General features: G+C 69.0%; 54 protein-coding genes and 1 pseudogene (2 of these 55 cut by a window edge). 17 read left to right on the top strand and 38 right to left on the bottom strand.

The features are described from left to right. Both PVT71_RS03500 and PVT71_RS03505 read left to right on the top strand, forming a co-directional pair. A protein-coding gene (locus PVT71_RS03500) for a thiamine/thiamine pyrophosphate ABC transporter permease ThiP (RefSeq protein ID WP_353473107.1) crosses the window boundary here: on the top strand, positions 1 to 212 show its final stretch. 1318 nt of this gene lie to the left of the window's left edge; the window shows 212 of its 1530 coding nt (coding positions 1319-1530); its start codon lies beyond the left edge, outside the window; it ends in the stop codon at positions 210 to 212. Next, positions 199 to 897, top strand: a complete 699-nt coding sequence (locus PVT71_RS03505; RefSeq protein WP_353473108.1) for an ATP-binding cassette domain-containing protein — start codon at positions 199 to 201, stop codon at positions 895 to 897. The genes PVT71_RS03500 and PVT71_RS03505 overlap by 14 nt, the downstream gene beginning before the upstream one ends. Positions 898 to 976: 79 nt before the next feature. Here PVT71_RS03505 and PVT71_RS03510 read toward each other — a convergent pair whose 3' ends face one another. Genes PVT71_RS03510 through petA form a run of 3 tightly spaced genes read right to left on the bottom strand, consistent with a single transcriptional unit; the run spans position 977 to position 3716 of the window. After that, positions 977 to 1765, bottom strand: a complete 789-nt coding sequence (locus PVT71_RS03510) for a cytochrome c1 (protein WP_353473109.1) — start codon at positions 1763 to 1765, stop codon at positions 977 to 979. Between the two features lie 19 nt (positions 1766 to 1784). Next, positions 1785 to 3128: a cytochrome b gene (gene petB / locus PVT71_RS03515; RefSeq protein WP_353473110.1), complete on the bottom strand. Its 1344-nt coding sequence runs from the start codon at positions 3126 to 3128 to the stop codon at positions 1785 to 1787. A gap of 12 nt (positions 3129 to 3140) precedes the next feature. After that, positions 3141 to 3716: a ubiquinol-cytochrome c reductase iron-sulfur subunit gene (gene petA / locus PVT71_RS03520; protein WP_353473111.1), complete on the bottom strand. Its 576-nt coding sequence runs from the start codon at positions 3714 to 3716 to the stop codon at positions 3141 to 3143. A 241-nt stretch (positions 3717 to 3957) separates the two neighbouring features. Here petA and PVT71_RS03525 point away from each other — a divergent pair, with 241 nt between their 5' ends. Further along, positions 3958 to 4620, top strand: a complete 663-nt coding sequence (locus tag PVT71_RS03525; RefSeq protein ID WP_353473112.1) for an outer membrane beta-barrel protein — start codon at positions 3958 to 3960, stop codon at positions 4618 to 4620. A gap of 74 nt (positions 4621 to 4694) precedes the next feature. Here PVT71_RS03525 and PVT71_RS03530 read toward each other — a convergent pair whose 3' ends face one another. The 6 genes from PVT71_RS03530 to PVT71_RS03555 all read right to left on the bottom strand — a co-directional run bounded on the left by PVT71_RS03530 (position 4695) and on the right by PVT71_RS03555 (position 9338). Continuing rightward, positions 4695 to 4988 (bottom strand): alkylphosphonate utilization protein, encoded by a 294-nt coding sequence (locus PVT71_RS03530; RefSeq protein ID WP_353473113.1) that lies wholly within the window; start codon positions 4986 to 4988, stop codon positions 4695 to 4697. Between the two features lie 14 nt (positions 4989 to 5002). After that, positions 5003 to 5770 (bottom strand): CDP-diacylglycerol--serine O-phosphatidyltransferase, encoded by a 768-nt coding sequence (pssA, locus tag PVT71_RS03535; RefSeq protein ID WP_353473114.1) that lies wholly within the window; start codon positions 5768 to 5770, stop codon positions 5003 to 5005. Then, a complete protein-coding gene (locus PVT71_RS03540; RefSeq protein ID WP_353473115.1) occupies positions 5763 to 6437 on the bottom strand; it encodes a phosphatidylserine decarboxylase in 675 nt (224 codons plus the stop codon). The genes pssA and PVT71_RS03540 overlap by 8 nt, the downstream gene beginning before the upstream one ends. A gap of 99 nt (positions 6438 to 6536) precedes the next feature. Further along, positions 6537 to 7142: a glutathione S-transferase gene (locus PVT71_RS03545; RefSeq protein ID WP_353473116.1), complete on the bottom strand. Its 606-nt coding sequence runs from the start codon at positions 7140 to 7142 to the stop codon at positions 6537 to 6539. A 187-nt stretch (positions 7143 to 7329) separates the two neighbouring features. Beyond that, positions 7330 to 8973, bottom strand: coding sequence for a chaperonin GroEL (gene groL / locus PVT71_RS03550; protein WP_353473117.1), 1644 nt, complete (start codon positions 8971 to 8973; stop codon positions 7330 to 7332). Positions 8974 to 9044: 71 nt separating this feature from the next. Beyond that, the gene (locus PVT71_RS03555; RefSeq protein ID WP_353473118.1) at positions 9045 to 9338 is read right to left on the bottom strand and encodes a co-chaperone GroES; all 294 of its coding nucleotides are present in this window, start codon (positions 9336 to 9338) and stop codon (positions 9045 to 9047) included. Positions 9339 to 9640: 302 nt separating this feature from the next. On the opposite strand from PVT71_RS03555, the gene PVT71_RS03560 reads away from it, so the two are divergent. Further along, positions 9641 to 10603 (top strand): DMT family transporter, encoded by a 963-nt coding sequence (locus PVT71_RS03560; RefSeq protein WP_353473119.1) that lies wholly within the window; start codon positions 9641 to 9643, stop codon positions 10601 to 10603. Between the two features lie 16 nt (positions 10604 to 10619). Here PVT71_RS03560 and PVT71_RS03565 read toward each other — a convergent pair whose 3' ends face one another. Beyond that, positions 10620 to 11297 (bottom strand): DUF2161 family putative PD-(D/E)XK-type phosphodiesterase, encoded by a 678-nt coding sequence (locus PVT71_RS03565; RefSeq protein ID WP_353473120.1) that lies wholly within the window; start codon positions 11295 to 11297, stop codon positions 10620 to 10622. Positions 11298 to 11382: 85 nt separating this feature from the next. On the opposite strand from PVT71_RS03565, the gene PVT71_RS03570 reads away from it, so the two are divergent. After that, positions 11383 to 12372, top strand: coding sequence for a TraB/GumN family protein (locus PVT71_RS03570; protein WP_353473121.1), 990 nt, complete (start codon positions 11383 to 11385; stop codon positions 12370 to 12372). A 7-nt stretch (positions 12373 to 12379) separates the two neighbouring features. On the opposite strand, the gene PVT71_RS03575 is transcribed toward PVT71_RS03570, so the two are convergent. From PVT71_RS03575 to PVT71_RS03610, 8 genes are all read right to left on the bottom strand, one after another. Next, on the bottom strand, positions 12380 to 14401 hold the full coding sequence (locus PVT71_RS03575; RefSeq protein WP_353473122.1) for a M3 family metallopeptidase: 2022 nt from the start codon (positions 14399 to 14401) through the stop codon (positions 12380 to 12382). 110 nt (positions 14402 to 14511) lie between these two features. Beyond that, positions 14512 to 15297 carry an amino acid ABC transporter permease gene (locus tag PVT71_RS03580; protein WP_353473123.1) on the bottom strand — a complete coding sequence of 262 codons (786 nt, stop codon included), beginning with the start codon at positions 15295 to 15297 and terminating at the stop codon, positions 14512 to 14514. 28 nt (positions 15298 to 15325) lie between these two features. Further along, on the bottom strand, positions 15326 to 16120 hold the full coding sequence (locus tag PVT71_RS03585; protein WP_353473125.1) for a transporter substrate-binding domain-containing protein: 795 nt from the start codon (positions 16118 to 16120) through the stop codon (positions 15326 to 15328). 89 nt (positions 16121 to 16209) lie between these two features. After that, positions 16210 to 17265, bottom strand: coding sequence for a molybdopterin-synthase adenylyltransferase MoeB (gene moeB / locus PVT71_RS03590; RefSeq protein ID WP_353473126.1), 1056 nt, complete (start codon positions 17263 to 17265; stop codon positions 16210 to 16212). Continuing rightward, a complete protein-coding gene (gene dut / locus PVT71_RS03595; RefSeq protein WP_353473127.1) occupies positions 17265 to 17720 on the bottom strand; it encodes a dUTP diphosphatase in 456 nt (151 codons plus the stop codon). Before dut ends, moeB begins: the two co-directional genes overlap by 1 nt. Positions 17721 to 17826: 106 nt before the next feature. Further along, the gene (coaBC, locus tag PVT71_RS03600) at positions 17827 to 19023 is read right to left on the bottom strand and encodes a bifunctional phosphopantothenoylcysteine decarboxylase/phosphopantothenate--cysteine ligase CoaBC (protein ID WP_353473128.1); all 1197 of its coding nucleotides are present in this window, start codon (positions 19021 to 19023) and stop codon (positions 17827 to 17829) included. A gap of 109 nt (positions 19024 to 19132) precedes the next feature. Continuing rightward, complete coding sequence (locus PVT71_RS03605; protein WP_353473129.1) at positions 19133 to 19879, bottom strand: ChaN family lipoprotein; 747 nt, start codon at positions 19877 to 19879, stop codon at positions 19133 to 19135. 77 nt (positions 19880 to 19956) lie between these two features. Beyond that, positions 19957 to 20838: an RNA polymerase factor sigma-32 gene (locus PVT71_RS03610; RefSeq protein ID WP_353473130.1), complete on the bottom strand. Its 882-nt coding sequence runs from the start codon at positions 20836 to 20838 to the stop codon at positions 19957 to 19959. Between the two features lie 447 nt (positions 20839 to 21285). On the opposite strand from PVT71_RS03610, the gene PVT71_RS03615 reads away from it, so the two are divergent. Next, on the top strand, positions 21286 to 22800 hold the full coding sequence (locus tag PVT71_RS03615) for a YifB family Mg chelatase-like AAA ATPase (protein WP_353473131.1): 1515 nt from the start codon (positions 21286 to 21288) through the stop codon (positions 22798 to 22800). Here the strand turns inward: PVT71_RS03615 and PVT71_RS03620 are convergent. The 4 genes from PVT71_RS03620 to rsmI all read right to left on the bottom strand — a co-directional run bounded on the left by PVT71_RS03620 (position 22770) and on the right by rsmI (position 26082). Beyond that, entirely contained in the window at positions 22770 to 23669 is a 900-nt protein-coding gene (locus PVT71_RS03620; RefSeq protein ID WP_353473132.1) for an alpha/beta hydrolase, read from the bottom strand. The two genes, PVT71_RS03615 and PVT71_RS03620, sit on opposite strands and share 31 nt — an antisense overlap. Positions 23670 to 23697: 28 nt before the next feature. Further along, positions 23698 to 24633 (bottom strand): glutathione synthase, encoded by a 936-nt coding sequence (gshB, locus tag PVT71_RS03625; RefSeq protein ID WP_353473133.1) that lies wholly within the window; start codon positions 24631 to 24633, stop codon positions 23698 to 23700. A gap of 81 nt (positions 24634 to 24714) precedes the next feature. Further along, complete coding sequence (locus tag PVT71_RS03630) at positions 24715 to 25173, bottom strand: YraN family protein (protein WP_353473134.1); 459 nt, start codon at positions 25171 to 25173, stop codon at positions 24715 to 24717. Positions 25174 to 25218: 45 nt separating this feature from the next. Then, on the bottom strand, positions 25219 to 26082 hold the full coding sequence (gene rsmI, locus PVT71_RS03635; protein WP_353473135.1) for a 16S rRNA (cytidine(1402)-2'-O)-methyltransferase: 864 nt from the start codon (positions 26080 to 26082) through the stop codon (positions 25219 to 25221). Positions 26083 to 26172: 90 nt separating this feature from the next. On the opposite strand from rsmI, the gene PVT71_RS03640 reads away from it, so the two are divergent. Then, positions 26173 to 27363, top strand: a complete 1191-nt coding sequence (locus tag PVT71_RS03640) for a penicillin-binding protein activator (protein ID WP_353473136.1) — start codon at positions 26173 to 26175, stop codon at positions 27361 to 27363. Beyond that, positions 27323 to 30121, top strand: a complete 2799-nt coding sequence (locus tag PVT71_RS03645) for a [protein-PII] uridylyltransferase (RefSeq protein ID WP_353473137.1) — start codon at positions 27323 to 27325, stop codon at positions 30119 to 30121. The genes PVT71_RS03640 and PVT71_RS03645 overlap by 41 nt, the downstream gene beginning before the upstream one ends. Positions 30122 to 30217: 96 nt before the next feature. Here the strand turns inward: PVT71_RS03645 and PVT71_RS03650 are convergent, their stop codons facing one another. Next, positions 30218 to 30424 (bottom strand): cold-shock protein, encoded by a 207-nt coding sequence (locus PVT71_RS03650; protein ID WP_353473138.1) that lies wholly within the window; start codon positions 30422 to 30424, stop codon positions 30218 to 30220. Between the two features lie 440 nt (positions 30425 to 30864). Between PVT71_RS03650 and PVT71_RS03655 the strand changes: the two genes are divergently transcribed. After that, complete coding sequence (locus PVT71_RS03655; RefSeq protein ID WP_353473139.1) at positions 30865 to 32160, top strand: DEAD/DEAH box helicase; 1296 nt, start codon at positions 30865 to 30867, stop codon at positions 32158 to 32160. A gap of 80 nt (positions 32161 to 32240) precedes the next feature. Here the strand turns inward: PVT71_RS03655 and PVT71_RS03660 are convergent. Together PVT71_RS03660 and PVT71_RS03665 are read right to left on the bottom strand one after the other, a co-directional pair. Continuing rightward, positions 32241 to 34046 (bottom strand): annotated as a pseudogene (locus tag PVT71_RS03660) (amidohydrolase). A 156-nt stretch (positions 34047 to 34202) separates the two neighbouring features. Then, positions 34203 to 35636, bottom strand: a complete 1434-nt coding sequence (locus PVT71_RS03665) for a TrkH family potassium uptake protein (RefSeq protein WP_353473140.1) — start codon at positions 35634 to 35636, stop codon at positions 34203 to 34205. A 257-nt stretch (positions 35637 to 35893) separates the two neighbouring features. Between PVT71_RS03665 and murJ the strand changes: the two genes are divergently transcribed. Together murJ and PVT71_RS03675 are read left to right on the top strand one after the other, a co-directional pair. Continuing rightward, the gene (gene murJ / locus PVT71_RS03670) at positions 35894 to 37438 is read left to right on the top strand and encodes a murein biosynthesis integral membrane protein MurJ (RefSeq protein WP_353473141.1); all 1545 of its coding nucleotides are present in this window, start codon (positions 35894 to 35896) and stop codon (positions 37436 to 37438) included. A 2-nt stretch (positions 37439 to 37440) separates the two neighbouring features. After that, a complete protein-coding gene (locus PVT71_RS03675) occupies positions 37441 to 38928 on the top strand; it encodes a phospholipase D-like domain-containing protein (RefSeq protein ID WP_353473142.1) in 1488 nt (495 codons plus the stop codon). Here PVT71_RS03675 and PVT71_RS03680 read toward each other — a convergent pair whose 3' ends face one another. Beyond that, the gene (locus tag PVT71_RS03680; RefSeq protein WP_353473143.1) at positions 38929 to 39615 is read right to left on the bottom strand and encodes a rhomboid family intramembrane serine protease; all 687 of its coding nucleotides are present in this window, start codon (positions 39613 to 39615) and stop codon (positions 38929 to 38931) included. A gap of 75 nt (positions 39616 to 39690) precedes the next feature. Here PVT71_RS03680 and trpS point away from each other — a divergent pair, with 75 nt between their 5' ends. Continuing rightward, positions 39691 to 40731 (top strand): tryptophan--tRNA ligase, encoded by a 1041-nt coding sequence (gene trpS / locus PVT71_RS03685; RefSeq protein ID WP_353473144.1) that lies wholly within the window; start codon positions 39691 to 39693, stop codon positions 40729 to 40731. Between the two features lie 146 nt (positions 40732 to 40877). Continuing rightward, a complete protein-coding gene (locus tag PVT71_RS03690) occupies positions 40878 to 41780 on the top strand; it encodes a homocysteine S-methyltransferase family protein (RefSeq protein ID WP_353473145.1) in 903 nt (300 codons plus the stop codon). 12 nt (positions 41781 to 41792) lie between these two features. Here PVT71_RS03690 and PVT71_RS03695 read toward each other — a convergent pair whose 3' ends face one another. The 4 genes from PVT71_RS03695 to ruvC all read right to left on the bottom strand — a co-directional run bounded on the left by PVT71_RS03695 (position 41793) and on the right by ruvC (position 44713). Beyond that, complete coding sequence (locus PVT71_RS03695) at positions 41793 to 42416, bottom strand: hypothetical protein (RefSeq protein WP_353473146.1); 624 nt, start codon at positions 42414 to 42416, stop codon at positions 41793 to 41795. Between the two features lie 102 nt (positions 42417 to 42518). Beyond that, positions 42519 to 43553, bottom strand: coding sequence for a Holliday junction branch migration DNA helicase RuvB (ruvB, locus tag PVT71_RS03700; RefSeq protein WP_353473147.1), 1035 nt, complete (start codon positions 43551 to 43553; stop codon positions 42519 to 42521). 3 nt (positions 43554 to 43556) lie between these two features. Then, complete coding sequence (ruvA, locus tag PVT71_RS03705; protein ID WP_353473148.1) at positions 43557 to 44228, bottom strand: Holliday junction branch migration protein RuvA; 672 nt, start codon at positions 44226 to 44228, stop codon at positions 43557 to 43559. Further along, positions 44225 to 44713 (bottom strand): crossover junction endodeoxyribonuclease RuvC, encoded by a 489-nt coding sequence (gene ruvC / locus PVT71_RS03710; protein WP_353473149.1) that lies wholly within the window; start codon positions 44711 to 44713, stop codon positions 44225 to 44227. Before ruvC ends, ruvA begins: the two co-directional genes overlap by 4 nt. Positions 44714 to 45064: 351 nt before the next feature. Between ruvC and PVT71_RS03715 the strand changes: the two genes are divergently transcribed. Next, positions 45065 to 45331 (top strand): DUF1127 domain-containing protein, encoded by a 267-nt coding sequence (locus PVT71_RS03715; protein WP_095883153.1) that lies wholly within the window; start codon positions 45065 to 45067, stop codon positions 45329 to 45331. A 123-nt stretch (positions 45332 to 45454) separates the two neighbouring features. Here PVT71_RS03715 and PVT71_RS03720 read toward each other — a convergent pair whose 3' ends face one another. The 6 genes from PVT71_RS03720 to clpS form a co-directional block, all read right to left on the bottom strand. Next, positions 45455 to 45799 (bottom strand): hypothetical protein, encoded by a 345-nt coding sequence (locus PVT71_RS03720; RefSeq protein ID WP_353473150.1) that lies wholly within the window; start codon positions 45797 to 45799, stop codon positions 45455 to 45457. A gap of 98 nt (positions 45800 to 45897) precedes the next feature. Then, the gene (locus PVT71_RS03725; RefSeq protein ID WP_353473151.1) at positions 45898 to 46773 is read right to left on the bottom strand and encodes a 50S ribosomal protein L11 methyltransferase; all 876 of its coding nucleotides are present in this window, start codon (positions 46771 to 46773) and stop codon (positions 45898 to 45900) included. Between the two features lie 134 nt (positions 46774 to 46907). Continuing rightward, a complete protein-coding gene (gene hemF, locus PVT71_RS03730) occupies positions 46908 to 47798 on the bottom strand; it encodes an oxygen-dependent coproporphyrinogen oxidase (RefSeq protein ID WP_353473152.1) in 891 nt (296 codons plus the stop codon). A gap of 19 nt (positions 47799 to 47817) precedes the next feature. Continuing rightward, entirely contained in the window at positions 47818 to 48618 is an 801-nt protein-coding gene (locus PVT71_RS03735; protein ID WP_353473153.1) for an SDR family oxidoreductase, read from the bottom strand. A 37-nt stretch (positions 48619 to 48655) separates the two neighbouring features. Further along, on the bottom strand, positions 48656 to 49633 hold the full coding sequence (locus tag PVT71_RS03740; protein WP_353473154.1) for a class I SAM-dependent methyltransferase: 978 nt from the start codon (positions 49631 to 49633) through the stop codon (positions 48656 to 48658). A gap of 24 nt (positions 49634 to 49657) precedes the next feature. Then, positions 49658 to 50017, bottom strand: coding sequence for an ATP-dependent Clp protease adapter ClpS (gene clpS, locus PVT71_RS03745; protein WP_353473155.1), 360 nt, complete (start codon positions 50015 to 50017; stop codon positions 49658 to 49660). Between the two features lie 108 nt (positions 50018 to 50125). On the opposite strand from clpS, the gene PVT71_RS03750 reads away from it, so the two are divergent. After that, positions 50126 to 50824, top strand: a complete 699-nt coding sequence (locus PVT71_RS03750; protein ID WP_353473156.1) for an HAD family hydrolase — start codon at positions 50126 to 50128, stop codon at positions 50822 to 50824. Between the two features lie 324 nt (positions 50825 to 51148). Beyond that, positions 51149 to 52639 (top strand): D-alanyl-D-alanine carboxypeptidase family protein, encoded by a 1491-nt coding sequence (locus PVT71_RS03755; protein WP_353473157.1) that lies wholly within the window; start codon positions 51149 to 51151, stop codon positions 52637 to 52639. A gap of 86 nt (positions 52640 to 52725) precedes the next feature. On the opposite strand, the gene PVT71_RS03760 is transcribed toward PVT71_RS03755, so the two are convergent. Together PVT71_RS03760 and rpsU are read right to left on the bottom strand one after the other, a co-directional pair. Continuing rightward, positions 52726 to 53379 carry an HAD hydrolase-like protein gene (locus PVT71_RS03760; protein ID WP_353473158.1) on the bottom strand — a complete coding sequence of 218 codons (654 nt, stop codon included), beginning with the start codon at positions 53377 to 53379 and terminating at the stop codon, positions 52726 to 52728. Positions 53380 to 53563: 184 nt separating this feature from the next. After that, a complete protein-coding gene (rpsU, locus tag PVT71_RS03765; RefSeq protein WP_353473159.1) occupies positions 53564 to 53770 on the bottom strand; it encodes a 30S ribosomal protein S21 in 207 nt (68 codons plus the stop codon). Between the two features lie 116 nt (positions 53771 to 53886). Between rpsU and PVT71_RS03770 the strand changes: the two genes are divergently transcribed. After that, a protein-coding gene (locus tag PVT71_RS03770; RefSeq protein ID WP_353473160.1) for a COQ9 family protein crosses the window boundary here: on the top strand, positions 53887 to 54462 show its 5' portion. 111 nt of this gene lie beyond the right edge of the window; only the first 576 of its 687 coding nucleotides appear in the window; it begins with the start codon at positions 53887 to 53889; its stop codon lies off the right edge, out of view.

Here is a 54462-nt window from a genome sequence, read left to right on the forward strand (position 1 = left end):
CCGGGCTGACCGCGGCGCTGTCGATCGGCGACCTTGGCGTCATCGCGCTCTTCGCCGACCCCGAGCGGGCGACCCTGCCGCTCCAGGTCTACCGGCTGATGGGCTCCTACCAGATGGAGGCCGCGGCCGGCGCCGCGCTGCTTCTGCTGATCTTCAGCTTCGGGGCCTTCTGGCTCTGCGACCGGGGAGGCCGCGCCAATGCTGACACTTGAGGCCCTGCGTTACTCCGAGGGCGACTACAGCCTCGCCGCCAACCTGTCGCTGGCGCCGGGACGGCGCGTGGCGGTCATCGGCCCCTCGGGCGCGGGCAAGTCCACGCTGCTCGACCTCGTCGCCGGATTCCTGTCGCCCAAGTCGGGCCGCGTGCTCTGGCAGGGGCAGGACCTGACCAACACGCCGCCCGACCGGCGGCCGGTGGCGATGCTCTTTCAGGAGAACAACCTCTTTCCGCATCTCGACCTCGCGCGGAACCTCGGCCTCGCGCTGCGCCCCGGCGGCGGGCGGCTGACGCCGGAAGAGCGCGGCAGGGTCGAGCAGGCGCTGGAGCGGGTCGGGCTCGGCGGGCTGGCGGGGCGCAAGCCCGGCGCGCTCTCGGGCGGGCAGCAGAGCCGCGCGGCGCTGGCCCGGGTGCTGCTGCAGGCGCGGCCGATCCTTGCGCTGGACGAGCCCTTCGCCGCGCTCGGCCCGGCGCTGAAGGTGCAGATGCTCGACCTCGTGCAGGAGGTGGCCGGCGAGCTGGGCGCGCTGGTGCTGCTGGTCAGCCACGATCCGCAGGACGCCCGGCGCTTCGCGCAGGAGACGGTGCTGGTCGCCGAGGGCGTGGCGCATCCGCCGGTCGAGACGCAGGCGCTCTTCGACGCGCCCCCCGAGGCGCTGCGGGCCTATCTCGGGCAATAGCGCCCCTCACGCACCGCCCCCCCAAAGGAAAGAGGCCCCGCCAATCGGCGGGGCCTCTTCTTTTCGCGTCAGCCGAAGATCACTCCGGCTTGTGCTTGATCGGGCGCCAGATGCGCTTGTTGGTCAGGTACAGCAGCACCGACAGCAGCGTCAGGAACAGCACGCCAATGAAGCCGGCCTCCTTGCGCGCCATCATCTTCGGCTCGGCGGTCCACATCAGGAAGGCCGCCACGTCCTGCGCCTCGTGGTGCAGCTCGTTCGAGTGACCGTCGGCGAACTCGACGTCCTCGCCCGAGAGCGGCGGCGGCATGGCGATCCAGCCGGTCGAGAAGGCATGGTTCTCGTAGAAGGTGGTGCCGGCCTCGACCTTGGTCTCGCCGGTGTAGCCGGTGAGGACCGAGGCGATGTACTCGGCGCCGCCCATGCCGTTGAAGAGCTGCGACAGGCCGGTGCCGTAGGGGCCGTGGAAGCCCGCACGGGCCTTGGCCATCAGCGACAGGTCCGGCGCGCCGGCGGAGGTGACCGCCGGGAAGTGGTCGGTCTCGATCGCCGGACGGGTGTCTTCGAGCTCTTCGTCATAGACCTCGAAGTGTTGCGCCGCGTAGGCGCGCACCTGGTCCGCGGGGATGCCGGGGCCACCCGGGTCGCCGAGGGTGCGCAGCGGTACGAACTTCAGGCCGTGGCAGGCCGCGCAGACCTCGGTGAAGATCTGCAGACCGCGCTGGAGCTGCGCCTGGTCATAGGCACCGAAGGGGCCCTCGAAGGAGAACGCGAAGTCCTCCACGTGGCCACCCTCGCCGGCAGCGAAGGCGCTGCCGGAGGCAAGACCCAGGGCCGCGACGGCGGAAAGGGCAAGTTTCTTGAACATGACTCTTGTGTCCTTTCTCTTACTCGGCCGGGTGCGACGCGGTCGCGCCATCGTCCGAGGACTTGCCGTAATGCGCCTCGAAGTCGTCCTCGATGGTCGCGGGGATCGGCAGCGGCTTCTCGATCACGCCGAGCAGCGGCAGGATCACGAAGAAGTAGCCGAACCAGTAGGCCGCACCGATCAGCGAGAAGCTGGCGTAGGGCTCTTCGGCCGGCATGGAGCCGAGCCACATCAGCGCGATGAAGTCGATCACCAGCAGCCAGAACCACCACTTGAACTGCGGGCGGTACTTGCCCGAGCGCACCGACGAGGTGTCGAGCCAGGGCGCCAGCGCCATGGCGATGATCGCGCCGAACATGGCGAGCACGCCGAAGAACTTCGCGTCGACGATGCCGCCGGTCACGAAGGACGCGATCTGCACCACCCAGACTTCGGAGGTGAAGGCGCGCAGGATCGCGTAGAACGGCAGGAAGTACCATTCGGGCACGATGTGCGCCGGGGTCGCGAGCGGGTTCGCCTCGACGTAGTTGTCGGGGTGGCCGAGGTAGTTCGGCATGAAGCCGACGATGGCGAAGAACACGGCAAGGATCACCGCCAGGGCGAAGAGGTCCTTGATCACGTAGTAGGGCCAGAACGGCACGGTGTCCTTCTCGGCATCCGCCTTCGAGGTGCGGCGCACTTCGACACCGGTCGGGTTGTTGTTGCCCGTGGTGTGGAAGGCCCAGATGTGCACGGCGACGAGGGCCGCGATCACGAAGGGCAGCAGGTAGTGCAGCGAGAAGAAGCGATTCAGCGTGGCATTGTCCACGGCCGGCCCGCCGAGGAGCCAGGTCTGGATGTGCTCGCCGATGAACGGGATCGCGCCGAACAGGCCGGTGATCACCGTCGCGCCCCAGAAGGACATCTGACCCCAGGGCAGGACGTAGCCCATGAAGGCGGTGCCCATCATCGCGAGGTAGATCAGCATGCCGATGATCCAGGTGATCTCGCGCGGGGACTTGTACGAGCCGTAGTAGAGGCCGCGGAAGATGTGCGCGTAGACCGCCACGAAGAACAGCGAGGCGCCGTTGGCGTGCAGGTAGCGCAGCATGTAGCCGCCGTTCACGTCGCGCATGATGTGCTCGACCGAGGCGAAGGCCATGTCGACATGCGGCGTGTAGTGCATGACCAGCACGATGCCGGTGATGATCTGCAGCGCAAGGCAGAAGGTCAGGACGATGCCCCAGATCCACATCCAGTTCAGGTTCTTGGGCGTGGGGATCATGATGGTGTCATACAGAAGGCCGACGATCGGCAGGCGCTTGTGCACCCAGGTCTCGATGCCCGTCTTCGGTTCGTAATGGTCGTGCGGAATACCAGCCATGGACGCCTCCCCTTAGCCCAGCAGGATCGTGGTGTCTTCGACGAACGAAGCCACGGGAACGTGAAGGTTCTGCGGCGCCGGACCCTTGCGGATGCGGCCGGCGGTATCGTAGTGCGACCCGTGGCAGGGGCAGAACCAGCCACCCACGCCGCCCGCAGTGAAATCACCGGCATTGCCCAGAGGCACGCAGCCCAGATGCGTACAGACGCCCATCATCACCAGCCATTCACCGGCCTCGTCGAGGCTCCGGTTCTGGTCGATGGCGTCCGAGCCCGCGGGCACGTTCTCGTTCCGGGCCTGCGTATCGACGAGCTGATCCATCGTGACCGAGCGGGCCTCCTCGATTTCCGCTTCGGTCCGACGACGGATGAACACCGGCTTGCCGAGCCACTTCACCGTGAGCTGGGTGCCGGTCTCCACTCCGGACACGTCAACTCGGATGGTGCTCAGGGCCCGGACGTCGGCCGACGGGTTCATCTGGTTGACCAGCGGCCAGACGGCCGCGCCAGTGGCGACTACGCCGGCACCGCCGGTGGCGTAGAAGAGAAAATCTCTTCTGGTGCCTTCGTGATCTTCTGCTTGTGACACGGGGTCTTCTCCATTCCTCATTTGCCGGGTTCGCGGCCGGCCGACACGCAGATAAGGCCGCGCAAGAACGCAGCATTTCCGATCGTTGTATTATCGGCCCACCCTACGTCAGTAAAGCAAACATAACAGAGACATTGACGGGAGTGCCGATGTGTCGCGGTTGAAACGCGGCACGGACCGAAGATATTAGGCAGTTGAGCCCTAATTCGCCCCAAGAGTTTCACCTAGAGGAGCCAAGGCCATGAGAGCCCTGATTCTGCCCACGATCCTGCTCTCGACCGGCCTTGCCGGCGCTGCCTCCGCGCAGGATTTCGAAGCATCGGTCTACACCGGCTGGCAGACCGCGCCGCACAGCCGCATCACCGGCAAGTACCCCGGCAGCGGCGACAGTTTCGACGAGCTGATCGGCTGGGAAGGCAAGTCCTTCGAGATGCCGCCCTACTGGGGCCTGCGCGGCACCTGGTGGCGCAGCGACACCTTCGGCGTGGCGCTCGAATTCACCCATGCCAAGGTCTACGCCAACGAGGACGACCGCGACGACGCGGGCTTCGAGACGCTGGAATTCACCGACGGCATCAACATCCTCACCGTCAACGCCATGCGCCGCTGGCCCGAGCAGTGGGGCAAGCTGACGCCCTTCGCGGGCGCAGGTCTCGGCATCGCGGTGCCGCACGTCGAGGTGGCCACCACCGGCGGCACGGACGACACGTTCGAATACCAGTACACCGGCCCGGCCATGCGCCTTCTCGCCGGCGTGAGCTACCCGATCAACGACAAGTGGTCTGTCTACGGCGAGTACCAGTTCACCTACTCGTGGAACGAGGCGGACCTCGACGAGGGCGGCACGCTCGAGACCGACATCAAGACCAACGCGCTGAACGTCGGTGTGTCGATGAAGTTCTGACCGGAGCCCGGCCCCGGAACGACGAAGCGCTCCCCTCGGGGAGCGCTTTTCATTTGCAGGCCAGCGGTCTGCGCTCAGCGCTTCTTGACGAACTCGGTGCGCAGCACGAGGCCCTTGATCGTGTCGTGCCGGCAGTCGATCTCCTCGGGGTTGTCGGTCAGCCGGATCGAGCGGATCACCGTGCCCTGCTTCAGCGTCTGGCCGGCGCCCTTGACCTTCAGATCCTTGGTGAGCACCACCGAGTCCCCGTCGGCGAGCAGGTTGCCCGCCGCGTCCCGGACCTCGACGGCGCTCGTCGCCGCCACCTCGGAGGCCGGCTTCCACTCGCCGCTCGCCTCGTCGTAGACCCATTCCTCTTCTGCGGCCATGGCGGCCTCCTGTCTCAGCTGGACGGTCCGTGCCGCCGTTTCTTCGGAAGCATCACGATAACCGCCGCCACGTAGGCGACGCAGACCAGCGCGAGGCTGATCCAGGCATAGGTCAGCACCGCCGCGCCGACGAAGGCGACGCCGACCAGCACGTATTTCACGTTCTGCCGCGAGATGCGGGTGGTCTTGAACGACCAGGTGGGAATCCGGCTGATCATCGCCAGACCCGCGAGCACCAGCCAGGCGGCCAGCACGAGGTCGGGGAAGAGCGGCCCGGCCCCGAGCCCGAAGCTGAGGTACATCGGCATCATCGCCAGCAGCGCCCCCGCCGGCGAGGGCACGCCGGTGAAGTAGGCGTTGTCATGCTCCTTGTCCTCGGACTTGCGCATGACGTTGAACCGGGCAAGCCGGACCACCGCGCAGACCGCGAAGACCAGCACCGCGATCCAGCCGAAGTTGCGGCTGTCCTCGAGCGCCCAGTTGTAGAGCAGCAGCCCCGGCGCCACGCCGAAGTTGAGGAAGTCGGCAAGGCTGTCGAGCTCGGCGCCCATGCCGCTTTCGGATTTCAGCGCCCGCGCGAGGCGGCCATCGAGCCCGTCGAGCACCGCCGCGAGCAGGATCAGCTGCACCGCCAGCTCGTAGGAGCCCTGCAGGCCGAACCGGATCGCCGTCAGCCCCGCGCAGATCGCCACCACGGTCAGCACGTTGGGCAGAAGCTGGATGAGCGTCACCTTCTCGGCGGCGCGGGCCTTCGGGTCCTCGATCGGCTGCTGGTCACTCATTCAGGGGGCTCCCAAGGTCGGCAATGATGCTCTCGCCGGCGACCATGGTCTGGCCGATGGCGACAAGCGGCTCCACCCCTTCGGGCAGGTAGACGTCGAGACGCGAGCCGAAGCGGATGAGACCGAAGCGGTCGCCGCGGTTCAGCCGGTCACCTTCCTTCACCCACCACATGATGCGGCGCGCGACAAGCCCCGCGATCTGCACGACGGCGATCTCGCGCCCGTCCTCGAGGCGGATGCGCAGCGCGTTGCGCTCGTTGTCCACCGAGGCCTTGTCGAGCGAGGCGTTGAAGAACTTGCCCGGGCGATAGGCGACCGAGACGATCTCGCCGGTGACCGGGGTGCGGTTCACGTGGCAGTTGAACACCGACATGAAGACCGACACGCGGGTCATCGGCACGCCCGGCATGCCAAGCTCGGCCGGCGGCACCGCGGGCTCGATCAGCGAGACGACGCCGTCGGCGGGCGAGACCAGCAGGCCGGGGCGCTGCGGCACCACGCGCTCGGGGTCGCGGAAGAAGTAGTAGCACCAGATGGTCAGGCCGACACCGATCCAGCCGAGCGGGTCGCAGATCAGGAACAGCACCACGGTGATCGCGGCGAAGATGCCGACGAACTTGCGCCCCTCGGGGTGCATCGGCTTGATGAATGTGTCGCGCATCCGCATGGAAAAGTCCTTCCGGGCTTGGAACTCGTGGGGTGCAGGCAGCTAAGCCGAAGCAGCCCCGCGTGCAAGCGTTTTGGGTCCGGGGCCGGGCGATGGCCCTCAGGACGTGGGGTCCGTGGCCACCATCGAGTCGCGCTTGGCAAAGGCGTCGTACCAGGCGGCCAGCGCCGGGCGGCCGATGCGCCACTTGCGCGCGTCATGGCGGAAATCGAGGTAGGAGAGCGCGCAGGCCACGGCGATGTGGCCCATGTCCATGCGCCCGGCAAGATGGCTCATCCAGCGCGTCTCGAGCGCGTCGAGCGCCCGCGCGACCTTGCCCCACTGCCCCTCGATCCACTCCATCGAGACCATCTCGCGGGCGCGGAAACGCTCCTCGTAGACGATGAGCACGGCGGCATCCATGATCCCGTCGGCGGTCGCCTCGAGCACCAGCGTGTCCCAGATCCGCGCCTCGGGGTAGAGCCCGCCCCCGGCCCGCGCGTCGAGGAAGCGGCAGATCACCCGGCTGTCGTAGAGCGTCGGCCCGTCGGGGCGCACCAGCGCCGGGATCTTGCCCACCGGGTTGGCGGCGACCAGCGCCGGATCGGGCACGATCGGCGAGGCGGCCACCTGCACCTGCTCGACCTCGCCGATCTGGCCGGTCTCGTGCAGCGTGACGAGCACCTTGCGGACGAAGGGCGACGGCCCGGCCTGCAGCAGTTTCATCGCGTCTCTCCCTTGCGCGGTTGTCGGACCGGAGCCTAGCGCGCGCGGCGGCGAAGGAAAACGGCTAAGGCGGAGAGGTGCCGGCCGCTGCCCCGGCGGGCGGGTTTCCCCTGCCCCCAAATGCAAGGCGGGGGGCCGAAGCCCCCCGCCTGCTGCCCGAAGGCAGACGTCCATATGGACCGGCAGATTACATCATGCCGCCCATGCCGCCCATGCCGCCCATGTCGGGCATGCCGGCGCCGGAGTCTTTCTGCGGCTTGTCGGCCACCATCGCTTCGGTGGTGATCAGCAGGCCGGCAACCGAAGCTGCGTCTTCCAGTGCGGTACGCACGACCTTCGCGGGGTCGATCACGCCGAACTTGAACATGTCGCCATATTCGTCGGTCTGCGCGTTGTAGCCGAACTTCACGTCGTTCGATTCACGCACCTTGCCTGCGACGACCGAGCCGTCCACGCCGGCGTTCTCGGCGATCTGGCGCAGCGGAGCTTCCAGAGCCTTGCGCACGATGGCGATACCGGCGTTCTGGTCGGAGTTCGCACCGGTCAGACCGTCGAGGGTCTTGGCGCCCTGCACCAGTGCGGTGCCGCCGCCGACGACGATGCCTTCCTGCACGGCTGCGCGGGTTGCGTTCAGAGCGTCGTCCACACGGTCCTTGCGCTCTTTCACTTCAACCTCGGTCATGCCGCCGACGCGGATGACGGCCACGCCGCCCGCCAGCTTGGCAACACGCTCCTGCAGCTTCTCGCGGTCGTAGTCCGAGGTGGTTTCCTCGATCTGCGTGCGGATCTGGGCCACGCGCGCCTCGATCTCGGCCTTGTTGCCGTGACCGTCGACGATGGTGGTCTCGTCCTTGGAGATGTTGATCGTCTTGGCGGTGCCGAGCATGTCCATGGTGACATTCTCGAGCTTCATGCCGAGGTCTTCCGAGATCACCTGGCCGCCGGTCAGGATCGCGATGTCCTGCAGCATGGCCTTGCGGCGATCGCCGAAGCCCGGTGCCTTGACGGCTGCGATCTTCAGGCCGCCGCGCAGCTTGTTGACCACGAGGGTCGCCAGCGCTTCGCCTTCGACGTCTTCAGCAACGATCAGCAGCGGCTTCTGCGACTGGATGACCTGCTCGAGCAGCGGGACCAGCGGCTGCAGCGACGAGAGTTTCTTCTCGTGCAGCAGGATGAGGCAGTCGTCGAGCTCTGCGATCATCTTGTCGGCGTTGGTCACGAAGTAGGGCGACAGGTAGCCGCGGTCGAACTGCATGCCTTCGACGACGGTGGTCTCGGTCTCGAGGCCCTTGTTCTCTTCGACGGTGATGACACCCTCGTTGCCGACCTTCTGCATCGCGTCAGCGATCTGGCGGCCGATTTCGGCTTCGCCGTTGGCCGAGATGGTGCCGACCTGGGCGACTTCGTTCGAGTCGTTGACCGGGCGAGCCGCTGCCTTGATCGCTTCGACGACCTTGGCGGTTGCCATGTCGATGCCGCGCTTCAGGTCCATCGGGTTCATGCCGGCCGCAACGGCCTTCATGCCCTCTTTCACGATCGCCTGGGCGAGAACGGTCGCGGTGGTGGTGCCGTCACCGGCCTCGTCGTTGGTGCGGGAAGCGACTTCCTTCACCATCTGCGCGCCCATGTTCTCGAACTTGTCTTCCAGTTCGATTTCCTTGGCGACCGAAACGCCGTCCTTGGTGATGCGCGGTGCGCCGAACGACTTGTCGAGCACGACGTTGCGGCCTTTCGGGCCGAGGGTCACCTTCACGGCGTCAGCGAGGATGTTCACGCCCTTGAGCATGCGTGCACGGGCGTCGCTGTTGAATTTCACGTCCTTGGCAGCCATCTGCAAGTACTCCTGAAATTGGATTGAATGTCTGGCGTAGCGGGGCGCGGGGCCCCAGGGCGATCAAGAGATCAGGCCGCCTCGGTGATGCCGAGGATGTCCGATTCCTTCATGATCAGCAGCTCTTCGCCGTCGATCGTAACTTCGGTGCCCGACCATTTGCCGAACAGAACGCGGTCGCCGGCCTTCACAGCCATTGCGATCAGCTCGCCGGAGTCCTTGCGGGCGCCTTCGCCGCAGGCGACGATCAGGCCCTCGGCGGGCTTCTCTTTCGCGCTGTCGGGGATGATCAGACCGCCCTTGGTCTTAGCGTCGCTCTCAACGCGGCGAACCAGCACGCGGTCGTGAAGCGGTTTGAATGCCATCTTCGAGTCTCCATAGCTCAAAGGTTGTCCCTGTAGGCCCCCGCCGAAGCCCGGACGCAGCCGGGGTCGAGGGCCGTTAGCACTCACCCTTGTGGAGTGCTAACGGCTGCATAGCTAGGCAGGCCCACGATTTGAGTCAACACTCCCGTCCGATAAAATTTCATGACACCCGGAGAAGGTCGGCGGACCCGTGCCCGTCAGATGTGCAGAGCGGGCCGCGGATACAAGCCTTGCCGCGTGAAGCATGGCATCTCTCCGCCGAATGTGCTGACGTGACTGAGATCACAGATTCGGAACTTCCCATGGCCATTCCCTACGCGCCGCTCTCCGCCGACTCCGCGCGGCAGACGCCCGCGCATGACAACACCCGCGGCTTCCTCTTCATGGCGCTAGGCTTCTTCGGCTTCGGCATCACCGACATGCTCGCCAAGCTGCTGACCGCGCACCTGCCGCTGATCCAGGTGGTCTGGTTCCGCCAGTCGGGGCTGTTCCTCGGGGTGCTGGTGCTGCTCGCGCTGCGCGGCACCCACGTCCTGCGCACGCCGCACCCGGTGCTGCAGATGGCGCGCGGGGTCATCGCGCTGGCCTCGGCGGGCTGCTTCGTGATGTCGCTGCGCTACGTGGGGCTCGCCGACGCCACGGCGGTGACCTTCACCGCGCCCTTCCTCGTCACCCTCTTCGGCGCGCTGCTGCTGAAGGAGCCCGTGGGCCCGCGCCGCTGGGCCGCGGTGGTCGCCGGCTTCCTCGGCATGCTGGTGGTGATCCGCCCGGGCATGGGGGTGTTCCACCCGGCCATCGGCTTTGCCTTCGTCGCGGCGCTTTGCTTTGCCACGCGGCAGCTGCTCTCGCGCTACCTCAGCGGCGCCGACAGCATCGCCACCACCGTCACCTACACCTCGCTGACCTCGTTCCTGCTGTGCTCGGTGCCGCTGCTCTTCGTCTGGCAGACCCCCGCCGACCTCGGCGTCTTCGCGCTCTGCCTCGGCCTCGCGGCGTCGGCCGGGCTCGGAGAGTTCCTGATCATCCGCGGGCTCGACGTGGGGCAGGCCGTGGTCATGGCGCCGGTGCAGTACACGATGATCCTCTGGAGCACGCTCTACGGCTTCCTCGTCTTCGCCGACCTGCCGGACGCCTGGACCTTCGTCGGCTGCGGCATCATCATCCTGTCGGGGCTCTACACGGTCTACCGTGAGCGGGTGACGGCACTGCGCGCGCGGCGCGCGGCGGCGGACCGGACGCTCGACGCCTGCCCGAGCGAGGGCTGAGCGCCGCAGGGACCGGTCACTCCGCGGCCTCCTCCTCCCAGCTTCCGGCCCAGTGCACCAGCGCCTCGCGCCCCGGGTCGGTCAGCGCGTAGACCCCAACCCGCACGCGCGCGAACCAGCCGTAGTGGTTGTCGGCCATCAGCCGCGTCGCCACCTTCACCCCGGTCGCCGTGGCCACGTCCCTGCCCCGGCTCTCGCCCGCGCTGACGAGATAGGCGGCGCAGCGCAGCGCGTCCTGCCGGTAGCCGGTGACGATGCCGTGCCGGGTCGCCCCGCCCTCGTTGGGATCGCCGGTGATCCGCCGGAACTCGCGCAGGAGCCGGGCCTGCTTTGCCTTGCTCTTGCGGGGCGCGTAGGGGCCGGGGTCGCACATCACCTCGGCCCGGCCGTCCTTCACCGTGATGAAGCCCAGCCCCAGCCGCCGGCAGAGCGCGAGGTTGTCCTTCAGCGCCCGCCGCGCGGTGCGCCCGCCCGGCCTCGGCACGGCGATGTAGACGAGCTCCGACACCCGGAGCCGCGCCAGAGCCTGGTGGAACAGCGCCAGCGAGATCTTCAGCTTCAGCTCGACGATGACCGGTTCTTCCTGCCCGCGCACCGCCACGAGGTCGGCCGCGCCCACCTCGCCCTTCACCTCGTAGCCCTGCGCCTGCAGAAGCGCCTTTACCGGCGCGTAGAGTTCACTTTCCCGCAACATGACCGCCACCATCGCCCCGCCGCTTGCCGCTGGCAAGCACCTGCCCTAGCCTGCACCGAATATCCGGTCCAAACAGGAATCCCGCATGTTCCGCTCGTTCCTCATGTCGCTTCTCCTGCTTCTGCCCGCGTCCCTGCACGCGGCCTGCACCGGCAGCGACCTGCGCCTGACGCTCACCGGTGACGAACAGGCCGCGCGGAAGGCGATGCTGGCCGGGGTGCCCTACGCCACCGGCAACCACTGGCGCGCCGAGAAGGACGGCAAGACCATCCACCTCGTCGGCACCATGCACGTCGGCGATCCGCGGCTCGACGCGCCGGTCGCGCGGCTCACGCCGCTGGTCGAGCACGCCGGGATGCTGCTGCTGGAGATGACCCGTGCCGAGGAAGCGGACCTGCAGACCGCCATCTCGCAGGATCCGACCATGCTCACCCTCACCGGGCCCACCCTGCCCGAAATGCTGCCCGAGGAGGCCTGGCAGGCGCTTGCCACCGCGGCGACGGACCGCGGCATCCCCGCCTTCATGGCCGCGAAGTTCCAGCCCTGGTACCTGTCGATGATGCTGGCCACCCCGCCCTGCGCGATGTCCCAGCTGAAGGGCAAGGCCGGGCTCGACATGAAGCTGCAGGACGTGGCCGACGCCGCGGGCGTGCGCACCCGCGCGCTCGAGCCCTTCGACACGGTCTTCCGCCTGTTCAACTCCGAGCCGATCGAGGACCAGCTCGAGATGCTGCGCACCGGCGTGCTCGACACGCAGACCGCCGAGGACCAGTTCGCCACGCTCTTCGACGCCTATTTCGACGAGGCCCATGCCGACACCTGGGTGATCTCGCGCCTGATCGCGCGCCGCGCCCTGCCCGAGGCGCCCGAAGAGGTGGATGCGATGATGGAAGAGACCGAGGCGCAGCTTCTGGACGCGCGCAACCGCGCCTGGATCCCGGTGCTGCTGCAGGCCTCGGCCGAAACCGAGGCCCCCGTCGTCGCGGCCTTCGGCGCCGCCCACCTGAGCGGCACCGGAGGGGTGCTGAACCTGCTCGCGGAAGCAGGCTTCACCCTCACCCGCGAGGCGTTCTGAGCGCCGCTCAGGCGGCCAGACCGCGCCCCTTGAGCAGCGCCTCGACGCCCGGCATCCGGCCGCGGAAGGCGGTGTAGAGCTCTTCGGCCTCGACCGAGCCGCCCTTCGACAGGATGAACTCCTCGAGCCTCGACGCGGTGGCCGGATCGAAGGCCCCGCCCGCCTCCTCGAAGGCGGCGAAGGCGTCGGCGTCCATCACCTCGGACCACATGTAGCTGTAATAGCCCGAGGAATAGCCGTCGCCCGCGAAGACATGGGCGAAATGCGGCGTGGCGTGGCGCATGGTGATCGCCGAGGGCATGCCGATCTCGGCCAGCACCTCGGCCTGTTTCGCCATCGGATCGTCGCAGGTCACGCCGCTGTGGAACTCGAGGTCGACGAGCGCCGAGGCCACGTATTCCACCGTCTGGAAGCCCATGTCGAAGGTCGCCGCCGCAAGCACCTTGTCGAGCAAGTCCTTGGGCATCGCCGCGCCGGTCTCGGCATGGGTGGCGAACTCGGCCAGAACCTCGGGCACCTCCAGCCAGTGCTCGTAGAGCTGGCTCGGCAGTTCCACGAAATCGCGCGCCACCGAGGTGCCCGAGACCGAGCCGAACTCGACATCCGAGAGCATCTGGTGCAGCGCATGGCCGAACTCGTGGAAGAGCGTGCGCGCGTCGTCGTAGGAGAGCAGCGCCGGCTTGCCCTTGGGCGGTTTTGCGAAGTTGCAGACGTTGATGACGATCGGCGCCTTCTCCACCGGCCGCCTGGCCTGGCTCTGCATCGCCGAGCACCAGGCGCCCGAGCGTTTCGAGGCGCGGGCGAAATAGTCGCCGATGAAGACCGCCACGTGCTTGCCGCCGCGCGTCACCTCCCAGGCCCGGCAATCGGGGTGGTAGAGCGGCGCATCCAGCTCGCGGAATTCCAGCCCGAAAAGCCGGGTGGAGCAGGTGAAGGCCGCCTCGATCATCCGCTCGAGCTGCAGGTAGGGCTTCAGCTCGGCCTCATCGAGATCGTGTTGCGCCTTGCGCCGCTTCTCGGCGTAGTAGCGCCAGTCCCAGGCGCGGAAATCGTCATTGATCCCGTCCTTGCGCAGCATCTCCTCCATCTGCGCCTGGTCGGCCATGGCGGCGGCGCGGGCCGGTTCCCAGACCTGCATCAAGAGCTCGCGCACCCGCTCGGGGCTGCCCGCCATCTCGGTCTCGAGCTTGTAGCTGGCGAAATCCGGGTAGCCGAGCAGCGCCGCCCGCTCTTCGCGCAGGCGCAGGGTTTCGGCGGCGATGCCGCGGTTGTCGGTCTCGCCGCCGTTCTCGCCGCGCGCGGTCCAGGCGCGCCAGGCTTTCTCGCGCAGGTCGCGCCGGGGCGAGAACTGCAGGAAGGGCACGATCAGCGAGCGCGAGAGGGTGACCACCGGCCCTGCCTGCCCCAGCGCCTCGCCGGACGAGCGCGCGGCGTCGACGACGAAGCCCGGCAGCCCCTCGAGGTCCTCCTCGGAAAGCGGCATGAACCAGTCGGCCTCGTCCTTCAGCAGGTTCTGGGTGAACTGCGTGCCAAGCACGGCAAGGCGCGACTTCACCTCCTTCATGCGCTCGGCCTCCTCGCCGGTCAGCGCCGCGCCGGCCCGGACGAAGCCGCGATGGGTCAGCATGAGCACCCTCGCCTCTTCCTCCGAAAGGCCCAGTTCATCCCGCCGCGCCCAGAGATCCCGCACCCGGCCGAAGAGCTTCTCGTTGGAATAGATCGCCGAGCTGTGCGCCGCGAGCTTCGGCGAGAACTCCCGCTGAAGCGCCTGCCGCGCCTCGTTGCTGTCCGCGCCCGCGACCGAGAAGAACACCGAGAGCACCTTGTCGAGCGCCTCGCCCGCGCCCTCCATCGCCTCGATCGTGTTGCCGAAGCCGGGCGCCTCGGCGCTCTCGGCAATCGCCTCGATCTCCGCGAGATGCGCCGCCAGCGCCTCGTCGAAGGCGGGGGCGAAGTCACCGTCGGAAATGCGGTCGAAGGGGGCGAGGCCGAAGGGCGTGTCCCAGTCGGCGAGCAGCGGGTTGGTCATGGATGATCTCCTTTTGCAGGCAAGCTAAGCCGCCCCGGCGCCGCCTTCAATGGCCGACGACGGACGCCTCCGGCGGGAGTATTTGGGGAAAGATGAAAGCCGCGCCGCGCTCAGGGGCGGTCGCGCAGCCGTGTCTCGAGCCGCCGCAGCAGCAGCGAGAGGGTGATGGTCATCGTGAGGTAGATGAGCGCCACCACGTTGTAGGTCTCGAAATAGCGGAAGTTGCCCGCCGCGGTGACCTTGCCGAGCTGCGTCACGTCGAGCACCCCCAGCACCGAGACCAGCGAGCTGTCCTTGACCATGGCGACGAAGTCGTTGCCGAGCGGCGGCAGGATGGTGCGGATCGCCTGCGGCAGCACGATCAGCCGGAACACCTGGTAGCGGCTGAGGCCGAGCGCCTCCGCCGCCTCGATCTGCCCGGTGTCCACCGAGAGCAGGCCCGCCCGGAACACCTCGGCGATGAAGGCCGAGTAGCCGATGGTCAGCGCGAGGATCGCCCGCCACAGGAGCGAGAAGTCCCGCACCCGCACCGGCTCGATGCCGAGCTGCGCGGCGAGCCAGTTCCAGCCCGCCACCAGCCCCGGGGCGAGCACGAAGGCGACGTAGAGCAGCAGCACGAGGATCGGGATGCCGCGCAGGATCTCGGTGTAGAAGCGCGCGATCTGGCGCAGCACGAGGCTCCGCGAGAGCGACATGAGCGCCACGCCCATGCCGATGAGCGAGGCCAGCACGAAGCCCACGAGCGTGACGAAGACGGTGACCTTCACGCCCGCCAGCAGCGTGCCCAGCACCTGCGCCTGCACCGCGTCGCTCAGCACCGCGCCATAGGCCAGCAGGCCCAGAACCCCGGTGGCAACGAGCCACCAGGGGAAGTCCTTCTTGGTCGCGGGCTTCATGCGATCCGGCCGCTGCGTTTCAGCGGGTTCATTCGCCCATCTTGTAGTCGAGGAACCACTTCTTGTTCAGCGCGTCGAGCGTGCCGTCGGCCTTCAGCGCCTCGATCGCCGCATTGACCGGGGCCACGAGGTCCGAGCCCTTGGGGAAGATGAAGCCGAAATCCTCCGAGCCCAGCTTCTCGCCGACGATCTTGAGCGCGCCCTCCGAGGAGGCGACGTAGCCCTCGCCCGCGGTGCCGTCGGTCAGCACGAGGTCGACATCACCGGTGCGCAGCGCCTGCACGCTGGCGCCGAAGGTCTCGAAGAGGGTGATGCGCGGGGTCTGCTCATTGCCGTCGAGCACGTCGTAGACGCCGACATAGAACGGGGTCGTGCCGGGCTGCGCGCCCATCAGCAGGTCCTCGTTGGCGGCGAAGGACGCGGCGTCGGTGAAACGCTCCTCGTCACCGCGCACCAGCATGACCATTTCCGAGCGCATGTAGGGCTCGGAGAAATCGACCATCTCGGCGCGGTCCTCGCGGATGGTGATGCCGGTCATGCCGAGGTCGAACTGGCCCTCGCTCACCGCCGGGATCATCGCGTCCCACGAGATGTTCTCGTAGGAGACGGTCATGTTCAGCCGCTTGGCGATCTCCGCCATGGCGTCATATTCCCAGCCGATCGCCTCGCCGGTCTTGGGGTCGACGAATTGCAGCGGCGGATAGGCATTCTCGGTGACCACCACCACCTCGCGCCCCGCAAGATCGGGCAGGTCCTGCGCCAGAAGCGGGGTGGCGGCGAGCAGCGCGGTGGCGACCGCCGGGGCGGCAAGCGTCTTGAACATCGGGAAAACCTCTCCGGTATCTTGTTGTGGCGCCAGTATGGCGAGCGGCCCCCACTTGGCAAGATCGCGCCGGAACTCCCGCCGTCGGGTCAGGCGCCGCTGCCGCAGGTCGGGCAGTCGGCGCGGCGCTTGAGGGTGATCTTGCGGGTCTCGCCCCAGAGCGCGTCGTAGATCAGCATCTCGCCGCGCAGCGGCTGGCCCGCCCCGGCAATGACCTTGATCGCCTCGACCGCCATCATCGCCCCGACCACCCCGGGCAGCGGCCCCAGCACCCCGGCCTGCGCGCAGGAAGGCGCCAGCCCCGGCGCCGCGGCCACCGGGAAGACGCACTGGTAGCAGGGCGCGCCGCGGGCGGGGTCGAAGACCGAGACCTGCCCCTCCCATTGCGACAGCGCGCCCGAGACCAGCGGCTTGCCCTGCTCGACGGCGACGCGGTTGACGAGGTAGCGGGTGTCCGTGTCGTCGGTTCCGTCGAGGATCACGTCATACTCGGCGATGAGCGCCTCGGCGATCTCCGGCTCCATGCGGCGGTGATAGGGCTTCACCGTCACGTGGGGGTTCTGCGCCTCCATCGCCGCCTGCGCCGAGAAGACCTTGGGCATGCCGATGCGCGCGTCGGTGTGGATCACCTGCCGCTGCAGGTTGGCGTTCTCGACCACGTCGTCGTCGATCACCCCGATGGTGCCCACCCCCGCCGCCGCGAGATATTGCAGCGCCGGCGCGCCGAGCCCGCCCGCGCCGACCACCAGCACCTTCGCCTCGCGCAGCTTCTTCTGCCCCGGCCCGCCCAGCTCGCGCAGGACGATGTGGCGGGCGTAGCGTTCGAGCTCGCTGTCCGACATGCGGCCCGGCTTCGCGGGCAGCTCCGCGGCGCGCGCCGCCTCGCCCGCCTGCGCCCGCGCCCTCACCCGGCGCAGCACGAAGGCATAGGCCAGCGCCAGCGCCACGAAGCCGCCGAGGATCAGCCAGAGCGCCGGGCTGCCGCCGGTGAGCGCGCGCAGCCCGTGCCCCTCGGGCAGGGCCACCTGGATCATCAGCACGATCACGTAGAGCAGCCCCAGCAGGTAGAGCCGCGCCTGCCTCGAGGCCCCGAGCAGGTGCCCGAGCCCCCAGATCGCCGCGCCGAGACCCAGGACCAGCAGCATCAGCGCCTGCCCGTCGAGCCGAAACCGCCCTCGCCGCGCACGGTCTCGGGCAGGGTCTCGACCAGCTCGAAGGCGCTCTGCACCACCGGCGCCACGATCATCTGCGCGATGCGCTCGCCATGGGCGACGGTGAAGCTCTCCTGCCCGGCGTTCATCACGATCACCCCGAGCGGGCCGCGGTAGTCGCTGTCGATGGTCCCCGGCGTGTTGGGCAGGGTGATGCCGTGCTTCAGCGCCAGCCCCGAGCGCGGCCGGATCTGCACCTCGTAGCCCTCGGGGATCGCCATGCGCAGCCCGGTCGGGATCAGCGCCCGCGCGCCGGGTGTCAGCACGACCGAACCGCGGTCGGGGAAGTTCGCCCGGAGGTCCGCCCCGGCCGCCCCGGCGCTCGCGTAATGCGGCAGCCCCAGCTCCCGGTCCGCACCCTCGTCCCACATCATCGCCACAGAAACCACGGCTCGTCCTTTCCTTGTCGCGGCGCGGCGGCCATGCGCGGCCCCGCCCCTTTCATCTTTCCAAAAATACTCACCTCCGGTGCGGGCCAGAGGCGCCGCGCGCGGATCAGGCGCCGAGCGCCCCGGCGATCCGCTCCGCCAGCCTGGCGGCCACGGCGCGCTTGCCCATGCGCGGCCATGCCTCGGCCCCCGCGTCCGAGATCAGCACCACCGCGTTCTCGGTCCCGCCCATGATCCCCGTCGAAGGCGAGACGTCATTCGCCACGATCCAGTCGCAGCCCTTGCGCGCGCGCTTGGCGGTGGCATTCGCCATCACGTCGTCGGTCTCGGCGGCAAAGCCCACCACGAGGCCGGGCCGCCCCTCGCCCATCCGCGAGACCTCGGCGAGGATGTCGGGGTTCTCGGCGAACTCCAGCACCGGCAGCTTGCCCGCCTGCTTCTTGATCTTCGAGCCATTCTCGGACGCCATGCGCCAGTCCGCCACCGCCGCGGCGAAGACCGCCGCCTCGACCGGCAGCGCCCCCAGCACCGCGGCGCGCATCTCGCGTGCGGTCTCGACCTCGATCACCTCGACCCCCGTCGGGCGCGGCGCATCGGCCGGGCCGGTGACGAAGACAACCTCGGCCCCGAGATCGCGCAGCGCCTCGGCGATGGCCGTGCCCTGCGCGCCCGAGGAGCGGTTGGCGATGTAGCGCACCGGGTCGATGGGCTCGTGCGTCGGGCCCGAGGTGACCAGCACCCGGCGCCCCCTGAGCGGCCCGTCCGCCAGAACGGCCTCGATCGCGGCGAGGATCTCCATCGGCTCCGCCAGCCGCCCCGGCCCGAACTCGCCGCAGGCCATGTCGCCATCGTTGGGCCCGACCATGCGCACGCCGTCGCCCTGCAGGAGCTTCAGGTTCCGCTGCGTCGCCGGGTGCTGCCACATGCGCACGTTCATCGCGGGGGCGACCAGCACCGGCGTGTCGGTGGCCAGAAGCAGCGTCGAGGCCAGATCCCCCGCCAGCCCCTGCGCCATCTTCGCCATGAGATCCGCCGTCGCCGGCGAGACCACCACCAGGTCGGCCACGCGGCTGAGCTGGATGTGGCCCATCTCGGCCTCCTTGGTCAGGTCGAAGAGGTCGCGGTGCACCTCCTCGCCGGCCAGCGCAGAGACGGACAGCGGCGTGACGAATTCCTCCGCCGCGCGGGTCATCACCGGGGTCACCGCGGCGCCGCGCTCGCGCAGGCGGCGGATCAGCTCGAGCGACTTGTAGGCCGCGATGCCGCCGCCGATGATCAGAAGTATCCGCTTGCCGGAAAGCATGTGCTGCGCCCCTCACCGCCCGGGGCCGCGTGCCCCGTGTTTCGGCACCAAGTGTTAGAGGCCGGACGCGGAAAACTCAACGCTGCTCGGGCAATGCGGCTGCGGGGCCTCAGTTGCTCTGCGGCATCTGGAAATCGGCGCAGGGATCCGCGCGCTCGGCCGGGGCGCTTTCCTCGACGAGGTCGAAGGCCCCGTCGGGCGCGCCCTGCCCGGTCTCGCCCTGCCCCAGCGCCGCCACCGAGACCTCGCCCGCCGCGCGCGTGAGCAGCGCCGGCGCGCCCCAGTCCTTGCGGGCGTGGCCGTTGCCGGTGATCACCACCACCGGCCCGCCCAGCTCGGCATAGGCCTCGAGCGCGGTCTCGGCCAGTCGCGCGTCGCGCAGGCGCTGGATATTGACCATGGTGGGAAGCATCTCGAGCGGCAGGGCATTGCAATGCGCCGCCATCTGCAGCTCCTGCCGCGCCGCCTCCTGATCGGGATCGAGCGGCTCGTCGAGCCCGTAGAAGCCGGCGCTCGGGCCGAAGACCCGGGCGAGATCACCCTCGCCAAGCGCCCGCGCCTCCTTGCGCGGGAGTTCCGCGCCGAAGACCTTCGCCTCGGGCGCCGCCGCGAAGATCGGGTAATACATCGAGAAATCCGGCCAGCCGCTGCCGTCCCAGCCAAGCGCCGCCTCCAGCGCCGCCGCGTCGGTCATCAGCGCGGGCGTCACCTGAGCGGCCTGCTCGGCGGTCAGCATCTCGAAGACCAGCGCGACGGGCTTGATCTGCGCCACCAGCTCGGCCTGCCGCGCGTGGTGGGCGGGGTTGTCATGGATCTCGCCGAGGAACACCACATTCGCCCCCATGAGGGCGGACATGCCATCCTGCGGCGCAACGGGAGACGGCTGCGCCAGCGCGGGGGCAGCCAGGAGAAGGGTCAGGGCAAGGGCTCGCATCATGCGAGGAAGTTTTGCACCTCGCTCGACTGGGCTTCAAGCGACTTGCGCATCTTGGCGAAGGCGGCGGCCTCGAGTTGGCGCACCCGCTCCTTGGACAGGCCCAGTTCCTGACCGAGGCTTTCCAGCGTGCGCGTCTCGTCGCGCAGCTTGCGTTCGCGGACGATGAACCTTTCGCGATCATTGAGCGCGGTCATCGCGGTGACCAGCCATTCGCGCAGCTGGGCATTGTCGAGCTTGCCCTCGACGAGGCTCGAGCTCTGCTCGCCCTCGTCCTCCAGCGTGTCGATCCACTCGCGCCCGTCCTCGTCCGAGCTCTGCGTCGCGTTGAGCGAATAGTCCGAACCCGAGAGCCGGCCCTCCATCATCTCGACATCATGCAGCGGCACGCCGATCTCGGTGGCGATCATCTCGCGCAGGGTGCTGCGCTCCAGCATCTCGCCGCGGCCCGAGGCCTCGCGCTCGAGCCGGGCCTGCACCCGCCGCATGTTGAAGAAGAGGGATTTCTGCGCCGAGGTCGAGCCGGTGCGCACCATCGACCAGTTGCGCATCACGTAGTCCTGGATCGAGGCCTTGATCCACCACACCGCGTAGGTCGAGAAGCGCACGCCGCGGTCCGGGTCGAACTTGTCGGCGGCCTTCATCAGGCCCAGCCCGGCTTCCTGCACGAGATCGTTCATCGGCGCTCCGTAGCGCTTGAACTTGGCCGCCATCGAGATCGCCAGCCGCATGTAGGCGTTGATCAGCCGGTGCAGCGCCTGTTCGTCACGCCGATCGCGCCATGCGTAGGCCAGCCGCAGCTCCGTTTCGGCGTCGAGCAGCTCCGCTTTCATGGCGCGGCGCGAGAGGGTCTGATCGTTGAAAGTCGAATCCAAAGCCATGCAAGGCCCCCGTTGGCTGGGCCGGCCGCGCCGACCTCGTTACTCTTTGGTATAGTAACGACGCATCACGCGATTTGGTTTCCGAGAAAAATGCACGAGCGGAGATCCGCGGCCCGAAATGGACCGCGGCCTGGGGCCGAAGAGAGCCATTCCGGGCCAGCTCACACCATCCCCGGCGCAGCACCATGCCGCGCGGGAACAGGCAAGCACCTGAATGCAAACCTCTATCTTCGGCATGTCGGGACCGGGAGCCGGACCCCCTCCTGCGTTCAGGACGATCTAGCCCGGCGGCAAAAAAATCCAACCGGGCCCCGCCGCAAGGCTCTCCGGCGCAGGCGGATCGGTGCCCGGACCGCGTTTCCCGTGCCGCGCCGCGGTTAACCGATCCTCAATATCTCCCGGGCCATTCTGGCGGCGGACAGGGGCAAGGACGGGGATCGCGCCAAGATGGGGGCCTGCGCCTATACCGTCGCCTTCGACGGGGTCGAGGCGCGCATCGTCGAGGTGCAATGCGCCGTGACGCCCGGCGTGCCCGGCTTCGCCGTGGTCGGCCTGCCCGACAAGGCGGTCTCGGAGGCGCGCGAACGCATCCGCGCGGCGCTGCAGGCGCTGGCCATCGCCCTGCCGTCGAAACGCATCACGGTGAACCTCTCGCCTGCCGACCTGCCGAAGGAGGGCTCGCATTTCGACCTGCCCATCGCGCTCGGCCTGCTCGCCGCGCTCGAGGTGATCCCGGCGGACGAGGTGGCGGGCACCGTGGCGCTCGGCGAGCTGACGCTGGACGGGGCGCTGGTCGCGGTGCCCGGCGCGCTCCCCGCCGCGGTCTCGGCCGCCACCGAGGCGCGCAGCCTGCTCTGCCCCGCCGCCTGCGGCCCAGAGGCCGCCTGGGTCGAGGCCTGCCGCGTGCTCGCCGCGCGCGACCTGACCGAGGCGATCCGCCATTTCACCGGCGCCGGCCCGATCGAACCCTCGCGCCCCGGCCCGGCCGAGACCGCGCCCGCGGGGCCGGACCTGCGCGACGTCACCGGGCAGGAGCGCGCCAAGCGCGGGCTCGAGATCGCCGCCGCCGGGCGGCATCACCTGCTCTTCACCGGCCCGCCCGGCACCGGCAAGTCGATGCTCGCCCGCCGTCTGCCCGGGCTCATGCCGCCGCTCGGCGCGGCAGAGGCGCTCGAGACCGCGATGATCCGCTCGCTCGCCGGCGAGCTTGCCGAGGGCCGGCTGTCGATGGCCCGGCCGTTCCAGCAGCCGCACCACACCGCCTCGATGGCCGCGCTCACCGGCGGCGGGCGCGGCGCGCGCCCGGGGCAGATCAGCCTCGCGCACAATGGCGTGCTCTTCATGGACGAGCTTCCGGAATTCCCGCGCAACGTGCTCGACAGCCTGCGCCAGCCGCTCGAGACCGGCGAGATCACCGTCAGCCGCGCCAATGCCCACGTGACCTACCCCTGCCGTTTCCTGCTGGTCGCCGCCGCCAACCCCTGCAAGTGCGGGCAGGCCGGCGATCCCGCCCGCGCCTGCTCGCGCGCGCCGGTCTGCGCCGAGGACTACCTCGGGCGCATCTCCGGCCCGCTCATGGACCGGTTCGACCTGCGGCTCGAGGTGCCGCCGGTGACGCTCGAGGAGATGTCGCTGCCGCCCTCTGGCGAGGACAGTGCCGTCGTCGCGGCGCGGGTTGCCGTGGCCCGCGCCCGCCAGGCCGCGCGCTACGCGGCGCACCCGCGGATCCGCACCAATGCCGACGTGGACGGGCGGTTGCTCGACGAGATCGCCACACCCGACGCCGAGGGCCGCGCCCTGCTGCTGCGCGCCGCCGACCGTTTCGGCCTGTCGATGCGCGGCTATCACCGGGTGCTGCGGGTGGCGCGCACGCTGGCCGATCTCGCCGGGGAAGAGACGCTGCGGCGGCCGCAGGTGGCCGAGGCGCTGAGCTACCGGCTGGTCTCGCGCAGCACCGCCTGAACGAAGCCCGCCGCGCGGCGAAGCGTGGCGCGCGCCTCGGGGATCCAGCCGTCGAAGACCGGCCAGGCATGCGGCGCCGACGGATGGGTCTCGACCTCGACGCGCGCCCCCTGCGCGCGCAGCCGCGCCGCCATGCGCGCCCCGTCATCGGCGAGGATCTCGGTCTCGGACCAGCACAGGCGCACCGGCGGGCAGCCCGGGAACTCGGCGTAGAGCGGCGAGAGCCGCGGGTCGGTGCGCGCCGTCTCGCCCGCCACGATCGCCACCAGTTCCTCGATCCGCCCGACCGGCAGGAAGGGATCGGCGCGGGCGTTGCGCCGCAGGCTCTCGCCGGTCATCGCAAGGTCGGTCCACGGCGAGAAGACCACGGCCCCCGCCGGCGCCTGGCCGCGCGCGCAGAGCCCGGAGAGCAGCGACAGCGCAAGCCCGCCCCCCGCCGAATCGCCGGCGAGGACCACCTGCGCGGGCGCGTATCCCAGCCCGCGCAGCCGCTCCCAGGCGGCAGCCGCGGCGTCGAGCGCCGCCGGGAAGGGCGCCTCCTGCGCCAGCGGGTACTCGGGCGCGCAGACCTCGACCCCGGAAAGGCAGGACAGCCGGCCCATCACCCCCTGATGGCTGCGCGGGCTGCCCGAGACGTAGCCGCCACCGTGCAGGTAGAGGATCACCCGCCGCGGCAGGCAGGGCCCGGCGCTGATCCAGTGCAACCCGCCCGGGCGCCGCAGGTGCAGAAGGAAGGGTGGCTGGCGCAGCAGCAGCGGCGCGTGGCGCGCGAGGTCGCGCGCCGCCGCCTCCGGTCCCCGCGTGCGGGCAATGCGCGGCCTGGCGACAAGCCGCAATCCGAGGTTGAGCGCCGCGAGCTGCCAGCTCATCCCGCGCCGCCCCCGCCCCGGGCCGGCCTCAGGCCAGCTTGGCCTCGATCGCCTGCCAGATCTTCTCGGCGACGTTGATGCCGTCGAAGCGCTCCAGCTCCTGGATGCCGGTCGGCGAGGTCACGTTGATCTCGGTGAGCCAGTCGCCGATCACGTCGATGCCGACGAAGACCTGGCCCTTCTCCTTCAGCACCGGGCCGATGGTGGCGCAGATCTCGCGGTCGCGCTCGGTCAGCGCGACCTTCTCCGGCCGGCCGCCCACGTGCATGTTCGAGCGCACCTCGCCCGCCGCCGGCACGCGGTTGATCGCGCCCACCGGCTCGCCGTCGACGAGGATCACCCGCTTGTCGCCCTTGCTCACCGCCGGCAGGTACTTCTGCACGATCAGCGGCTCGCGCGAGAAGCCGGTGAAGAGCTCGTGCAGCGAGCTGAGGTTGCGGTCGTTCTGGTCGAGCCGGAACACGCCGGCGCCGCCATTGCCGTAGAGCGGCTTGAGGATGACGTCGCCATGCCTGGCCTTGAACGCCCGGATCGTCTCGAGGTCGCGCGCGATGGTGGTGGGCGGCGTCAGCTCGGGAAAGTTGAGGACGAGCAGTTTCTCGGGGGAATTGCGCACCCAGAACGGGTTGTTCACCACCAGCGTGCCCGGTGCGACCCGGTCGAGCAGATGGGTCGTGGTGATGTAATGCATGTCGAAGGGCGGATCCTGCCGCAGCCAGACCACGTCGATGTCGGCGAGGTCGACCACCTCGCGCGGGCCCAGCACCGCCGGCTGCTCCGCCACGCGCTGCACCGTCATCCAATGGCCGCGCGCGGTGATCCGGCCCTCCTCGTAGGCGAGATCATCGGGCCCGTAGTAGAACAGCTGATGCCCCCGGGCCTGCGCTTCCTCGGCGAGCCGGAAGCTGCTGTCGGCATTGATGTTCACGGACCCGATCGGGTCCATCTGAAAGGCGATCTTCATGTCGGTCTCCGCGCATGGCTTTCGCCATACATGGCCCAGCCGGGCGCAAGGCGCAATGGCAGGACCCGACGCGAAGGAAACCTATGGACCGAAGGCGTTCTCGATCACCCGGGTCATCCCGCGGCGGTCCATCAGCGCCACGTCGAACCGCATCTCGCTGAGCGAACCGAGCGGCTGCGTGCCGACAAATTCCTCGGCGCTCTTCTGCAGCCGCCGGATCTGCCGCCAGTGCAGGTGTTCCAGCGCCTGGTCAAAGCTCCAGCTTGCCTTCACCTCGACGAAGACGAAGCCCGCGCCATCCCCGAAGATCAGGTCGATCTCGCCGCTGCGGCCGCGCCAGCGCCGGCGCAGGAGCGGGTAGCCGCGCCGCTCGTAGTCGGTCGCGATGCGCGACTCCGCGGCAAGCCCGGCATGATAGCTGACCTCGCCACGCGACTGCCTGCGCTGCTGCTCCGCCCCGACGCGGCGCGGAGGCACGGACGGCACCACGGGTCTCGCGGAGGAGAAATCGAATTCCATCTGCGACGGCAGCACCGACATGACAGTCCTCCTTTCCACGACCGCAGCATCTGGACACAAGCCGCTTCAGCCGCGCTCCTTCGCGAGCTTCAGGGCAAGCTGGTAGACCGGGCGCCGGGCGATGCCATTGGCCTGCGCCACGTAATCGGCGGCATCCCTCACCGACATCCCCTCCAGCGCCGCCAGCAATTCTTCTTCTAAGTCAGATTCGCTAATTTTCTCCGAATCCCCCTTGCCGACCAGCACCACGATCTCGCCCTTCGGCGGCGTCTCGGCATAGACCGCGGCAAGCTCGTCGAGCGTGCCCTCGCGCACCTCCTCGAACTTCTTGGTCAGCTCGCGGCAGACCGCCGCCCGGCGCTCGCCGCCGAGCGCCGCCGCGGCATCCGCGAGCATGGCGCCGAGGCGCTTGGGCGACTCGTAGAAGGCCAGCGTCGCGGCCTCCTGCCGGAGCGCCTCGAGCGCGGTACGGCGGGCGCCCTTGGCATTGGGCAGGAAGCCGGCGAAGAGAAAGCGGTCGGTCGGCAGCCCGGCGAGGGTGAGCGCGGTGATCACCGCCGAGACGCCGGGCGCCGCGGTCACCGCGTGGCCCTCGGCCCGCGCCGCACGGGCGAGGTCGAAGCCCGGGTCGGAGATCATCGGCGTGCCCGCCTCCGAGGCATAGGCGACCGATTTGCCCTCTGCCATCAGCCCCATCAGCCGCGGCCGCATCTTCGCGCCGTTGTGGTCATGGTAGGCCAGGCAGGGCCGGTCGCCGAGCGGGATCCCGAGGATCTCCATCAGCCGCTTGAGGCTGCGCGTGTCCTCCGCCGCCAGCACGTCGGCGGCGCGCAGCACGTCGATGGCGCGCAACGTGATGTCGCGCGCGTTTCCGATGGGCGTGGAGACGAGGTAGAGCCCCGGCACCAAACCGCTTCTTTCGGGATTCATCACTGGACCCGATCCCCCGCTGCACTATGATTGCTCCCAAATGCTCATGCGGAAGAACCGCTTGGGCGTCAACGAGGGAGCCAGCCACCAATGTTCGCCCTTTTCGCCCGCGCCCGCAAGGCGCTGCGCCCGATCTCGGTACTTGCCACCGCCGCCCTGCTCACCGCCTGCGACGTCTCGACCATGACCGATCTCGGCTCCGCGGGCAGCGGCGGACCGACGATCGACCCCGGCCAGACGGTGCGCGTCGCGCTGCTGGTGCCGCAATCCGACCCGGGCGCCGCCGCCGTGGCGCGCGACCTCGAGAACGCCGCCCGCCTCGCCATCGCCGACCTCGGCAACGCGCAGATCGACCTTGCCGTCTACGACACCGGCGGCCAGCCCGCCCAGGCCGCGAGCCAGGCGCAGCGCGCCGTCGACGAGGGCGCGCGGATCATCCTCGGCCCGCTGCGCGGCGAGGAGGCGGTCGAGGCCTCGAAGGTCGTGGCCGACGAGGGCGTCAACGTGCTGGCCTTCTCCAACAACCCCAGCATCGCGGGCGGCAACCTCTTCATCCTCGGCCCGACCTTCTCGAACACCGCCGACCGGCTCATGGCCTTCGGCGCGCGCCGCGGCGTGAACTCGGTCGCCGTGCTCTTCTCGCAGGACGTGCCGGGCGAGTTCGGCCGCACCGCGATCACCCAGGCCGCGGCCCGTAACGGCGTGTCGGTGGTCGCCGAGCAGCCCTACGAGCTCAGCGTCGAGGGCGTGACCCGCACCGCGCAGGCGATGAGCGGCATCGTCGGCTCGAGCGGCGCGCAATCCGTGTTCATCACCTCGGATGCCACCAACGCCGCCATGCCGCTGCTGCTGCAGCTGATGCCCGAGAGCGGCGTGAACCCGGCGGTGACCCAGTACATCGGCCTGACGCGCTGGGACGTGGCGCCGCAGCTCTTCTCCTATCCCGGGGCGCAGGGCGCGTGGTTCACCATGCCCGACCAGGCCATGCAGCGGAACTTCAACGCCCGCTACCGCGGGGCCTACGGTGCCGAGCCGCACCCGCTCGCCGGTCTCGCCTTCGACGGCGTCGCCGCGATCGGCGCGCTGGTGGCGCAGGGCCGCAACGATGCCCTGACCGGCCGCGCGCTGACGCAAGCCGCTGGTTTCCAAGGCACCGGCGGTGTATTCAGGCTGAAGTCGGACGGCACCAACGAGCGTGGTCTCGCCGTCGCCACCATCCAGAACAGCCAGGTGACGATTCTTGACCCTGCCCCATCCAGTTTCTCCGGCGCCGGTTACTGACACGTCCGATCTCCTGCCGGACGACCTGATCGCCCCGGCAACCGAGATCTTCGACCTCGCGGGCCTGCGCGCCCGCGTCTTCGCCGCCCTTCCCGAGGAGGGCGGCGAAAGCGCCGTCCGCGCCACCGTGGTGAAGATCCTCGCCGAGGCCGGCAAGCAGGGGCGCGAGACCATCGCCCGGGCCTTCGCCGGGCAGCCGCACAACGCCTTTCCGGTCACCCATGCCTACACCTGGGTCACCGACGGGCTGGTGCGCATCTGCTTCGACGTCGCCACGCGCTTCCTGCACCCCAACCCCAACCCGACCAAGGGCGAACGGCTCTCGGTGCTGGCTGTGGGCGGCTACGGGCGCGGCGAGATGGCGCCCTTCTCCGACGTCGACCTGCTCTTCCTGACCCCGCACAAGATCACCGCCTGGGCCGAGAGCGTCATCGAGTCGATGCTCTACATGCTCTGGGATCTGAAGCTGAAGGTCGGGCATTCCTCGCGCACGGTGAAGGACTGCCTGCGGCTCGGCGCCGAGGATTTCACCATCCGCACGGCGATGCTCGAGCACCGTTTCCTCACCGGCCACAAGCCGCTGGCGGACGAGCTCGAGGACCGGCTCTGGAGCGATCTCTTCAAGGGCACCGAGCGCGCCTTCGTCGCCGCCAAGCTCGAGGAGCGCTCCGAGCGGCACCGCAAGCACGGTCTGCGCTACGTGGTCGAGCCCAACGTCAAGGAGGGCAAGGGCGGGCTGCGCGACCTGCAGTCGCTCTACTGGATCACCAAGTACATCCACCACACCGACGACACCGAGGACCTGGTGCGGCTCGGCGTTTTCCGCCCCGAGGAATACCGCACCTTCTACCGCGCCGAGGAGTTCCTCTGGGCGACGCGCTGCCACCTGCACCTCGCCGCGGGCCGCGCGGTCGAGCAGCTGACCTTCGACATGCAGGTCGAGGTGGCAAGCCGCATGGGCTACACCGACCGCGGCGGCCGCCGCGCGGTGGAATGGTTCATGCAGGACTATTTCCGCCATGCGACCGCGGTGGGCGATTTGACCCGCATCTTCCTCACCTCTCTGGAATCCGAGCAGCAGAAGGACGCGCCGCTCTTGCTGCGCATGTTCAAGCGCGGACCCAACGTGAAGGACGGCTACGAGGTGGTGCACAACCGCCTTGCCATCGTCGACCCGATCGCCTTCCTGTCGGACAAGATCAACCTGCTGCGCTTCTTCGAGGAGGGGCTGCGCACCGGTCTGCTGCTGCACCCCGACGCGATGCGGCTGGTGAAGGCCAACCTGCACCTCATCGACGAGGACATGCGGCAGGACCGCGAGGCGCAACGCATCTTCATGGACCTGCTGCTCAAGCACGGCAATCCCGAGCGCTCGCTGCGGCGGATGAACGAGCTCGGCGTGCTCGCCGCCTTCATCCCCGAGTTCGAGCCGATCGTGGCGATGATGCAGTTCAACATGTACCACAGCTACACGGTGGACGAGCACACCATCCAGTGCATCGGCAACCTGTCGCAGATCGAGCATGGCGACCTCGTCGAGGACCTGCCCGTCGCCTCGTCGATTCTGCGCGAGGGGGTCAACCGCAAGGTGCTCTACACCGCGCTCCTGCTGCACGACATCGGCAAGGGCCGTGACGAGGACCACGCCGTGCTCGGCGCGCAGATCGCCCGCAAGGTGGCGCCGCGTCTCGGCCTCAGCAAGCAGGAGAGCGCCACGGTCGAATGGCTGGTGCGCTACCACCTGCTGATGTCCGACATGGCGCAGAAGCGCGACATCGCCGACCCGCGCACCGTGCGCGACTTCGCCAAGGCTGTGCAGACGCGCGAGCGGCTCGACCTGCTGACCGTGCTCACCGTCTGCGACATCCGCGGCGTCGGCCCGGACGTGTGGAACAACTGGAAGGCCGCGCTCCTGCGCGCGCTCTACCGCCAGACCCGCCGCGGGCTCGAGGACGGGATGGAGGCGCTCAACCGTGAGAACCGCGGCAACGAGGCCAAGAAGGCCCTGCGCGAGGCGCTCTCGGACTGGGACGCGAAGGAGCTCCGCACCGAGACCGGGCGGCACTACGAATCCTACTGGCAGGGGCTGCATGTCACCGCGCACGAGGTCTTTGCCCGGCTGCTGCGCGACATCAAGGATGACGAGATCAAGATCGACATCCACCCCGACGAGGACCGCGACGCCACCCGCGCCTGCTTTGCCCTGCAGGACCACCCGGGCATCTTCGCCCGGCTCGCCGGCGCGCTGTCGCTGGTCGGGGCCAACGTGGTGGACGCGCGCACCTTCACCTCCAAGGACGGCTATGCCACCGCCGCCTTCTGGATCCAGGACGCCGAGGGCTCGCCCTACGAGGAGGCCCGCCTGCCCCGCCTGCGCGACATGATCCGCAAGACGCTGATGGGCGAGGTCCGCCCGCGCGAGGCGATCGAGCAGCGCGGCCCGCTGAAGAAGCGCGAGCAGGCGTTCAAGGTGCCCACCTCGATCAGCTTCGACAACGAGGGCTCGGACATCTACACGATCATCGAGGTCGACACCCGCGACCGGCCGGGCCTGCTCTACGACCTGACGCGGACCCTGTCCGAGAGCCACGTCTACATCGTCTCGGCGGTGATCGCGACCTATGGCGAGCAGGTGGTCGACACCTTCTACGTCAAGGACATGTTCGGGCTGAAGTACTTCACCCCCTCCAAGCAGAAGATGCTCGAGCGCAAGCTGCGCGCCGCCATCGCGGCCGGAGCCCAGCGCGCCGGGGTGTGAGCCACCCGGCAGACGTAGTCCCAAAAGCAAAAGAGCGGACCCGGGGGTCCGCTCTTCCGTATCCTGTGGCAGGGCAGGCGCCCCGCCCGCAATGGCTTATGCCAGCGCCAGGTTCACTGCCGACTCGCGGCCGTCACGGCCGGTTTCGATGTCGAAGGTCACCTTCTGGTTGTCGGCGAGGCCGGTGAGGCCCGAACGCTCGACTGCCGAGATGTGCACGAAGACGTCCTTCGAGCCACCCTCGGGTGCGATGAAGCCGAAGCCCTTGGTGGTGTTGAACCACTTGACGGTACCATTTGCCATGGTCGAGTTCCTTAGAATAGATTGTCGCCCACGATACGTGACGACCTGGCGGCTCAACGTCGAATGCTGAACCTAGGAAGAATCAGGAAACGAAATTCAGTAGCCCGGCGTAGATGCGCGTTGTGAGCCCGAATTACAAGCTTTGATCACGCAAAAGGCCATTTCGTGCCGCCTGCATTGACTTTCTGCGGATTTGCGCCCATCTAGCCCCGGTGATCGCCGGTTCCTTACCAGCCCGGGGCCAACCGCCCCGTGCCTGCGATGCCAGATTTCCCGCCGTTGGCACCCTTCCATGGGTCCGGCCTCGCGAAGGAGTTCTTGCGATTACGGCTTCGGGCAATCCGGCCCGCTCGTCCAATCGCAGCCCGCTGCACATCTCCTCCCGCGCAAAGGCGCATATCCGGCGACGGCCCCTCCCGGCCCTCCCCGAAAGGATTTTCATGACATTCGACACGCTGGGGCTCCGCCCCGCCCTTCTCGCTCGTCTCGCCGAGCAGAACCTGACCGAGCCGACCCCGATCCAGACGCAAGCCATCCCCGAGGCCCTCGCCGGCCGCGACGTGATGGGCCTTGCCCAGACCGGCACCGGCAAGACCTTCGCCTTCGGCCTGCCGATCGCCGACGCGCTGCTCGCCAGCCAGAAGCGCTGCGCGCCGAAATCGGCGCAGGCGCTGATCCTCGCTCCGACCCGCGAGCTTGCCGCGCAGATCCATGACACGCTGTCCTCGGTGCTCACCGGCGCGCACCTGCGCCTCACGCTGGTGGTCGGCGGCAACTCGATCAACGTGCAGTCGCGCAAGCTCGAAAAGGGCACGCACCTGCTGATCGCCACCCCCGGCCGTCTCATCGACCTGATGGACCGCGGCGCGCTGAAGCTCGACCAGGTGTCGCACTTCGTTCTCGACGAGGCCGACCAGATGCTCGACCTCGGCTTCATCCACGCGCTGCGCCGCATCGCCCGCGACCTGCCGTCCGAGCGCCAGACGCTGCTCTTCTCGGCCACCATGCCCAAGCAGATGGACGAGATCGCCCGCGCCTACCTGAACGATCCCGTGCGCATCCAGGTCGCGCCTCCGGGCAAGACCGCCGACAAGATCGAACAGTCGGTGATCTTCGTCGAGACGCCGAAGCGGATCGAGACCCTGACCAACCTGCTCGACGATCACCGCGACGAGCTGGCGCTGGTCTTCTGCCGCACCAAGCACGGCGCCGAGAAGCTCTCGCGCAAGCTCGACCAGGCCGGTTTCGCCGTCGGCGCGATCCACGGCAACAAGAGCCAGGGCCAGCGCAACCGCGCGCTCGACTCGTTCCGCAAGGGCGAGATGCGCGTGCTCGTGGCCACCGACGTCGCCGCGCGCGGCATCGACATCCCCGACGTGCGCCACGTCTACAACTTCGACCTGCCGAACGTGGCGGACAACTACGTCCACCGCATTGGCCGCACCGCCCGCGCCGGGCGTGACGGCCGCGCCGTCAGCTTCTGCGGCGTCGAGGAGATGGCCGACCTGCGCGGCATCGAGAAGCTGATCGGCCAGCAGATCGCCACGCTCGGCGGCGAGCGCCCGGCCGAGCCCGCACGCCAGCAGCAGCGCGCCGGCGGCCAGGGCCGTCCCGGCGGCAAGCCCGGCGGCAATGCCGGCAAGCCCGGCGGCCAGCGCCGTTCGCGCGGGGGCCGTGGCCGCCGCAGCGGCGGTGGCGGCGGTGGCGGCCGCGGCAAGGCCCACGCCTCGGCCTGACCCCAGACAGAGAAAGGCGCGGAGATGCTCCGCGCCTTTTTCCTTTCATGCAAATGGCAGGGCACGCGTCCCCGCCGCGCTCACTCCGCCTTCATCGCCGCGTACATCACGTCGAGCAGCTCGTGGCCCATCTGCGGATCGCCCAGGAACGGACGGTCGCGCAGCTCGGTCTTCTGCACGCCCTCCGGCGCCTCGTAGATCACCGCGCCGTCCTTGATCGTCGCCCGGATCCGGATCTGCGCCAGCGTCTCGGGGTCCACCGCCGTCGGATCGTCCGACAGGATCACGAAATCGGCGAGCTTGCCGGTCTCGATCGAGCCCTTGCTGTCCTCCTCGAAATGCTGCTAGGCGGGCCAGATGGTCAGCGCCTTGAGCCCGTCCATCACGCTCACCCGCTGCGCCGGCCCGAGGATGTCGCCCGAGCGCGTGCGCCGGGTCACCGTGGCCGAGAGGATCCGCATGCTGTCGGGGAAGGCCACCGGCGCATCATGGTGCGAGCCGAACATCATGCCGCGCTCGCGCACCCAGCCGGTGGGCGAGATGTTGTCGGCATTGACCGGCCCCACCGTGTGGTCGCGATGCCAGTCGCCCCAGTAGAAGGTGTGCATCGGGAAGAGCGAGGGGAAGACGCCCAGCGCCTTCATCTTGTCGACCTGGTCCTCGCGCAGGAACTGGCCGTGCACCAGCACCGGCCGGTTGGTCGGCGGGCCATACTTCTCTTCCGCCGCCCCGATCGCGGCCAGCAGCATGTCCGAGGCCCCCTCGCCATTGGCATGGGTGAGGATCTGGAAGCCGTGGCCGAAGCACCAGTCGACCGAGTCGTTCACCTGCTCCTCGGTGACGGCCGCGTAGCCCTTGTAGCCCGGCGGGTAATCCCCCACCGGGTCGTAGTAGGGCCGGTCGCGCAGCGCGGTGAAGCCCTGCGGCGAGCCGTCGATGGTCAGCTTGCAGCCGCCGACCCGCACGTGCCCGTCATACTCCTGGCTGACATTCGCCTCGATGAAATCGCGCGCCTCCAGCACGTCGGGGAACGCCACCACGTCGATCGGCAGCTGCCCCTTGGCATCCACCGCCTTCAGCGCCGCCACGTTGCCCGCGCTCGAGCGGCCCTCCTGCGCGGTGGTGTAGCCGAAGCGCGCCCACATCTCGGCCCCGGCCCTGGCGAAGGCCTCGAACCCCTCCGGTCCGAGCTGGCTGAGCAGCGGCACCAGCGTGCCGAAGAAGGCATATTCCTCGAGCACCCCATTCGGCCGCCCGTCCTCGCCGCGGCGGATCACCCCGCCCGGCGGGTTTTCCGACGCATCGGTGATCCCGGCGATCTCCAGCGCCCTGGAATTGGCCACGCCGAGGTGCCCGGACTGGTGGACGATCAGGATCGGCACCTCCGAGGAGACCTCGTCGAGCTCGTCCCGCGTCGGGTGCCGCAGCTCGGCCAGCTGCGCGTTGTCGTAGCCGAAGCCGATGATCAGGTTGACCGAGTCGACCACCGCCTGGTTGTCCGCGATCCAGTCGCGCAGCCCCTGCTGCAGGCTGGCGATATCGGTGACATCCCCGTCGGGCGGTGCCAACATGTTGGCCGAAAGCGCCTGGATGCCGCCCATGACCACGTGGCCGTGGCTGTCGACGAAGCCCGGCAGCATGGTGCGCCCGCCAAGCTCGAACATCTCGGTGCCCTCGCCCTTCAGCGCCAAGACCTCCGCCATCGACCCGACGGCGAGGATTTTGCCGTCCTTCACCGCCACCGCCTCGGCCGTGGGCGCCTCGTCGTTGATGGTGAGGATCGGACCGCCTGAATAGATCGTGTCGGCGATCTCCTGTGCGACCGCCCCGCCCGAGGCCAGCACCGTTCCAAGCAGCAACGCCGCGCCGCCAGCTGCAATGCGCATCGAAAAATCCCTCCTGAAAGGTCACCCGCGCACAATCCAAGCGCGAATCGGCGGCGTCTCAGGCACCGCTGGCCCGAAGCTAACGTGGGGTAATATTTGCGTCACCCGAATTGACGCATTTCCGCAAGACCGCGCTCCCGGTCCGCGCAAACCTGCTCAGGTGCGCCGCAGGTCGCCGACCTCGCGCCAGAAAAGCGGCGTCAGCAGCACGTAGACGGTGATCATCTCGAGCCGCCCGAGATACATGGCAAAGGACAGGATCAGCTTCACCGGATCGCTCAGCGTGGCGAAGTTCCCCGCCGGTCCGATGATCGAGCCGACCCCCGGGCCGACATTCGCCAGCGCGGTCAGCGCGCCGCTGGCCGAGGTCTCGAAATCCAGCCCGAAGAAGTCGAGCGCAACGGTGAAGGTGCCGAAGGTCAGCCCGTAGAACATCATGAAGCTGATCACGCCCTTCATCACGTCGTCGTCCACCCGCGCGCCCTCGTAGCGGATCGCGGTGACGGCATGAGGTGCGCGGATGGTCTGCATCTTGGCCTTGAGCGCCCGCGCGAACAGCAGCCAGCGCATCGCCTTGGCCCCGCCCGCGGTCGAACCGGTGCAGCCGCCCACCGCGGTCAGGATGAAGAAGGCGACCGCCGCGAAGGGCCCCCAGAGCGTGTAGTCGGTGGTGGCGTAGCCGGTCGTCGTCACCACCGAGACCACGTTGAAGGCCACCGCCGTCGCCGCTTCGAAGGGCGCCATGCCCTCGTCGAGCACCAGCCAGACGGTCATCACGGTGATCACCAGCGCCAGCGACTTGAGCATCGCCTCGACCTGCTCCGAGCGGAAGGCGCCGCGCAGCGCGATGCGCAGGTACCAGGCGAAGGGCAAGGAGCCCAGCAGCATGAAGATCGTGCCCGCCCATTGCAGGAACGGGCTGGTGAAATGCCCGAAGGAGGCGTCGTAGCCCGAGTAGCCGCCGGTCGAGAGCGTGGTCATCGCATGGGTGACGGCATCGAAGACGCTCATCCCGCCAAGGAAGTAGACAAAGGCGCAGAGCGCGATCAGCCCGAGGTAGATGCGCAGCGTCGCCGAGGCGAAGGCCGCGGCGTTCTTCAGTTCCTTCTCGCCCTTGTCCGAGCTTTCGGTGCGGAAGAGCTGCATCCCGCCCACCTGCAGCAGCGGCAGCATGGCGATGCCGGTGACGATGAAGCCGACCCCGCCCACGCCCTGCAGCAGCGCCCGCCACATGATGATCCCGCGCGGCGTCTGGTCGAGCCCGCTCATCACCGTCGAGCCGGTGGTGGTGATCCCCGACATGGCCTCGAAGAGCGCGTCCACCGGGCTCAGCCCCCACATCCAGAGCGGCACCGCCCCGGCGACCGCGGCGGTGACCCAGACCGACGAGGTCAGCAGGAAGCCCAGCAGCCGGTTCTGCTCCTGGAAGTCGGACCAGGTGGACAGGCTCACGCCGCCGCCGACCATCCCCACCAGCGCCGCCGACATCACGAAGGTCGCGCCGGTGTCGGGGAACAGGATCGCCACCGGCACCATCAGGACCGCGAAGAACAGGCAGACCAGTCCGTTGATGAAGTAGATGAAGGACATGACGGCTTTCTTTCGACTCGCCGGCCCGGCCATGACGCCGCGACGGCCCCCAAGCCATGCGGCGGGGCCGCGGGAAATTCAACTCGACTTTTGCCGCTTCGGCAACCGGGTTGCCGAAGAGCCGCATCCCCGGGCGACCGGCAAGGCCCCGCGTATGCACGGTTTGTGCATCTCCTGTGCATCGGCGGTGCCCCCTTTCTCCCCCCCGGCGGATGGTCTACCTCTGGCGCCGCGAACAGACGAAGGGCGCCGACAACATGAAACCCATCCGCCTGATCTCGGGCATCCTCACGGTCGGATTCTGGACTCTCGCCAGCCGCGTTCTCGGTGTCGCGCGCGAGATCTTCATCCTCGCCTACATCGGCCCGGGCCCGGTCATGGACGCCTTCGTCGCCGCCTTCCGCCTGCCCAACATGTTCCGCCGCTTCTTCGCCGAAGGCGCCTTCAACGCCGCGTTTGTTCCCATCTTTTCAAAGAAGTACGAGGGCGAGGAGAACCCGCTGAAGTTCGGCAGCGACGCGATGAACGGGCTGGCCTTCGTGCTGCTGGTGATGTCGGCGCTGGCGCTGGTCTTCATGCCCGCGCTGGTCTGGGCCACCGCCGGCGGCTTCGTCGGTGACGGGCGCTTCGACCTGACGATCGGCTACGGCCGCATCGTCTTTCCCTACATCTTCTTCATCTCCCTCGCCGCGCTCTTCTCCGGCGCCCTCAACGCCACCGGCCACTTCGCCGCTGCCGCCGCGGCGCCGGTGCTGCTGAACATCTTCGTCATCGTCGCCATGGTCACCGCGCAAGTGGTCGGAAGCGAGGTAATTCAATGGCTTGTCTGGGCGATCCCGTTCGCCGGAGTGGCCCAGCTGGCGCTGGTCTGGTACGCCGCCGAGCAAGCCGGGATCCGCCTCCGCCCGGGCCGGCCGGTCTGGACCCCCGACATGAAACGCCTCGTCCGCGTCGCCATCCCGGCAGCCCTCGCGGGGGGCGTCATGCAGGTGAACCTGCTGGTCGGCCAGCAGGTCGCCTCCAACTTCGAAAAGGCCGTGGGCTGGCTCTACGCCGCCGACCGGCTCTACCAGCTGCCGCTCGGCGTGGTGGGCATCGCCGTCGGCATCGTGCTGCTGCCGGACCTCTCGCGCCGCCTCAAGGCGCAGGACGACGCCGGGGCGCGCCATGCGTTCTCGCGCGCGGGCGAGTTGTCGCTGGCGCTGACCGTGCCCGCCGCCGTGGCGCTGGTGGTGGTGCCCTTCCCGGTCGTCTCGGTGCTGTTCCAGCGCGGCGCGACCTCGGTCTCGGACGCGCAGGCCATCGCCTTCGCCGTCGCCATCTACGGGCTCGGCCTGCCCGCCTTCGTGCTGCAGAAGGTGCTGCAACCGCTGTTCTTCGCGCGCGAGGACACCCGCACCCCGTTCCGCTACGCGCTCTGGTCCATGGCGGTGAACGCGGCGCTGGCGATCGGTCTCGCGCCGGTGCTGGGCTGGTACGCCCCCGCCATCGCGACCACCACCGCCGCCTGGACCATGGTCGCGCAGCTGGCCTGGGGCGGCCGGAAACTGGGCGAGGTGGCGCGGTTCGACACCCGTTTCCGCCAGCGCATCCTGCGCATCTGCCTTGCCTCGGCGATCATGGGGATCATTCTCTGGGGAACCATGCTGGCCCTCGGGCCGTTGCTGGAACGAAGCTACTGGCGGAGCCTTGCGCTCGTCGCCCTGATCGTCGTCGGCCTTGCCTCCTATGGCCTCGCCGGTCAGGCCGTGGGTGCGTTCCGCCTCTCCGAGTTCCGATCCGCATTCCGCCGCAAGGGCTGACCATGACGCTCACATCGCTGATCACCGCCGCCGAGGGTTTCCCCGCCCTCGAACGGCTCTGCCATGCCGCGCAACACGAGCTGGTGATGAGCTTCCGCATCCTTGATCCCCGCACCAGGCTGCGCAGCCCCGAGCTGCGCGCGCAGGGGATGCAGACCTGGGCCGACCTGCTCGCCGACGTGGCAGGGCGCGGTGTCACGCTGCGGATGATCATTTCCGATTTCGACCCGGTCTTCACCGCCTCGCTGCACCGGGGGGCCTGGCGCTCGGCCTCGGGCTTCGCCGAGCGGCTGAGCGGAGACTTGCAGATCCTCTGCGCGCCGCACGGGCAGAACGCGGGCTGGCTCTGGCGGTGGGCGATGCGCGGCAAGATCGCCCGCTACATCGCCGAGCTGCGGCAGGAGGAGGAGACCGCGCTCACCCCCGTGCAGCACGCGGTGCTGAAGGGCGCGGTGCTGCTGCGTCCGGTGACCATCCACCAGAAATTCGCCGTGGCCGACGGCCATGCCTGCGTCATCGGCGGGCTCGACATCAACGAGCGCCGCTTCGACACGCCCGAGCACGACCGCCCCGCCGACGAGACCTGGCACGACGTGTCGATGCAGGTGGACGACGCGGAGTTCTCGGCCGTCCTGCGCGCCCATTTCGACGATTGCTGGAATGCCGCGCTCGACTGCGACACGCCCTGCGTCACCGGCACCGCCACGCGCCGCGAGGCCTCGGGCCACCCGCAGGCACCGCAGGACCTGCGGCTGGTGCGCACCTTCTCCGCCCCCTGCCCCGGCGCCGCCCGGCTCTCGCCCCGCGCCACGATCACCGAGCACGAGAAGACGGTGATCGCCATGATCGGCGAGGCCCGGCGCAACATCTACATCGAGACGCAGTTCCTGCGGCACCGCCCGGTCGCCGAGGCGCTGGCCAAGGCGGGCGCGCGCAACGCCGATCTGCAGCTGGTGCTGCTGATGCCCTCCTTCCCCGACCGGGTGCTCTACGAGGGCAACGACGGCTGGGACACGCGCCACGGCCACGCGCTGCAGACCGAGGCGGTGACCAGGGTGCAGCGCGCCTTCGGCGACCGCGCCGCCATCGTCTCGCCCGGCCAGCACGAGGCACCGCCCGAGGACGTGCCCGACCTGCTCGGCTCGGGGCCGATCTACGTGCATTCGAAGGTGATGCTGGTGGACGACCGGGTCGGCCTCGTAGGCTCCGCCAACCTCAACGGCCGCAGCCTGCGCTGGGACACCGAGGCCTCGATCCTGTTCCGCCGCCCCGACGCGGTGCACGAGCTGCAGCGGCGGCTGGCGCAGACCTGGCTGGGCGATCATCTGAACGGGCGCGACCCGGTCGCCGCGCGCACCTGGCGGCAGGCGGCGCTGGCCAATGCCGCGCACCCGCCCGAGGACCGCGAGGGCTTCATCCTGCCCTATCCGCAGGCGGCGGGGCGCCGGTTCGCCCGCGCCCTGCCGATCCTGCCCGCCGACATGTTCTGATCAGCGCCGCTGCCGCAGCCGCTCGCGCAGCCGGGCCCAGCCGCCGGGCACCAGCACCATGGTCAGCACGAAGCCCGAGGCAAAGCCGCCAAGGTCCGCCACCCAGTCGAGCGTACCTCCGAAGAGCAGCCCGAACAGCAGCTGTATCCCCAGGAGGATGCCGATCAGCGAGAAGGCCCGCGCCTGCTGCGCCCCAAGCTGCCCGAGCCGCAGCCACAGCAGGTAGGTGAAACCGCCGATCAGCCCGTAGACCGGCGGGAAGGCCCCGATCAGCGGCACCGGCGTGCTGAGGAACCCGTAGGCCAGCGCCCCGCAAAGGCTCGACACGGCAAGGATCGCCAGCGCGCGCCAGGTCCCCAGCGCCTCGCCCACCATCTTGCCGAGCGCCAGCAGCATCACCCCGGCGAAAAGCGCGTGGCTGAAGCTCGCGTGCACGAAGGGATAGCTGAAGAAGCGCAGCAGGTGCTGGGCCGGGAACTGCCCGGTCGACAGCATCCAGTGCCAGACCTCTCCCGAGAAGGCGAAGCGCTGCAGCGCCTCGAGCCGCCAGCCCACCGCTCCGGGCCCGCCTGCGAGCCCGCGCGCGCCCAGCGTGAAGGCCACTTCGACCCCGACGATGACGAGCGCCAGCGCCACGATCGCGGGCGGCATCGAGTTGAACGGCGAGACATTGTGGTTATGCGCCATGGTGGCCTCTTTCTTGACGGCATGTCGGGCCATGGGTAAGCCAGCCCAGACCGAATTTCCAGACGGAGGAAGCCCATGTCCGACGCGGGCGACATCAATTCCGCTTTCACGCCGCGCGTGTTTTCCGGCATCCAGCCCTCGGGCGGGCTGACGCTTGGCAACTACCTTGGCGCGATCAAGCGTTTCGTCGACATGCAGGACAGCGGGATCGAGACGATCTACTGTGTCGTCGACATGCACGCGATCACCGTCTGGCAGGACCCCGAGGCGCTGCGCCGGCAGACGCGCGAGCTGACCGCGGGCTATCTCGCCTCCGGGCTCGACCCCGAGAAGTCGATCCTCTTCAACCAGAGCCAGGTCGCCGGCCACGCCCAGCTCGGCTGGATCTTCAACTGCGTCGCCCGGCTCGGCTGGATGAACCGGATGACCCAGTTCAAGGACAAGGCCGGCAAGAACGCCGAGAAGGCCTCGCTCGGCCTCTACGCCTATCCCGCGCTGATGGCCGCCGACATCCTGCTCTACCATGCCACCCACGTGCCCGTGGGCGAGGACCAGAAGCAGCACGTCGAGCTGACCCGCGACATCGCGGCGAAGTTCAACCACGACTACGGCACCGAGTTCTTCCCGATGACCGAGCCAGTGATCGAGGGCGCGGCCACCCGCGTCATGAGCCTGCGCGACGGGTCGAAGAAGATGTCGAAGTCCGATCCCTCGGACGCCTCGCGCATCAACATGACCGATGACGCCGACGCCATCGCCAAGAAGATCCGCAAGGCCAAGACCGATGCCGACGGGATGCCGTCCGAGGCCAAGGGCCTCGAGGGTCGTCCCGAGGCACGCAACCTCGTCAACATCTACGCCGCCCTCGCCGGGCAAAGCGTCGACGAGGTGCTGGCCATGGCCGGCGGCAAGCAGTTCTCGGAGTTCAAGCCGATGCTGGTCGATCTCGCCGTCGACAAGCTGGCGCCGATCTCGACCGAGATGGCCCGCCTGATGCAGGACCCGGCGCAGATCGACGCGATCCTCGCCGCAGGCAGCGACCGCGCCCGCGCCATCGCCGAGCCGATCCTGCAGAAAACCTACGAGATCGTCGGCATGGTCGGCGCGAAAGCCTGACCTTCCGCCAGAGCCAGACCTGAGGGGCCGTCCGCAAGGGCGGCCTTTCGCCTTTCACGGACCCCGCGCCACGCGCACGGCGGCACTGCCGCCGCTTTCGTGCTACACTCGCCGCATTGCCTTCGGCCTGAGGGAGGACCGGCGCGATGACACTCAGCCCAGACCGCACCTGGATCGCCTGGACCGGGATGGAGACCGACCTGATCTTCAACCACGGCGTCGATCTTCCGCATTTCGCCGCCTTCCCGATGATCGACGACACCGAGGGCCGCGCCCGGCTGCGCGGCTATGCCGAGGCGCTGATCGGCATCGGCCGCGAGACCGGCGCGGGCATCATTCTCGACACGCCGACCTGGATGGCCAACCCCGACCGCGCCGCCCCCGTCGGCTACGCGCCCGAGGATCTTGGCAGAGTCACCCGCGAGGCGGTGGCCCTGCTGCGCGAGATGGCCGCAGCGCATCCCGAGGTGGCGACCCGCATCAGTGTGCAGATCGGCCCGCAGGGCGACGGCTACAAGCCCGGCATGGCCGCGGCCGAGGCCTCCGCCGCCTACCACGCGCCGCAGATCCGCGCGGCCAGGGAGGCCGGGGCCGACATGGTCAGCGCCTACACGCTCGGCGCCGCGGGCGAGGCGATCGGCATCGCCAGGGCGGCGGCGCACGCGGGCATTCCCGCCCTCATCTCCTTCACCGTGGAAACCGATGGCCGCCTCGCCGACGGCACGCTCCTGTCGGAGGCGGTGCAGCGCCTCGCCGGGGCGACGGATCCTGCGGCGATCATGGTCAACTGCGCCCATCCCGAGCATATCGCCAATGCCTTCGACGGCGGCGAATGGGAGGCGCATCTTGCGGGTATCGTCGCCAATGCCTCGCGCCAGAGCCATGCCGAGCTCGACGCCTGCGACACGCTCGACGACGGCGATCCGGCGGAACTGGCCGCGCAGCTCGCCGAGCTGCAGCGCAGCCACCCCGCGCTGCGCGTGCTCGGCGGCTGCTGCGGCACCGACCTGCGCCACCTGCGCGAGATCGCGCGGCGCGTGTCGGGCTAGGTCAGGACAGGGTCAGGCAAGCCCGGTGCGCGCCGCCAGCCGCAGCGCGTGGCTCGGGTCCATGGCGGCGGGCGGCATCACCTTGTCATAGGCCGCGCGGATCAGCGCGCCGATCTCCGGGCGCAGCACCACGCGCCCGTCCTCGAGCCGCCCGAGCGGCGACCGGCTCGCGAAGGCACCGTTGCCCCATGTCAGCATCACCTGGGCCACCTGAGCCAGCGCCAGATCCTCGGCGGGCATCTCCGACAGGCTCGCATCCATGCGCAGGAAGACGAAGGTCGCCTTGATCGACCCGTCGCGGTCGAAGCGGAACACCCGGTACTGGTTCGCCCCGCCCGCCTGCAGCCGCGCCACCATTTCCGGCAGCCCGTCGACCATCCGCCCGAGGTCCGGCAGATCCAGCAGCTCCGCCCAGTCGCGGAAGAAGAACACCATGACATTGGCGCCGAGCTCGGGGTCGTGCTCGGCCATGCGCGCGCCCGACATGGCACAGACCGCCTCGAAGGCGCCCTTGACCACTGTCAGGGTCGCGTCCTCCACCCCGAAGACCACCGGCACCAGCGGCCGCCCCCAGCGCGCGCAGAGATAGGTCCCGTCCTCGCGGGTGAACAGCGCTTCGACCTCGGTCGCGTCCATGGCTCGCCCCTTCTTCTCTTCGAAAAATACGCAAAGCGCGGCACCCGCCACGCGGCGCTCCGCCTGCCATGCCGGGCGCTTCGGCGCAAGTCCGGCGGCGCGTCAGCCGTCGAAGAGCGTGCCCTGCCCCGGCCCCTGCGGGCGCGGCATCGGCAGGCCGAGGTGGTCCCAGGCGCGCTGCGCCAGCATCCGCCCGCGCGGCGTGCGCTGGATGAGCCCCTGCTGCAGCAGGTAGGGCTCGATCACCTCCTCGAGCGCGTCGCGGCTTTCCGACAGCGCCGCCGAGAGCGTCTCGATCCCCACCGGCCCGCCGCTGTAATTCTCGGCCATCAGCGTGAGATACCGCCGGTCCGCCCCGTCAAGGCCGAGCTGGTCCACGCCGAGCCGGGTCAGCGCGCCGTCGGCCAGCGCGCGGGTGACAACCCCTCCGCCCTCGACCACGGCGAAATCCACCACCCGGCGCAACAGCCGCCCGGCGATGCGCGGCGTGCCGCGCGCGCGGCGGGCGATCTCGCGCGCGCCCTCGGGCTCGGCCCGCACACCGAGCTTCACGGCATTGCGCGAGACGATCTCGTGCAGCTCGTCCTCGGTGTAGAACTGCAGCCGGGTCGGGATGCCGAAACGGTCGCGCAGCGGCGTGGTCAGCAGGCCGAGCCGGGTGGTCGCGCCGACCAGCGTGAAGGGCTGCAGCTCGATCCGCACGGTGCGCGCGGCGGGCCCCTCGCCGATCACGAGGTCGAGCTCGTAATCTTCCATCGCCGGGTAGAGCACCTCCTCGACCGCCGGGTTGAGCCGGTGGATCTCGTCGATGAACAGAACGTCGCGCGCCTCGAGGTTGGTCAGGATCGCCGCGAGGTCCCCGGCCTTGGCCAGCACCGGCCCCGAGGTCATGCGGAAGCCGACGCCGAGCTCGCGCGCCATGATCTGCGCCAGCGTCGTCTTGCCAAGGCCCGGAGGCCCGTGGAACAGGGTGTGGTCCATCGCCTCGCCGCGCGACCGGGCCGACTGGATGAACACCCGCAGGTTGGCGCGCGCCTCGGCCTGGCCGATGAAGTCGCCCAGCATCTGCGGGCGTAGCGCGCGGCCCTCATCCTCGGGCAGCGGCTCGGGACGCAGCGTGGGATCGGGTCCGACCATGGCTTATCCCTTCGGCGCAAGCAGCTTCAGCGCGGCGCGGATGAGCGCGGGGGTCTCGGCCTCGGGATCGTCGCCCGCCGCCTGCGCCACGGCCGAGGCCGCCTCGCCCGGCGCGTAGCCAAGGTTGCCGAGCGCCGAGAGCGCCTCGGCCTGTGCCGAGGCATTGGGCTTGGGCACGGGGGCCTTGCGGGCGGCGGGCGCGGGGGTCGCCACCGGCTCCGCCTCGATCACCACGTCCTCGGCCGAGGTCACCCGCCCGGTGCCCATGGCCATGATCATCGGCGCCTTGTCCTTCAGCTCGTTGACCACGCGCTGCGCGGTCTTCGGGCCGATGCCCTTGGCGGCCTTGATCGAATTCCAGTCGCCGAGCGCGATCGCCCGGCTCACCCCGTCCGGCCCAAGCGTGCCGAGGATGGCGAGCGAGGCCTTGGCCCCGACGCCCTGCACGGTCATCAAGAGGCGGAACCATTCCTTCTCGACCAGCGAGGGGAAGCCGAAGAGCTGCAGCAGGTCCTCGCGCACCAGAAGGTCGGTGTAGAGCGCCGCCGCCTCGCCGGGGGCAAGGCTCATCAACACCCGCTCCGAGCAATAGACCACGTAGCCCACGCCCCGCACGTCGATCAGCGCGTGATCGTCACCCTTGTAATCCACCCGTCCGGCGATCCGTCCGATCATGCCTTCACCTTCATTCTCTGCGCGCCCTGATGATGCGCGTGACATATGGCGATGGCCAGAGCGTCCGCCGCGTCGGGGCTGTCGATGACGACGCCCGGCAGCTGCATCCGCACCATGTGGTCCACCTGCGCCTTCGCTGCGTGGCCGACGCCGACCACCGTCTTCTTCACCGTGTTGGGGGCGTATTCGCCGATCTCGAGCCCGAACTGCGCCGGCACCAGCATGGCGATGCCGCGCGCCTGCCCCAGCTTCAGCGTGCCCGCGCCGTCACGGTTGACGAAGGTCTGTTCCACCGCGGCGATCTCGGGCTGCCAGCGGTGCAGCACGTCGGTCAGCTGCTCGTGCAGCGTCAGCAGCCGCGCGGCGAGCGTGCCCGGTCCCGAATCGCAGGTGCCGTTGGCGACGTGCCGCAGACGGCTGCCCTCCGCCTCGATCACACCCCAGCCGAGGTGCCTGAGGCCGGGATCGATTCCGATGACCCGCATTTTCGCCTGCCCGTTCTTGTTTTTCTGTCTTCCGACTAGCACGAAACGCGAACATCCGCCAAGCCCCCGCTCCCGCGCATTTTTCCACCTGCGGCGGCCGGGGCACGCCACCGGCCAGATCGCGGGTGGAAACCGACATTTCATGGCCGACGAGCGACACCTTCATGACAGCGGGATGACGCGAGACGCCCGAAATTTGAGCCCGTTTACAGAAGCTTTGCCCAATTCGAGTGCTATGTGAAAACTGCAGGGCCCCCATGCGTTTTTGACCAGTTGTTAGACGTGCCTGCCGGTTCTATCTCCCGCTCAGAATTCAGGCACTTTGAAAACTCCCAACAAGGACACTGACCCATGGCTGCTTATGACTACTCGCGCGACGCCACCGGCGCCGCCGGTCTGGCAGGCCGGATCGGCAACGTCTTCGTCACCGGCTTCGCGCCTGTCGCCGCTGATGAGACCCCCCGTTCGGCCGGCCTCTTCGCTACTCTCTTCGGCATGGTTGCCGAGTGGAACGACGCCCGTCTGACCCGCAAGAGCCTGATGGCTCTGACCGACCGCGAACTCGACGATATCGGCCTGACCCGCGCCGACATTCCCGCGATCGCACGTCGTCGCTGATCTCTTTCGGGATCATGCATAAAGGCCGCTGTCCCGAGGGACGGCGGCCTTTCTCGTTTCCGGGCCGGACAAGCCGGCCGATGTGACGGGGCCGCGGCCCCGCCCGGTGTCAGGTCAGAAGGGTCAGGCCAGAAGCGCCTGCAGGTGCATGGCGATCCACAGCGTGGCCGGATCGACGCCCAGCACCCAGGATCCCAGCTTGTCGGCGACGCTGCCATCCGAGAGCCGCGCGACATGTTCGGAGTAGTTCGCGGCACCAAGGTTGGCGAGCATCACGCCCTTGAAGGCCAGCAGGCCGAGCAGCGCGAAGAGCAGGATGCGCAGCCGCGGCACGGGCAGCTTGCGGATCGGCCGGTGCTCGATCACGCCGTTGCGGTTGACCTTGGTGACATAGCCCTGCGCCAGCTTGCGGTGCTTTTCCTTGATAGCCCGCTGGCGACGCTCGAAACTTCTCAGAGCGCTTTCCATACCGCGAAACCCCTCGTTACCTTACAAATACGCGATGTATTTTAAGGAACAGCGCGGCAGAAATGGGGCAGGAAGGCGGCATTTCTGCCGCCATTCGATCACGAAGGCTTGCGCAGCGTGAGCGTGACCCACTCGCCGATCTCGTCGCGGCGGGCCAGCTCGACCCCCTGCTCGGCATAGGCGGCGACGACCTCGTCGGCCTGACGGATCAGGATCCCCGACAGGATCGCGTAGCCGCCCGGCGCGAGATGCGCCGCCATGTCCGGCGCGAGGTCGATCAGAGGCTGCTTGAGGATATTGGCGAAAACAAGGTCATAGGGCGCGCGCGCCGCAAGGTCGGGATGGCCGAAGCCGGCCGCCTCGACGCAGATCACCTTGCCCTCGAGGTTGTTGGCGCGCACGTTCGCCTCGGCCACTTCCACGGCGACCTCGTCGATGTCCGACACGATCACCGGGTTCGGCCAGATGCGCGCGGCGGCCATGCCGAGCACGGCGGTGCCGCAGCCGATGTCGGCGACGTTCTGGCCGACCATGCCGTCGTTCGCCAGCCGGTCGAGCGCCCGCAGGCAGCCGAGCGTGGTGCCGTGGTGGCCGGTGCCGAAGGCCATGGCGGCCTCGATCAGCAGCGGCTCGGAGCCCTCGGGGATCTTGTCGGCGTCATGCGAGCCGTAGACGAAGAAGCGCCCGGCCTCGACCGGGGTCAGCTCGCGGCGCACCTTGTCGACCCAGTCCTGGTCCGGCACTTCCGAAATCACGAAGGGCGGCGCGGAAAAGGCCGCGGCAAGCAGCGCCAGCTCGACATCGTTCGGACGCTCGAGGAAGAAGCCGCCGACCTCCCAGGTGCCGGTGCCGTCCTCGATCTCGAAGACGCCGACGCCGGTGGGCTCGGGCTCGAGCTCCTCGATGGCCTCGCCCAGGGCCTCGGCCGCGGTCTTGTCGCTCAGCTTGGTGAAGGCGGTCCAGGTCCTGGCCATGTCGTGCTCTCCTTTAAGGGTTGGCCTGCCCGATACAGCCTTTGGGTCTTCCGCGCCAGTGCGCATCCGCCCCGGAACGCACGCCCGCCGCCCGAAAAGCAAAGCCCCGCCGGAGCGGCGGGGCTTGGTGAAGGTCAGACCCACTTGGCCAGCGGCGGCAGGCTCATCAGCACCGCGTCGGGATCGTGCCCGGTGGCAAGGCCGAACTTGGTGCCCCGGTCGTAGACGAGGTTGTACTCGGCATAGAGCCCGCGGTGGATCAGCTGCGCGTCCTTCTCGGCCTCGCCGAAGCCCATGACGCGGCGCTTCTCGACCAGCGGCAGGTAGGCCGGCAGGAAGGCCCGGCCGATGTCCTGCGTCAGGGCGAAATCCGCCTCCCAGTCGCCGGTGTTGCGGTCATCCATGAAGATGCCGCCGACGCCGCGCGCGCGCTTGCGGTGCGGGATGTAGAAATACTCGTCCGCCCAGGCCTTCAGCTCGGGATAGAGCGCCTCGCCATGCGGATCGAGATGGGACTTCTGCACGGCGTGGAAATGCGCCGTGTCCTCGTCGTACTCGAGGCAGGGGTTGAGATCCGAGCCGCCGCCGAACCACCAGGCCCCCGGCGTCCAGAACATGCGGGTGTTCATGTGCACCGCCGGCGCATGCGGGTTCTGCATGTGGGCAACGAGGCTGATCCCCGAGGCCCAGAAGCGCGGGTCGGCCTCGATCCCCGGCACGCCGCGCGCCGCCATGGACTTCTGCGCCGCCGCGCCGAGCGTGCCGTAGACGGTCGAGACGTTGACCCCGACCTTCTCGAACACCCGGCCGCCGCGCATCACGCTCATCAGCCCGCCGCCCGCGTCGCTGCCGTCGTCGGCGCTGCGCGTGGTCGGCGTCACCTCGAAGCGGCCCGCCGGCGCGTCCGACAGCGGCCCTTCCGCGTGGCTGTCCTCGAGCCCCTCGAAGGCCGCCACGATCTCGTCGCGCAGCGCGCGGAACCAGGCCGAGGCGCGCGCCTTGCGCTCGTCAAACACGTCGGTCATGTCGTCTCTCCTGCCCGGCTCAGTGCATCGGTGCGCCGACCGGGTCGATCAGCGTGCGGCCGCCGTCGACGGTCATGATCTGCCCGGTCATGAAGCCCGAGGCGTCCGAGGCGAGGAACTGCACCGCCTCGCAGACCTCGTCCGGCCCGGCGATGCGCCCGGCGGGGGTGTGCTTCTCGATCTCGGCGCGGTAGCCGGGATGTTCCTTGAGGATGTTCTTCAGGCTCGAGGACATCAGCGAGCCGAAGGCCACCGAGTTCACCCGGATCTTCTGGTCGGCCAGCGCCACCGCCATCGAGCGGGTCAGCTGGTCCAGCGCCGCGACCGACACCGAGTAGCCCAGCAGGTGCGGGTTGGTGCGGGTGGCGGCGATCGACGAGATGTTGATGATCGAGCCGACGCAGCGGGTGTCCTGCCCCTCGGCCTGCTTGATCATCCGCTTGGCGACGATCTGGCTGAGGCGCATCGCGGGCATCAGGTTCTGCCCGATCATCGTCTCGAGCGAGACATCCTCGCAGTCGTGCACGTCGGTGGGCAGGATCTGCCGCGCGCCGTTCACCAGGATGTCGACCCGGTCATAGGCGTCGAGCGTGGCCGAGAGCAGGTTGGCCAGCGTCAGCTTCTCGCGCAGGTCGCCGGCGAAGTAGCGCATGGTGCTGTCTTCCTCGACCGGGCCGCATTCCTTGGCCAGCCGGTTCTCGTCCATGTCCGCGAACATCACGTTCGCGCCACGCGATGCGAAGTGCCGGGCAATCGCCAGCCCCACGCCATTGGCGGCGCCGGTGACGATGGCGGTCTTGCCTTCGATGGAAAAACTCATGGGAATCCCTTGAATGTTTGCGCCAAATTAGCCGCAATCAGCGTCCCGGGCGAGAGGCGTGAAGGATCTTGAACCGCGTATCGCCCGCGATCTCCTCGGAGTTGCGGAAGCGCTCGGAAAGTCGCGTCTCGTAGGGCAGGTGCCGGTTGGCGACGAGCCAGAGCTGGCCCGAGGGCTTCAGCACCCGCGCCGCCGCGTCGATGAAGGCCTGGCCGAGCGACGGCTCGGCCTTGCGCCCGGTGTGGAACGGCGGGTTCATCACCACCGCGTCCAGCAGCGCCGGCGGCCGCCAGCTCAGCGCGTCGGCCCAGTGGAACTGCGCACGCGGGTCGGTGACATTGCGCCGCGCGCAGTCGAGCGCGTCGTGGTCGGCCTCGACGAGGTGCAGCGTGCCGATCTTCTCGCGGGTGAGCAGGCCCATCGCCAGCCCGCCCCAGCCCGCACCGAGGTCCGCGACATTCGCACCCAGCTTCTCGGGCAGCGCGGCAAGCAGCGCCTCGCTGGCCGGATCCGGCCCGTCGGCCGAGAAGACGCCGGGCGCGGTCCATTGCCCGCCGGGCAGCGGCGCGGGGCCCCTGGCCCAGTCGGCAAAGGCGTCGGTGGCGGCGAACCAGATGGTCTTGCCATGCGCCTTGGACACCTGCCCGCGGATCTCGGTGCGGGCGCGCAGCGCCTTGAGGCAGGCATCGACGCCGTCGGTCTTCTGGCCGTCGACGATCACCAGCCCGCCCTTCGCGGCGGCATTGGCCTCGGCGATCCAGGCCTCGGCCCGGTCGCGGGCGCGGGGAAGGAAGACGATGGCGGCGGCAAATTCGCCCTCGGGGGCCAGCGCGACGGTCCAGCCGCGGCGCTCCCAGGCGGCATGATCGGGGGCAAGACGCTGGACGACGGTGCAGCGCTCGCGCGGCAGCTCGGACGCGTCGAAGTCGCCCGGCGCGCCAAGCAGAAGGATGCGCCCTTCGGAGGGCAGGTCGAGACCTCCCTCGAGCGCGAAACTCAATCGGGTATCAGACATGGCAGAACCGCCGCGGGGGGCGGATCACTCCTTTTCCATGGTGCATTGCAGCGGATGCTGGTGACGCCGGGCAAAATCCATGACCTGCCCCACCTTGGTCTCGGCGATCTCGTGGCTGAACACGCCGACCACCGCGACCCCCTTCTTGTGGACCGTGAGCATCACCTCGAAGGCTTGGGCATGGGTCATGCCGAAGAAGCGCTCGAGCACGTGCACGACGAACTCCATCGGCGTGTAGTCGTCGTTCAGCAGCAGCACCTTGTAGAGCGGCGGGCGCTTGGTCTTGGGCTTGGTCTGCAGCACGACATCGGCGCCGCCCTCGCCATCGCGGGGGTCGTTGCGGTCGGACATGTGGAATTTGTGGGCCGTGACGGGGTGGGTCATCTCGGGGACGCTTTTGCTTTGCGTGTGCTTTGCGGTTCCGGCTTTGAAGGGTCTATATAAATCCAAGGAGCCGCGGAGAAAAGACCCGTGGCCGGGAGAGGCGTCAATATGACCCGGAAACTGCAAACAATCGGCTTCGATGCCGACGATACGCTCTGGCACAACGAGCGTTTCTTCACCCTCACGCAGGAGCGATTCGCCGAACTGCTCGCCGATCACGCCGAGCGCGACCACCTCGACGCCCGCCTGCTGGCCGCCGAGACGCGCAACATCGGCCACTACGGCTTCGGCGTGAAGGGCTTCGTGCTCTCGATGATCGAGACCGCGATCGAGGTCACCGAGGGCCGTGTGCCCGGCGCGGTGATCGGCCAGATCCTCGCCGCCGGGCAGGAAATGCTCTCGCACCCGGTCGAGCTCCTGCCCCACGCGCAGGAGGCGGTCGAGGCGCTGGCGTCGGACCACCACCTCGTGCTGATCACCAAGGGCGACCTGCTGCACCAGGAGCGCAAGCTCGCCGCCTCGGGTCTGGGCGAGCTCTTCGACGCGGTCGAGATCGTCTCGGATAAGCGCCCCGAGACCTACGCCCGCATCTTCGGCGCCAGCCCCGGCGGCGCCGAGGCCGCGATGATGGTGGGCAATTCGCTGAAGTCCGACGTCAATCCGGCGATCCGCGCGGGCGGCTGGGGGGTCTTCGTGCCGCAGGATCTGGCCTGGAGCCTCGAACATGACGAGCGGCTCGACCACCCGCGTTTCCGCGAGATTCCTGACCTCGGGGCACTCGCGCCGCTTGTGCGCTCGCTCGACTGAGGATTTCGCCGCATTCGCGCCTCAATCGTCCTTATAGGGGTACCCGACGTCGCCCGACACAAAATGTGGGAAATCACGATCCAGAAAACAGCCAAGAATCAAGGTATTGCAGACTTTATTTTTTGTGCACTCCATGTTAGCGTTTCCCCAAACTAGAACAGTTGGCCACCGGAAAACCGGAGGCGAGAGGCAGAGAAGGCGAAAACCGTGACGGGACGGCGCAGGCAGCGACCGGGCCGAGCAGGCCTGTACATTCTCACACTCATCTGGCTCGCCCTCGTGGCGCCTCTGAGCGCGTGGGCCGCGCCCTATGCCGCGATTGTGATGGACGCCCGGTCGGGAGAGGTGCTCTTCTCCGAGAACGCCGAGACCCGGCTCCATCCCGCCTCGCTGACCAAGATGATGACGCTCTACATCGCCTTCGAGGCGGTCGAGCACGGCGAGATCTCCATGGACACCATGGTCACGATCTCCAAGCACGCCGCGGCCGAGCCGCCCTCGAAACTGGGCCTGCGCGCCGGGCAGAAGATCGCGCTGCGCTACCTCGTGCGCGCCGCCGCGGTGAAGTCCGCGAACGACGCCGCCACCGCCATCGGCGAGGCGATCGAGGGCTCGGAAGCCGCCTTCGCCCGCCGCATGAACCGCACGGCGCAGGCGCTGGGGATGACCCGCACCACCTTCCGCAATGCCAACGGCCTGACCGTCGACGGGCACCTCTCCACCGCCCATGACATGGCGATCATGGGGCGGCACATCCTTTACGACTACCCCGGTTACTACAACATCTTCTCGCGCATCACGACCGACGCGGGCATGCGCGAGGTGGCCAACACCAACCGCCGCTTCCTCGCCGCCTACAAGGGTGCCGACGGGATCAAGACCGGCTACACCCGCGCCGCGGGCTTCAACCTCGTGGCCTCGGCGGAACGCGGCCGCGAGCGGATCATTTCCGTGGTCTTCGGCGGCACCTCGACCGCCGCGCGCAACGCCAAGAGCGCCGAGCTGCTCGACCTCGGCTTCAAGCGCGCCCCGACCGACGTCGCCCTGCGCCGCCCGTCCAAGCCGCCCTACATGGGCCGCATCGGCGGCGGCGGTGCCGCGCCCGTGGAAGAGATGCTTGTGGCCAGCGCCGAGCCCGATGATTCGGGCCTGCGCGGCAAGTCGATCCGCGTCGCCCCCTCGGCCGTCGCCAAGAGCCTGCGGCCTCAGCCCCGTCCGGCTGTCAGCAGCGCCGATGTCGCGCCGCTCGTCGCCGGGGTCGAGGCCGACATCGAGAACGTGCTGGAATCGGTGCAGGTTGCCGCGGTCGCGGCGCCGGTCACCCAGACCCCCGAGCCCATCGACATCGCCCGCGTCGCCGAAGACATGGTGGTCGCCGAGGGCGACACCGGGATCGCCCCCGACGCCTCGATCAAGCCGGTGCGCCGCCCGCAGGCGATGATGCTGGCCGCCGCCCCGGCCGCGGCCCCTGCCCCGGCCATCGCCGAGCCCGAGATCGTAGCCGAGACGGCGGAAGTCGCCGTCGCCTCCGCCGAACCCGCCGCGCAGGAAGTGGTCACCCGCGTCTCCACCTCTGGCGGACGGCACTGGGGCATCAACGTCGGCCGCTACTCGAGCCGCTACGCCGCCGAGAAGGTTCTGCTGCAGACCGCGCTGATGGAGACCTCGACCCTCGACGGCTCGCTGCGCAAGGTGGTGGACCGCGCCGGCGGCTTCGATGCGAACTTCATGGGCCTCACGCGTGAGACGGCGGACCTCGCCTGCCGCCGCCTGCAGGCCCGGCAGATCACCTGCTTCATGATCGGGCCGGGCTGACATCCGGCCCCCGACGATCCTCGAGACACGCAAGACCCCGGGCCATGCGCCCGGGGTTTTCCTTTCCAGCGACCGCGCCGCCGCTCTCAGTCCGACAGCAGCGCGTCGATGCAGTCCTTCAGCGCCCGCGGCTCCGCGCAGAGCACGGTCGCGCCGTTCTCCATGAGCTCGCTGCGGCTGCCGTAGCCCCAGAGCACGCCGACCGAGGCCAGCCCGTTCTTCGCGGCGGCGCTGGTGTCGTTGTCGCGGTCGCCGACCATGCACCCCTGCCCCGCGTCGAGCTCCTGCTCGCGCAGGATATGCGCGATGAGCTCGGTCTTGTCGTCGAAGCGGCCGTCCAGTCCCGCGCCGTAGAGCGCCTCGAACCAGGGCTCGAAGCCGAAATGCACGACCACGCGGCGGGCGAAGGGCAAGGGTTTCGCGGTGCACAGGAACAGGCGGTAGCCCTCGGCGCGCAGGGCGCTCACCGCCTGCATCATGCCCTCGTAGGGCGCGGCGCGGAACAGCCCGTCGCGGCCATAGACCTCGCGGTAGAGCGCGACCGCCTCCTCGACGCGCTCGGGCCCGCCGAGCCGGCGGCCGAAACTCGCGCGGAGCGGTGGCCCGATGATCCATTCGAGCGGCTCGTCCGGCCCCGCCGGTTGCCCGAGCGCGGACAGCGCATGGCGGAAGGAGCCGAGGATGCCCGGCGCCGGGTCGACCAGTGTACCGTCCAGATCGAAGAGTACGAACTTGTCCATGCCATGATCCCCGCCGGTGCCGCCCGCCCGGACGGACGCGCTGCGCGAGAGTAGCTTCCGGCGGGCCGTTCCGCCCCTCCGGATACGACAAACCCCCGAAAGGCAGAGCCCCGGGGGTCGTCAACTTCTTCGTGTCGGAAGGTCAGCTGCCTGACCTCACGAAAAGGATCTCACGAGTCGAAACTCAGAGGAGACCTTCGCGCTGAGCCTTCTTGCGCGCCAGTTTCCGGGCACGACGCACGGCCTCGGCGTTCTCGCGAGCTTTCTTCTCGGACGGTTTCTCGAAATGCTGCCGAAGCTTCATTTCACGGAACACGCCTTCGCGTTGCAGCTTCTTCTTCAGGGCGCGGAGCGCCTGATCGACGTTGTTGTCGCGAACACTAACCTGCATGTGGTTTTCACCACCTTTCTAGTTTTGAGTTGCAAGGAAATTGCAGGAAGCCGGTCTATAGCAAGGGTTGCCAATCTTGTCTAGACTCCTCCCCGTTGAGTCGAAGGAGAGGCCCCATGAGTGAAGAAATTGCCGGGCGCCTGCTGGATGCGGCGCTGACCCACGTCGCCTTCGACGGGTGGTCCGAGACGACCTTCCGCGCGGCGGCGAGCGATGCCGGGGTGGACCCGGTGGTGGCCCGCGGGCTCTACCCGCGCGGCGCGGTGGACCTGGCGATCGCCTTCCACCGCCGCGGCGACGAGGCTATGTCCGCGCGCCTGAAGGAAATCGACCAGTCCGCGATGCGCTTCCGCGACCGTGTCGCGCTGGCGGTCCGCAGCCGGATCGAGGCGGTGGACGACCGCGAGGCGGTGCGCCGCGGCACCACGCTCTTTACCCTGCCGATGTACGCGCCCGACGGCGCCAAGCTGATCTGGGGCACCGCAGACCGCATCTGGACCGAGCTCGGCGACACCACGCGCGACTTCAACTGGTACACGAAACGCGCCACGCTGAGCGCCGTCTACTCCTCGACGGTGCTCTACTGGCTGGGCGACGAATCGCCCGATCACCACGCCACGTGGGAATTCCTCGACCGCCGGATCGAGGACGTGATGCGTTTCGAGAAGACCAAGGCGAAGGTCCGAGCGACC

It is taken from the genome of Salipiger sp. H15, from assembly GCF_040409955.1.
Taxonomy (GTDB): domain Bacteria; phylum Pseudomonadota; class Alphaproteobacteria; order Rhodobacterales; family Rhodobacteraceae; genus Salipiger.

Excerpts from the sequence above, each read along its gene's own strand:
- PVT71_RS03505 (WP_353473108.1), top strand. The coding sequence starts at position 199 with ATGCTGACACTTGAGGCCCTGCGTTACTCCGAGGGCGACTACAGCCTC.
- PVT71_RS03510 (WP_353473109.1), bottom strand. The coding sequence starts at position 1,765 with ATGTTCAAGAAACTTGCCCTTTCCGCCGTCGCGGCCCTGGGTCTTGCC.
- petB (WP_353473110.1), bottom strand. The coding sequence starts at position 3,128 with ATGGCTGGTATTCCGCACGACCATTACGAACCGAAGACGGGCATCGAG.
- PVT71_RS03525 (WP_353473112.1), top strand. The coding sequence starts at position 3,958 with ATGAGAGCCCTGATTCTGCCCACGATCCTGCTCTCGACCGGCCTTGCC.
- PVT71_RS03530 (WP_353473113.1), bottom strand. The coding sequence starts at position 4,988 with ATGGCCGCAGAAGAGGAATGGGTCTACGACGAGGCGAGCGGCGAGTGG.
- pssA (WP_353473114.1), bottom strand. The coding sequence starts at position 5,770 with ATGAGTGACCAGCAGCCGATCGAGGACCCGAAGGCCCGCGCCGCCGAG.
- PVT71_RS03540 (WP_353473115.1), bottom strand. The coding sequence starts at position 6,437 with ATGCGGATGCGCGACACATTCATCAAGCCGATGCACCCCGAGGGGCGC.
- PVT71_RS03545 (WP_353473116.1), bottom strand. The coding sequence starts at position 7,142 with ATGAAACTGCTGCAGGCCGGGCCGTCGCCCTTCGTCCGCAAGGTGCTC.
- groL (WP_353473117.1), bottom strand. The coding sequence starts at position 8,973 with ATGGCTGCCAAGGACGTGAAATTCAACAGCGACGCCCGTGCACGCATG.
- PVT71_RS03555 (WP_353473118.1), bottom strand. The coding sequence starts at position 9,338 with ATGGCATTCAAACCGCTTCACGACCGCGTGCTGGTTCGCCGCGTTGAG.
- PVT71_RS03560 (WP_353473119.1), top strand. The coding sequence starts at position 9,641 with ATGGCCATTCCCTACGCGCCGCTCTCCGCCGACTCCGCGCGGCAGACG.
- PVT71_RS03565 (WP_353473120.1), bottom strand. The coding sequence starts at position 11,297 with ATGTTGCGGGAAAGTGAACTCTACGCGCCGGTAAAGGCGCTTCTGCAG.
- PVT71_RS03570 (WP_353473121.1), top strand. The coding sequence starts at position 11,383 with ATGTTCCGCTCGTTCCTCATGTCGCTTCTCCTGCTTCTGCCCGCGTCC.
- PVT71_RS03575 (WP_353473122.1), bottom strand. The coding sequence starts at position 14,401 with ATGACCAACCCGCTGCTCGCCGACTGGGACACGCCCTTCGGCCTCGCC.
- PVT71_RS03580 (WP_353473123.1), bottom strand. The coding sequence starts at position 15,297 with ATGAAGCCCGCGACCAAGAAGGACTTCCCCTGGTGGCTCGTTGCCACC.
- PVT71_RS03585 (WP_353473125.1), bottom strand. The coding sequence starts at position 16,120 with ATGTTCAAGACGCTTGCCGCCCCGGCGGTCGCCACCGCGCTGCTCGCC.
- moeB (WP_353473126.1), bottom strand. The coding sequence starts at position 17,265 with ATGCTGCTGGTCCTGGGTCTCGGCGCGGCGATCTGGGGGCTCGGGCAC.
- coaBC (WP_353473128.1), bottom strand. The coding sequence starts at position 19,023 with ATGCTTTCCGGCAAGCGGATACTTCTGATCATCGGCGGCGGCATCGCG.
- PVT71_RS03605 (WP_353473129.1), bottom strand. The coding sequence starts at position 19,879 with ATGTCCGCCCTCATGGGGGCGAATGTGGTGTTCCTCGGCGAGATCCAT.
- PVT71_RS03610 (WP_353473130.1), bottom strand. The coding sequence starts at position 20,838 with ATGGCTTTGGATTCGACTTTCAACGATCAGACCCTCTCGCGCCGCGCC.
- PVT71_RS03615 (WP_353473131.1), top strand. The coding sequence starts at position 21,286 with ATGGGGGCCTGCGCCTATACCGTCGCCTTCGACGGGGTCGAGGCGCGC.
- PVT71_RS03620 (WP_353473132.1), bottom strand. The coding sequence starts at position 23,669 with ATGAGCTGGCAGCTCGCGGCGCTCAACCTCGGATTGCGGCTTGTCGCC.
- gshB (WP_353473133.1), bottom strand. The coding sequence starts at position 24,633 with ATGAAGATCGCCTTTCAGATGGACCCGATCGGGTCCGTGAACATCAAT.
- PVT71_RS03630 (WP_353473134.1), bottom strand. The coding sequence starts at position 25,173 with ATGTCGGTGCTGCCGTCGCAGATGGAATTCGATTTCTCCTCCGCGAGA.
- rsmI (WP_353473135.1), bottom strand. The coding sequence starts at position 26,082 with ATGAATCCCGAAAGAAGCGGTTTGGTGCCGGGGCTCTACCTCGTCTCC.
- PVT71_RS03640 (WP_353473136.1), top strand. The coding sequence starts at position 26,173 with ATGTTCGCCCTTTTCGCCCGCGCCCGCAAGGCGCTGCGCCCGATCTCG.
- PVT71_RS03650 (WP_353473138.1), bottom strand. The coding sequence starts at position 30,424 with ATGGCAAATGGTACCGTCAAGTGGTTCAACACCACCAAGGGCTTCGGC.
- PVT71_RS03655 (WP_353473139.1), top strand. The coding sequence starts at position 30,865 with ATGACATTCGACACGCTGGGGCTCCGCCCCGCCCTTCTCGCTCGTCTC.
- PVT71_RS03665 (WP_353473140.1), bottom strand. The coding sequence starts at position 35,636 with ATGTCCTTCATCTACTTCATCAACGGACTGGTCTGCCTGTTCTTCGCG.
- murJ (WP_353473141.1), top strand. The coding sequence starts at position 35,894 with ATGAAACCCATCCGCCTGATCTCGGGCATCCTCACGGTCGGATTCTGG.
- PVT71_RS03675 (WP_353473142.1), top strand. The coding sequence starts at position 37,441 with ATGACGCTCACATCGCTGATCACCGCCGCCGAGGGTTTCCCCGCCCTC.
- PVT71_RS03680 (WP_353473143.1), bottom strand. The coding sequence starts at position 39,615 with ATGGCGCATAACCACAATGTCTCGCCGTTCAACTCGATGCCGCCCGCG.
- trpS (WP_353473144.1), top strand. The coding sequence starts at position 39,691 with ATGTCCGACGCGGGCGACATCAATTCCGCTTTCACGCCGCGCGTGTTT.
- PVT71_RS03690 (WP_353473145.1), top strand. The coding sequence starts at position 40,878 with ATGACACTCAGCCCAGACCGCACCTGGATCGCCTGGACCGGGATGGAG.
- PVT71_RS03695 (WP_353473146.1), bottom strand. The coding sequence starts at position 42,416 with ATGGACGCGACCGAGGTCGAAGCGCTGTTCACCCGCGAGGACGGGACC.
- ruvB (WP_353473147.1), bottom strand. The coding sequence starts at position 43,553 with ATGGTCGGACCCGATCCCACGCTGCGTCCCGAGCCGCTGCCCGAGGAT.
- ruvA (WP_353473148.1), bottom strand. The coding sequence starts at position 44,228 with ATGATCGGACGGATCGCCGGACGGGTGGATTACAAGGGTGACGATCAC.
- ruvC (WP_353473149.1), bottom strand. The coding sequence starts at position 44,713 with ATGCGGGTCATCGGAATCGATCCCGGCCTCAGGCACCTCGGCTGGGGT.
- PVT71_RS03715 (WP_095883153.1), top strand. The coding sequence starts at position 45,065 with ATGGCTGCTTATGACTACTCGCGCGACGCCACCGGCGCCGCCGGTCTG.
- PVT71_RS03720 (WP_353473150.1), bottom strand. The coding sequence starts at position 45,799 with ATGGAAAGCGCTCTGAGAAGTTTCGAGCGTCGCCAGCGGGCTATCAAG.
- PVT71_RS03725 (WP_353473151.1), bottom strand. The coding sequence starts at position 46,773 with ATGGCCAGGACCTGGACCGCCTTCACCAAGCTGAGCGACAAGACCGCG.
- hemF (WP_353473152.1), bottom strand. The coding sequence starts at position 47,798 with ATGACCGACGTGTTTGACGAGCGCAAGGCGCGCGCCTCGGCCTGGTTC.
- PVT71_RS03735 (WP_353473153.1), bottom strand. The coding sequence starts at position 48,618 with ATGAGTTTTTCCATCGAAGGCAAGACCGCCATCGTCACCGGCGCCGCC.
- PVT71_RS03740 (WP_353473154.1), bottom strand. The coding sequence starts at position 49,633 with ATGTCTGATACCCGATTGAGTTTCGCGCTCGAGGGAGGTCTCGACCTG.
- clpS (WP_353473155.1), bottom strand. The coding sequence starts at position 50,017 with ATGACCCACCCCGTCACGGCCCACAAATTCCACATGTCCGACCGCAAC.
- PVT71_RS03750 (WP_353473156.1), top strand. The coding sequence starts at position 50,126 with ATGACCCGGAAACTGCAAACAATCGGCTTCGATGCCGACGATACGCTC.
- PVT71_RS03755 (WP_353473157.1), top strand. The coding sequence starts at position 51,149 with ATGGACGCCCGGTCGGGAGAGGTGCTCTTCTCCGAGAACGCCGAGACC.
- PVT71_RS03760 (WP_353473158.1), bottom strand. The coding sequence starts at position 53,379 with ATGGACAAGTTCGTACTCTTCGATCTGGACGGTACACTGGTCGACCCG.
- rpsU (WP_353473159.1), bottom strand. The coding sequence starts at position 53,770 with ATGCAGGTTAGTGTTCGCGACAACAACGTCGATCAGGCGCTCCGCGCC.